This is a genomic window from Mycobacterium sp. SMC-11 (assembly GCF_046250095.1).
Lineage (GTDB): Bacteria > Actinomycetota > Actinomycetes > Mycobacteriales > Mycobacteriaceae > Mycobacterium > Mycobacterium heraklionense_A.
This window is the reverse complement of the sequence record NZ_CP176430.1, coordinates 2,921,287-2,978,499: the sequence shown is the minus strand read 5'-3', so window position 1 is coordinate 2,978,499 and position 57,213 is coordinate 2,921,287. Positions and strand designations below refer to the sequence as shown.

The 57,213-nt window shown below is 67.4% G+C and carries 55 protein-coding genes and 1 pseudogene (2 of these 56 cut by a window edge); 38 read left to right on the top strand and 18 right to left on the bottom strand.

The window, feature by feature from the left end; translation table 11 throughout:
• A protein-coding gene (locus ACKY0X_RS14040) for an acyl-CoA dehydrogenase (RefSeq protein ID WP_409426530.1) crosses the window boundary here: on the bottom strand, positions 1–941 show its 5' portion. It extends 856 nt beyond the left edge of the window; 941 of the gene's 1,797 nt are visible here — the first part of the coding sequence; it begins with the start codon at positions 939–941; its stop codon lies beyond the left edge, outside the window.
• A gap of 11 nt (positions 942–952) precedes the next feature.
• Positions 953–2,332: a mycothione reductase gene (mtr, locus tag ACKY0X_RS14035; protein WP_409426529.1), complete on the bottom strand. Its 1,380-nt coding sequence runs from the start codon at positions 2,330–2,332 to the stop codon at positions 953–955.
• A 117-nt stretch (positions 2,333–2,449) separates the two neighbouring features.
• On the opposite strand from mtr, the gene mqo reads away from it, so the two are divergent.
• The 5 genes from mqo to ACKY0X_RS14010 all read left to right on the top strand — a co-directional run bounded on the left by mqo (position 2,450) and on the right by ACKY0X_RS14010 (position 10,086).
• Entirely contained in the window at positions 2,450–3,898 is a 1,449-nt protein-coding gene (gene mqo / locus ACKY0X_RS14030; RefSeq protein WP_409429634.1) for a malate dehydrogenase (quinone), read from the top strand.
• Between the two features lie 9 nt (positions 3,899–3,907).
• Positions 3,908–5,125, top strand: a complete 1,218-nt coding sequence (cobA, locus tag ACKY0X_RS14025) for a uroporphyrinogen-III C-methyltransferase (RefSeq protein WP_065040171.1) — start codon at positions 3,908–3,910, stop codon at positions 5,123–5,125.
• A gap of 204 nt (positions 5,126–5,329) precedes the next feature.
• On the top strand, positions 5,330–6,733 hold the full coding sequence (locus ACKY0X_RS14020; RefSeq protein ID WP_409429633.1) for an MFS transporter: 1,404 nt from the start codon (positions 5,330–5,332) through the stop codon (positions 6,731–6,733).
• Positions 6,734–6,869: 136 nt separating this feature from the next.
• Complete coding sequence (locus ACKY0X_RS14015) at positions 6,870–8,279, top strand: MFS transporter (protein WP_409429632.1); 1,410 nt, start codon at positions 6,870–6,872, stop codon at positions 8,277–8,279.
• Between the two features lie 52 nt (positions 8,280–8,331).
• A complete protein-coding gene (locus tag ACKY0X_RS14010) occupies positions 8,332–10,086 on the top strand; it encodes a proline--tRNA ligase (protein WP_409426528.1) in 1,755 nt (584 codons plus the stop codon).
• On the opposite strand, the gene ACKY0X_RS14005 is transcribed toward ACKY0X_RS14010, so the two are convergent.
• The 3 genes from ACKY0X_RS14005 to ACKY0X_RS13995 are packed head-to-tail and all read right to left on the bottom strand — an operon-like array spanning position 10,083 to position 11,380.
• Positions 10,083–10,406 carry a DUF732 domain-containing protein gene (locus ACKY0X_RS14005; RefSeq protein ID WP_409426527.1) on the bottom strand — a complete coding sequence of 108 codons (324 nt, stop codon included), beginning with the start codon at positions 10,404–10,406 and terminating at the stop codon, positions 10,083–10,085. The two genes, ACKY0X_RS14010 and ACKY0X_RS14005, sit on opposite strands and share 4 nt — an antisense overlap.
• 45 nt (positions 10,407–10,451) lie before the next feature.
• Positions 10,452–10,910: a ferritin-like domain-containing protein gene (locus ACKY0X_RS14000; RefSeq protein ID WP_409426526.1), complete on the bottom strand. Its 459-nt coding sequence runs from the start codon at positions 10,908–10,910 to the stop codon at positions 10,452–10,454.
• Positions 10,907–11,380: a hypothetical protein gene (locus ACKY0X_RS13995; RefSeq protein ID WP_409429631.1), complete on the bottom strand. Its 474-nt coding sequence runs from the start codon at positions 11,378–11,380 to the stop codon at positions 10,907–10,909. The genes ACKY0X_RS14000 and ACKY0X_RS13995 overlap by 4 nt, the downstream gene beginning before the upstream one ends.
• A gap of 228 nt (positions 11,381–11,608) precedes the next feature.
• Here ACKY0X_RS13995 and rimP point away from each other — a divergent pair, with 228 nt between their 5' ends.
• From rimP to ACKY0X_RS13950, 9 genes are all read left to right on the top strand, one after another.
• Positions 11,609–12,142 carry a ribosome maturation factor RimP gene (gene rimP, locus ACKY0X_RS13990; RefSeq protein ID WP_409426525.1) on the top strand — a complete coding sequence of 178 codons (534 nt, stop codon included), beginning with the start codon at positions 11,609–11,611 and terminating at the stop codon, positions 12,140–12,142.
• Between the two features lie 46 nt (positions 12,143–12,188).
• Entirely contained in the window at positions 12,189–13,232 is a 1,044-nt protein-coding gene (nusA, locus tag ACKY0X_RS13985) for a transcription termination factor NusA (RefSeq protein ID WP_409426524.1), read from the top strand.
• A gap of 262 nt (positions 13,233–13,494) precedes the next feature.
• Complete coding sequence (locus tag ACKY0X_RS13980) at positions 13,495–13,785, top strand: YlxR family protein (RefSeq protein ID WP_409426523.1); 291 nt, start codon at positions 13,495–13,497, stop codon at positions 13,783–13,785.
• A gap of 66 nt (positions 13,786–13,851) precedes the next feature.
• Positions 13,852–16,626: a translation initiation factor IF-2 gene (gene infB / locus ACKY0X_RS13975; RefSeq protein WP_409426522.1), complete on the top strand. Its 2,775-nt coding sequence runs from the start codon at positions 13,852–13,854 to the stop codon at positions 16,624–16,626.
• Positions 16,626–17,105: a 30S ribosome-binding factor RbfA gene (gene rbfA, locus ACKY0X_RS13970; RefSeq protein WP_065040160.1), complete on the top strand. Its 480-nt coding sequence runs from the start codon at positions 16,626–16,628 to the stop codon at positions 17,103–17,105. Before infB ends, rbfA begins: the two co-directional genes overlap by 1 nt.
• Positions 17,086–18,078 (top strand): DHH family phosphoesterase, encoded by a 993-nt coding sequence (locus ACKY0X_RS13965; protein WP_409426521.1) that lies wholly within the window; start codon positions 17,086–17,088, stop codon positions 18,076–18,078. The genes rbfA and ACKY0X_RS13965 overlap by 20 nt, the downstream gene beginning before the upstream one ends.
• The gene (locus tag ACKY0X_RS13960) at positions 18,071–19,387 is read left to right on the top strand and encodes an MATE family efflux transporter (protein WP_409426520.1); all 1,317 of its coding nucleotides are present in this window, start codon (positions 18,071–18,073) and stop codon (positions 19,385–19,387) included. Before ACKY0X_RS13965 ends, ACKY0X_RS13960 begins: the two co-directional genes overlap by 8 nt.
• Before the next feature lie 11 nt (positions 19,388–19,398).
• Positions 19,399–19,959, top strand: a complete 561-nt coding sequence (locus ACKY0X_RS13955; RefSeq protein WP_409426519.1) for a sugar O-acetyltransferase — start codon at positions 19,399–19,401, stop codon at positions 19,957–19,959.
• A gap of 382 nt (positions 19,960–20,341) precedes the next feature.
• Complete coding sequence (locus tag ACKY0X_RS13950; RefSeq protein WP_409426518.1) at positions 20,342–22,051, top strand: hypothetical protein; 1,710 nt, start codon at positions 20,342–20,344, stop codon at positions 22,049–22,051.
• 60 nt (positions 22,052–22,111) lie between these two features.
• Here the strand turns inward: ACKY0X_RS13950 and ACKY0X_RS13945 are convergent, their stop codons facing one another.
• Positions 22,112–22,867, bottom strand: a complete 756-nt coding sequence (locus tag ACKY0X_RS13945) for an enoyl-CoA hydratase (protein ID WP_409426517.1) — start codon at positions 22,865–22,867, stop codon at positions 22,112–22,114.
• A gap of 33 nt (positions 22,868–22,900) precedes the next feature.
• Between ACKY0X_RS13945 and ACKY0X_RS13940 the strand changes: the two genes are divergently transcribed.
• On the top strand, positions 22,901–23,452 hold the full coding sequence (locus tag ACKY0X_RS13940; protein WP_409426516.1) for a DUF1802 family protein: 552 nt from the start codon (positions 22,901–22,903) through the stop codon (positions 23,450–23,452).
• 13 nt (positions 23,453–23,465) lie between these two features.
• Here ACKY0X_RS13940 and ACKY0X_RS13935 read toward each other — a convergent pair whose 3' ends face one another.
• From ACKY0X_RS13935 to ACKY0X_RS13920, 4 genes are read right to left on the bottom strand one after another with little or no spacing between them, the layout of a single operon-like run.
• On the bottom strand, positions 23,466–24,668 hold the full coding sequence (locus tag ACKY0X_RS13935) for an acyl-CoA dehydrogenase family protein (protein ID WP_409426515.1): 1,203 nt from the start codon (positions 24,666–24,668) through the stop codon (positions 23,466–23,468).
• A complete protein-coding gene (gene sfnG / locus ACKY0X_RS13930) occupies positions 24,665–25,795 on the bottom strand; it encodes a dimethylsulfone monooxygenase SfnG (protein ID WP_409426514.1) in 1,131 nt (376 codons plus the stop codon). The genes ACKY0X_RS13935 and sfnG overlap by 4 nt, the downstream gene beginning before the upstream one ends.
• Before the next feature lie 13 nt (positions 25,796–25,808).
• Entirely contained in the window at positions 25,809–26,951 is a 1,143-nt protein-coding gene (locus tag ACKY0X_RS13925) for an LLM class flavin-dependent oxidoreductase (RefSeq protein WP_409426513.1), read from the bottom strand.
• The gene (locus ACKY0X_RS13920; RefSeq protein ID WP_409426512.1) at positions 26,951–28,165 is read right to left on the bottom strand and encodes an acyl-CoA dehydrogenase family protein; all 1,215 of its coding nucleotides are present in this window, start codon (positions 28,163–28,165) and stop codon (positions 26,951–26,953) included. The genes ACKY0X_RS13925 and ACKY0X_RS13920 overlap by 1 nt, the downstream gene beginning before the upstream one ends.
• Positions 28,166–28,755: 590 nt before the next feature.
• Between ACKY0X_RS13920 and ACKY0X_RS13915 the strand changes: the two genes are divergently transcribed.
• Positions 28,756–30,054: a lipase family protein gene (locus tag ACKY0X_RS13915; RefSeq protein WP_409426511.1), complete on the top strand. Its 1,299-nt coding sequence runs from the start codon at positions 28,756–28,758 to the stop codon at positions 30,052–30,054.
• A 21-nt stretch (positions 30,055–30,075) separates the two neighbouring features.
• Here the strand turns inward: ACKY0X_RS13915 and ACKY0X_RS13910 are convergent.
• Both ACKY0X_RS13910 and ACKY0X_RS13905 read right to left on the bottom strand, forming a co-directional pair.
• Positions 30,076–30,372, bottom strand: a pseudogene (locus ACKY0X_RS13910) (hypothetical protein); the annotation flags it as partial.
• Positions 30,373–30,408: 36 nt separating this feature from the next.
• Positions 30,409–30,771 (bottom strand): hypothetical protein, encoded by a 363-nt coding sequence (locus ACKY0X_RS13905; RefSeq protein WP_409426510.1) that lies wholly within the window; start codon positions 30,769–30,771, stop codon positions 30,409–30,411.
• A 297-nt stretch (positions 30,772–31,068) separates the two neighbouring features.
• Here ACKY0X_RS13905 and ACKY0X_RS13900 point away from each other — a divergent pair, with 297 nt between their 5' ends.
• Entirely contained in the window at positions 31,069–31,392 is a 324-nt protein-coding gene (locus ACKY0X_RS13900; protein WP_409426509.1) for a hypothetical protein, read from the top strand.
• On the top strand, positions 31,365–32,144 hold the full coding sequence (locus tag ACKY0X_RS13895) for a DUF5642 family protein (protein WP_409426508.1): 780 nt from the start codon (positions 31,365–31,367) through the stop codon (positions 32,142–32,144). Before ACKY0X_RS13900 ends, ACKY0X_RS13895 begins: the two co-directional genes overlap by 28 nt.
• On the opposite strand, the gene ACKY0X_RS13890 is transcribed toward ACKY0X_RS13895, so the two are convergent.
• Positions 32,091–33,743: a CocE/NonD family hydrolase gene (locus ACKY0X_RS13890; protein WP_409426507.1), complete on the bottom strand. Its 1,653-nt coding sequence runs from the start codon at positions 33,741–33,743 to the stop codon at positions 32,091–32,093. The two genes, ACKY0X_RS13895 and ACKY0X_RS13890, sit on opposite strands and share 54 nt — an antisense overlap.
• A gap of 4 nt (positions 33,744–33,747) precedes the next feature.
• Positions 33,748–34,332 (bottom strand): DUF3558 domain-containing protein, encoded by a 585-nt coding sequence (locus tag ACKY0X_RS13885; RefSeq protein ID WP_409426506.1) that lies wholly within the window; start codon positions 34,330–34,332, stop codon positions 33,748–33,750.
• A gap of 115 nt (positions 34,333–34,447) precedes the next feature.
• On the opposite strand from ACKY0X_RS13885, the gene ACKY0X_RS13880 reads away from it, so the two are divergent.
• From ACKY0X_RS13880 to ACKY0X_RS13835, 10 genes are all read left to right on the top strand, one after another.
• Positions 34,448–35,413, top strand: coding sequence for a metallophosphoesterase family protein (locus tag ACKY0X_RS13880; protein WP_409426505.1), 966 nt, complete (start codon positions 34,448–34,450; stop codon positions 35,411–35,413).
• A complete protein-coding gene (locus ACKY0X_RS13875) occupies positions 35,410–36,069 on the top strand; it encodes a 4'-phosphopantetheinyl transferase (protein ID WP_409426504.1) in 660 nt (219 codons plus the stop codon). The genes ACKY0X_RS13880 and ACKY0X_RS13875 overlap by 4 nt, the downstream gene beginning before the upstream one ends.
• The gene (gene truB / locus ACKY0X_RS13870) at positions 36,066–36,956 is read left to right on the top strand and encodes a tRNA pseudouridine(55) synthase TruB (protein WP_409426503.1); all 891 of its coding nucleotides are present in this window, start codon (positions 36,066–36,068) and stop codon (positions 36,954–36,956) included. Before ACKY0X_RS13875 ends, truB begins: the two co-directional genes overlap by 4 nt.
• A gap of 7 nt (positions 36,957–36,963) precedes the next feature.
• Positions 36,964–37,941, top strand: a complete 978-nt coding sequence (locus tag ACKY0X_RS13865) for a DUF2804 domain-containing protein (protein WP_409426502.1) — start codon at positions 36,964–36,966, stop codon at positions 37,939–37,941.
• 106 nt (positions 37,942–38,047) lie between these two features.
• Positions 38,048–38,683, top strand: a complete 636-nt coding sequence (locus ACKY0X_RS13860; protein WP_409426501.1) for a TetR/AcrR family transcriptional regulator — start codon at positions 38,048–38,050, stop codon at positions 38,681–38,683.
• 117 nt (positions 38,684–38,800) lie between these two features.
• A complete protein-coding gene (locus tag ACKY0X_RS13855; protein ID WP_409426500.1) occupies positions 38,801–40,006 on the top strand; it encodes a lipid-transfer protein in 1,206 nt (401 codons plus the stop codon).
• 27 nt (positions 40,007–40,033) lie between these two features.
• Positions 40,034–40,486, top strand: a complete 453-nt coding sequence (locus ACKY0X_RS13850) for an SRPBCC family protein (protein ID WP_409426499.1) — start codon at positions 40,034–40,036, stop codon at positions 40,484–40,486.
• A gap of 1 nt (position 40,487) precedes the next feature.
• The gene (locus ACKY0X_RS13845; protein WP_409426498.1) at positions 40,488–41,354 is read left to right on the top strand and encodes a MaoC/PaaZ C-terminal domain-containing protein; all 867 of its coding nucleotides are present in this window, start codon (positions 40,488–40,490) and stop codon (positions 41,352–41,354) included.
• Positions 41,355–41,372: 18 nt separating this feature from the next.
• A complete protein-coding gene (locus ACKY0X_RS13840; RefSeq protein WP_409426497.1) occupies positions 41,373–42,242 on the top strand; it encodes an SDR family oxidoreductase in 870 nt (289 codons plus the stop codon).
• On the top strand, positions 42,239–43,486 hold the full coding sequence (locus tag ACKY0X_RS13835) for an acyl-CoA dehydrogenase family protein (protein WP_409426496.1): 1,248 nt from the start codon (positions 42,239–42,241) through the stop codon (positions 43,484–43,486). The genes ACKY0X_RS13840 and ACKY0X_RS13835 overlap by 4 nt, the downstream gene beginning before the upstream one ends.
• A gap of 37 nt (positions 43,487–43,523) precedes the next feature.
• Here the strand turns inward: ACKY0X_RS13835 and ACKY0X_RS13830 are convergent, their stop codons facing one another.
• A complete protein-coding gene (locus tag ACKY0X_RS13830; RefSeq protein WP_409426495.1) occupies positions 43,524–43,955 on the bottom strand; it encodes an SRPBCC family protein in 432 nt (143 codons plus the stop codon).
• A 55-nt stretch (positions 43,956–44,010) separates the two neighbouring features.
• Here ACKY0X_RS13830 and ACKY0X_RS13825 point away from each other — a divergent pair, with 55 nt between their 5' ends.
• Positions 44,011–45,048: an AraC family transcriptional regulator ligand-binding domain-containing protein gene (locus ACKY0X_RS13825; RefSeq protein WP_409426494.1), complete on the top strand. Its 1,038-nt coding sequence runs from the start codon at positions 44,011–44,013 to the stop codon at positions 45,046–45,048.
• A gap of 80 nt (positions 45,049–45,128) precedes the next feature.
• A complete protein-coding gene (locus ACKY0X_RS13820; RefSeq protein WP_409426493.1) occupies positions 45,129–46,013 on the top strand; it encodes a metal-dependent hydrolase in 885 nt (294 codons plus the stop codon).
• Between the two features lie 3 nt (positions 46,014–46,016).
• Here ACKY0X_RS13820 and mntR read toward each other — a convergent pair whose 3' ends face one another.
• The gene (gene mntR, locus ACKY0X_RS13815; protein WP_409426492.1) at positions 46,017–46,706 is read right to left on the bottom strand and encodes a manganese-binding transcriptional regulator MntR; all 690 of its coding nucleotides are present in this window, start codon (positions 46,704–46,706) and stop codon (positions 46,017–46,019) included.
• A 23-nt stretch (positions 46,707–46,729) separates the two neighbouring features.
• On the opposite strand from mntR, the gene ACKY0X_RS13810 reads away from it, so the two are divergent.
• The 5 genes from ACKY0X_RS13810 to ACKY0X_RS13790 all read left to right on the top strand — a co-directional run bounded on the left by ACKY0X_RS13810 (position 46,730) and on the right by ACKY0X_RS13790 (position 53,014).
• Positions 46,730–47,707 (top strand): bifunctional riboflavin kinase/FAD synthetase, encoded by a 978-nt coding sequence (locus tag ACKY0X_RS13810; RefSeq protein ID WP_409426491.1) that lies wholly within the window; start codon positions 46,730–46,732, stop codon positions 47,705–47,707.
• 116 nt (positions 47,708–47,823) lie between these two features.
• Positions 47,824–48,093, top strand: a complete 270-nt coding sequence (gene rpsO / locus ACKY0X_RS13805) for a 30S ribosomal protein S15 (RefSeq protein ID WP_046189295.1) — start codon at positions 47,824–47,826, stop codon at positions 48,091–48,093.
• A gap of 306 nt (positions 48,094–48,399) precedes the next feature.
• Positions 48,400–50,673, top strand: a complete 2,274-nt coding sequence (locus ACKY0X_RS13800) for a polyribonucleotide nucleotidyltransferase (protein WP_409426490.1) — start codon at positions 48,400–48,402, stop codon at positions 50,671–50,673.
• Positions 50,651–51,973 (top strand): M16 family metallopeptidase, encoded by a 1,323-nt coding sequence (locus tag ACKY0X_RS13795; protein WP_409426489.1) that lies wholly within the window; start codon positions 50,651–50,653, stop codon positions 51,971–51,973. Before ACKY0X_RS13800 ends, ACKY0X_RS13795 begins: the two co-directional genes overlap by 23 nt.
• 15 nt (positions 51,974–51,988) lie before the next feature.
• A complete protein-coding gene (locus tag ACKY0X_RS13790) occupies positions 51,989–53,014 on the top strand; it encodes a nitronate monooxygenase (protein WP_409426488.1) in 1,026 nt (341 codons plus the stop codon).
• Between the two features lie 32 nt (positions 53,015–53,046).
• Here the strand turns inward: ACKY0X_RS13790 and ACKY0X_RS13785 are convergent, their stop codons facing one another.
• On the bottom strand, positions 53,047–54,213 hold the full coding sequence (locus ACKY0X_RS13785) for a PPE family protein (protein WP_409426487.1): 1,167 nt from the start codon (positions 54,211–54,213) through the stop codon (positions 53,047–53,049).
• 16 nt (positions 54,214–54,229) lie between these two features.
• The gene (locus ACKY0X_RS13780) at positions 54,230–54,529 is read right to left on the bottom strand and encodes a PE family protein (protein WP_065038922.1); all 300 of its coding nucleotides are present in this window, start codon (positions 54,527–54,529) and stop codon (positions 54,230–54,232) included.
• 357 nt (positions 54,530–54,886) lie between these two features.
• Here ACKY0X_RS13780 and ACKY0X_RS13775 point away from each other — a divergent pair, with 357 nt between their 5' ends.
• The 3 genes in view from ACKY0X_RS13775 to ACKY0X_RS13765 are tightly spaced (at most 26 nt apart) and all read left to right on the top strand, a layout consistent with a single transcriptional unit that may run on beyond the window.
• Positions 54,887–55,795 (top strand): metal-dependent hydrolase, encoded by a 909-nt coding sequence (locus ACKY0X_RS13775; protein WP_409426486.1) that lies wholly within the window; start codon positions 54,887–54,889, stop codon positions 55,793–55,795.
• Between the two features lie 26 nt (positions 55,796–55,821).
• Positions 55,822–56,775, top strand: coding sequence for an alpha/beta fold hydrolase (locus ACKY0X_RS13770; RefSeq protein WP_409426485.1), 954 nt, complete (start codon positions 55,822–55,824; stop codon positions 56,773–56,775).
• Position 56,776: 1 nt separating this feature from the next.
• Positions 56,777–57,213: the start of a PDR/VanB family oxidoreductase gene (locus ACKY0X_RS13765; RefSeq protein WP_409426484.1), read on the top strand. 640 nt of this gene lie beyond the right edge of the window; only the first 437 of its 1,077 coding nucleotides appear in the window; it begins with the start codon at positions 56,777–56,779; its stop codon lies off the right edge, out of view.

Genomic DNA, 57,213 nt, shown 5'->3' with positions numbered 1-57,213 from the left:
GCGATCGCACCCATTCCCACACCCAGGCGGGCTTCGTTCATCATGTGGAACATGTAGGTCAAGCCGCGGTGTTCGTCGCCCACGAGATAGCCGACGGCACCCGGTTCGCCGCCGGGCTGGTGGACACCCTCCCCGAAGTTGAGCACGGTGTTGGTGATGCCGCGATAGCCCATCTTGTGGTTGAGACCGGCCAGCACGACGTCGTTGCGTTCACCCAGCGTGCCATCGGGATTCACCAGATACTTCGGCACAATGAACAGCGAGATCCCCTTGGTGCCGGCCGGACCGCCGGGGATCTTGGCCAGCACCAGATGGACGATGTTGTCGGTCAGTTCGTGCTCGCCACCGGAGATCCACATCTTGGACCCGAACAACCGGAAGGTGCCATCGGCGCGCGGCTCCGCCCGGGTGGTGATGTCGGCCAGTGATGATCCGGCCTGGGTCTCCGACAGGCACATCGTTCCGGTGAAGCGGCCGGCGAGCATGGGTTTGACGAAGGCGGTGATCTGTTCTTCACTGCCGAATTTGGCGAGCAGGTTTGCGTTCGCCATGGTCAGCATCGGGTAGCCGGCGGTGCTGACGTTGGCGGCGAATAGCCAGGCGAAGCCGGCCTGAGCCACCGTTGCCGGCAATTGCGCGCCCCCGAGGCGGGAGTCCATGGCCATGCCGATCAGCTCAGCGTCGGCACAGGCCGCCAGCGCCTCCTTGACCTCACCGATGATGGTGACCTTCGTTCCGTCGAAGGTGGGCTCGTTCGCGTCGCTTTTCTTGTTGTGCGGGGCGAAATAGCGAGTCGCCAGCTGTTCGCACAGATCCAGGGTGTCGGAGAAGGTCTCCCGGGAGTGCTCGGAGAACCGGTCCCGCCCGGTCAGTTCCTCGACGCGCAGCCAGTCGAACAGCAGGAAATCGAGGTCTTGCCGCGACAGCAGGGTGGACTTCATCTGCGGTCCTTTCACTCCAGCCCAAGCAGTGCGTTCTCGACGACCTCGGGCAGCGCCGGGTGAATCCAGTATTGACCGCGGGCCATCTCTTGCGCGGTGAGACCGAAACTCATCGCCTGGATCAGCGGCTGGATGATCGAGGACGCCTGGTAGCCCATGATGTGCGCGCCCAGCAGTCGTCCGGTGCCGCGTTCCGCGATGAGTTTGGCGAATCCGGTGCTGTCCTCCATGGCCCAGCCATAGGCGACATCACCGTAATCCTGGATCTTCACGGAGATATCGAGACCCTTTGCCAGTGCCTGTGTTTCGGTCAAGCCGACGGCAGCGATCTGCGGATCGGTGAAGACCGCGGCCGGAACATAGCGATGGTCGGTGATCCGCATCGAGTCCACGTCGTCCCAGTCGCACAGCAGGTTGTGTTGCACCACCCTGGCTTCGTGGTTGGCGACATGCTTGAGCTCATACGGTGAAGACACATCGCCGAGCGCGAAAACTCCTCGCGCCGAAGTTCGTTGGTATTTGTCGACGCTTACCCGCCCGCCGGCGACGGTGACGCCGGCCTGCTCGGCGTCCAACAAGTCGCCGTTGGGCACCCGCCCGGTGGCGACCAGCATCGCGTCGGCCTGCAGCACCGAGCCGTCGTCGAGCTCCACGACGACACCGCTTCCATCATCGCGCGCTGCGACCACGTTGCAGTGCGTGCGCAGCTCCCACTTGGCCGCGACGATCCGGGTGAACCGTTCTGCAACGGTCTCGTCGCAGTGCCGCAGCAATGTCGAGCCCCGGATCACCACCGTGACCCGTACGCCCAAGGCGGAGAACACGTGGGCGAACTCGGCGGCGATGAAGCCCCCGCCCACGATCACTAGATGCTCGGGTAGCTCGGCGATCCGCATGATGTCGTCGCTGGTGTAGTAGCGCGCCCCGCTGTCGGCGATGGCGGGCGGGATCGCCGAGCGCGACCCGGCGGCGATCACGACCTGCTCGGCGCTGAACTGTTCACCTCCCGCGGTGAGCAACAGGTAGCGGCCGTCGGTGCCGACCGGGCCGAATCGGGTGTGCTCGCCGTAGACGTCGACGTTCGGCAGGCTGCGGCGATACTGCTCGCCGCCTGCGGCGATCGGGTCGATCCGCCCGAACACCCGGGAGACGATCTCGTTCCAGCGCACACCGTCGATGTGGGCATCAATGCCGTAGCGCGACGCTTCGGTCACCGTCTTGGCGACCTCGGCGGCGTAGACGAACATCTTGGTCGGGATGCAGCCCACATTGAGGCAGGTGCCGCCGAAAGTGCCCTGTTCGCAGATCGCCACCCGCTTGCTCGCGTAGCGCTCGTCGAGAATGCTGTTGCCCGAACCGGTTCCGATGATCGCCAGGTCGTAGCTCTCCATTGCGTCAGCCTAAACGGTGTGGGGGCCGCGGTGATCGCAAGCGCGGCGAAGCCGGGCGCAGCGGGTCACCGCCATCCTGGATACGCTGATGGCGTGTCCCCATCGGCTCAGACCGAGATGACCGACGTTGCGCTGATCGGCGCGGGCATCATGAGCGCCACCTTGGGGGCGATGCTGCGCCGGCTGGAACCGAATGCCGCGATCACCGTCGTCGAACGGTTGGACTCCGCCGCCGGCGAGAGCAGTGATCCGTGGAACAACGCCGGTACCGGCCACGCCGGGCTGTGCGAGCTGTTCTACACACCGCAGCGGCCGGACGGCTCGATCGACACCGCCAAAGCCGTTCGCGTCAACGAGCAGTTCCAGGTGACCCGGCAGTTCTGGGCCTATGCCGTGCAGAACGGTCTGCTGGAGGATCCGCATGACTTCGTGCACCCGATACCGCACGTCAGCTTCGTACGCGGCGCCGACGGAGTGGATTACCTGCGACGGCGCCATCGTGCGCTGGCCGACAATCCGTTGTTCGCCGGCACCGACTTCATCACCGACTTCGGCGAGTTCGCCGCGCGCCTGCCCGCGATGGCCGACGGCAGAGACCCCGACGTGCCGGTGGCCCTGGATTGGGCTCCGCACGGCACCGACGTCGACTTCGGTGCGCTGACGAGTCAGCTGATCGGCTACGGGGTGCGCCACGGCACCGCCGTGCACTTCGGCCACGAGGTGCGCTCGCTGCGCCGGGAGTCCGACGCCAGCTGGACGTTGGCTCTGGCCAACCGTCGCACCGGCGAAACCCGAAGGCTCAACGCCAAATTCGTCTTCGTCGGCGCCGGGGGAGCGACCCTGGGGCTGCTGCAGCGCGCCGGTATCCCCGAAGCGCGAGGTGTCGGCGGTTTCCCGATCGGCGGGGTGTTTCTGCGCTGCGGGGCCGCCGAGCTCACCGCCGCACATCGCGCCAAGGTGTACGGCGCCCCGGTGCCGGGCGCGCCGTCGACGACCGCTCCGCACCTGGACGCCCGGATGGTCAACGGGGAGTCGTGGCTGCTGTTCGGACCGTTCGCCGGGTGGTCGCCGAAGTTTCTCAAGCACGGCAGGGCCACGGATCTGCCCCGATCGGTCCGCTTCGACAATGTCAGGTCGCTGCTGGGCGCCGGGATCCGCGAGCGTGAACTGGTCGGGTACCTGCTCGGTCAGCTGCGGCGAACCCACGGCACCCGGGTCGGGGCGCTGCGGGAATTCCTGCCGGGTGCGGATCGCGCGGACTGGCACGAGATCAGGGCCGGTCAACGGGTGCAGGTGATTCGCAACGGACAGCTCGATTTCAACACCACAATCGTCAGCGCCGGCGACGGGAGCATCGCGGGACTGCTCGGCGCCTCACCCGGGGCCTCGACCGCGGTGCCGGCCATGCTGGAGGTGCTGGCGCGCTGTTTCGCCGGCAAGTTCGCCGACTGGCTGCCAACGCTCAAAGAGATGGTGCCCTCGCTGGGTGCGCGACTGTCCGAAGAGCCCGCGTTGTTCGAGGAGGTGTGGGAGTGGGGCAGCCGCCAGCTTCAGCTCAGCCACTAGAGTTATCGGGTGACCGAGAACCCCTATCTGGCCGGTTTACGGCTGGCCGGCCGCAAGGTTGTTGTCGTGGGCGCAGGAAGCGTCGCGCAGCGACGCCTTCCGCTGTTGGTGGACAGCGGCGCGCAGGTGCTGGTGATCGCACCCAGCGCCACCCCGGCGGTCGAAGCGCTGGGGGAGCGTAAGCCCGGCATCACGCTGGTCTCGCGCACCTACCGCGACGGGGACTTGGCCGATGCCTGGTATGCGATCGCGGCCACCAACGACCCGGAGGTCAACGCCGCGATCGTGGCTGAGGCCGACCGTCGCCAGATCTTTTGTGTGCGCGCCGATCTGGCCGTCGAGGGATCCGCGGTCACTCCGGCCACGTTCGGTTACTCCGGATTGTCGGTTGGCGTGCTGGCCGGCGGTGAGCACAACCGGTCGGCGGCGATCCGCTCGGCGATCCGGGAGGCCCTGCAGAACGGCACCATCACCGTGGACGCCGAGACGACCCCCGATGTGGTGCGCGGCGGCGTGGCGCTGGTGGGCGGCGGACCGGGCGATCCGGAACTGATCACGGTGCGCGGCCGTCGCATGCTCTCGCACGCCGACGTCGTGGTGGCCGACCGTCTCGCGCCGCCCGAGCTGCTCGCCGAACTGCCCCCGACCGTCGAGGTCATCGACGCCGCCAAGATCCCCTACGGGCGGGCCATGGCGCAGGACGCGATTAACGCGCTGATGATCGAACGTGCCAAGGCCGGCAAGTTCGTGGTGCGCCTCAAGGGCGGTGACCCATTCGTGTTCGCCCGCGGCTATGAAGAGGTGCTGGCCTGCGCCGACGCCGGGATTCCGGTGACGGTTGTGCCCGGTGTGACCAGCGCCATAGCGGTCCCGGCTTTGGCTGGGGTGCCGGTCACCCATCGGGCCGTGAACCACGAGTTTGTGGTGGTCAGCGGGCATGTTGCGCCCGACGATCCCGAATCGTTAGTGAATTGGGACGCCCTGGCCGCAATGCGCGGAACCATCGTGCTGTTGATGGCCGTCGAACGCATCGAGCAATTCAGCGCCGTGCTGCAAAAAGGCGGCCGACCTGCGGATACGCCGGTTCTGGTCGTGCAGCACGGCACCACGCCAGCCCAGCACACGCTGCGAGCGACCCTGGCCGACGCGCCCGAGAAGATCCGCGCGGAGGGCATTCGACCTCCCGCGATCGTGATTATCGGGGCCGTCGCAGGTTTCGGGGTTTAAACAGCTCTTAATATTACTGTAGGGTAGCCCGTTATGACTGCACTCGATGATGCAGGGCGGGCGAGCGCGCAGTGGTCCGAAGGCGGCGCCGGGGCGGTTGCCCCAGGGCGTACCGGCTCCGATCTCGTGAGTTGGACCAGCAAATATGTGTCGTCCTGGCTGCCTTCTCGTCGCTTTATCTATGCCGTGATCGCCATCGGTGGCATGCAGCTGCTGGCCACCATGGACAGCACTGTCGCGATCGTCGCGCTTCCTAGGATCCAGGATGATCTGGGGTTGTCCGACGCGGGCCGTGGGTGGGTGATTAGTGCCTATGTGCTGACCTTCGGCGGCCTGATGCTGCTCGGCGGCCGACTCGGCGACACCATCGGCCGCAAGCGCACCTTCATCAGCGGGGTCGGGCTGTTCACCATCGCGTCAGTCTTGTGTGCCGTGGCCTGGGATGCCCCCACACTGGTGATCGCGCGGCTCCTGCAGGGTGTCGGCTCGGCCATCGCCTCACCGACGGCGCTGGCGCTGATCGCCACCACCTTCCCCAAGGGGCCGGCCCGCAATGCCGCCACCGCGATATTCGGCGCGATGACCGCGGTCGGATCGGTGATGGGCCTGGTGGTCGGCGGGGCGCTGACCGAGGTGTCCTGGCGGCTGGCGTTCGGGATCAACGTGCCCATTGGCCTGCTGATGATCTACCTGGCGCGCACCGCGCTGACCGAGACCAACCGGGAGCGGATGAAGCTGGATGCGGCCGGCGCGCTGCTGGCGACTCTGGGCTGCACGGCGGCGGTGTTCGCCTTCACGATCGGCCCGGAGAAGGGCTGGATCTCGGTCATCACCATCGGCTCCGGTGTGGTCGCCCTCGTGGCGATGCTGGCGTTCGCCGTGGTGGAGCGCACCGCCGAGAATCCGGTGGTGCCGTTCAGCCTGTTCAAGGACCGCAACCGGCTGCTGACCTTCGCGGCGATCTTCCTCGCCGGCGGTGTGCTGTTCACCTTGACCGTGACCATCGGTCTGTACGTGCAGGATCTGATGGGCTACTCGGCCCTGCGTGCCGGAGTGGGCTTTATCCCGTTCGTGATCGGGCTGGGTGTCGGACTGGGTCTGTCCTCCCAGCTGGTGCGCCGGTTCCCGCCCCGAGTGTTGGTGATCGCCGGTGGTGTCGTGTTGCTGGGCGCCATGATCTACGGCTCGACGATCAACCGGAACCTTCCGTACTTCCCGAACTTCGTCACGCTGATCGTGCTCGGTGGTCTCGGGATCGGCGTGATCGTGGTGCCGCTGACCCTGTCGGCGATCGCCGGCGTGGGCTTCGACCAGATCGGCCCGACTTCGGCGATCGCACTGATGCTGCAGAACCTGGGCGGGCCGATCGTGCTGGCGGTCGTCCAGGCCGTCATCACCTCGCGCACGCTGTACCTGGGCGGCACCAACATGCCGGTCAAGACCATGAACCCCGCGCAGATCGCCGCGTTGGATTCCGCCTACACCTATGGACTGCTGTGGATCGCTGCGGTGGCGGTCCTGGTCGGCGGGATCTCCCTGCTGATCGGTTACACCGCCAAGCAGGTCGCGCATGCCCAGGATGTGCAGGACGCCTTCGGCGCCATGTGAGTTCGCCCGGACGCCGCGCTGACGGGGCCGTCGGTGGCTAAGCTCACCTGCTATGGCCGCGCCGGGGGAATCCCAGTCGGCCGGCCGGTCGTTGTCGTCCGACGTGCTCGGTATCGCCATCGTGGCGATCACCGGCATGCAACTGATGTCGACGCTGGACGGCACCATCGTCATAGTGGCGTTGCCACGGATGCAGGCCGACCTTGATCTGTCCGACGCCGCCAAGAGCTGGGTCATCACCGCCTACGTACTGACCTTCGGGGGCCTGTTGCTCCTCGGCGGCCGGGTGGGCGACGCCATCGGACAGAAGCGGGCGTTCGTCTCCGGGGTTGGGTTGTTCACGATCGCCTCGCTGGTCTGCGGAGTGGCCACCGACTCCGCCACCTTGATCGCCGCCCGGGCGGTTCAGGGCATTGGGGCCGCAGTTGCCGCACCGACCGGCCTGGCGCTCATCGCGACCACCTACGCGGCCGGCCGGGCCCGGAACCAAGCGATGGCGGTGTCGGCCGCCATGCAGGGCATCGGCTCGGTCATGGGTCTGGTGCTCGGTGGCGCCCTCACGGTCATCTCGTGGCGGCTGGCGTTTCTGATCAACATCCCGATCGGGATCGCCATCGTGGCCATCGCCGTGACGCGGCTGACCGAGACCAACACCGAACGGCTCCGGCTCGACCTCACCGGGGCGCTGCTGGCCACCGGCGGGTGCACTGCGGCGGTGCTGGTGTTCACCCAGGGCCCGCCCCACGGCTGGGTAAGCCCGTGGGTGATCGGCGCCGGGGTCGCGGCGGCGCTGTTCCTGCTGGCTTTCCTGTTTGTCGAACGCAACGCCGCCAATCCGCTGGTGCCGGCCGCGGTGTTCGACAACCCCAGCCGGGTCGCCACCTTCGTGGCGTACTTCATGGCCGGCGGGGTGATGCTCACGGTGAGCGTGATGATCGGGCTACTGGTTCAAGACGTGCTGGGTTACTCGGCCCTGCGCGCCGGGATCTGCTTCATCCCGTTTGCGGTGGCCATGGGCGTCGGCAACCTGGTGACCAGCTGGGCGGCCGCGCTGATCGCGCCGCGCTGGCTCATCATCGGGGCCGGCAGCCTGGTCTGGGCCGCCATGCTGTTCGGATCGACACTGGACCGCGGCGTGCCGTACGTCCCCGATCTGGTGATGCTGTTCGTGGTCGGTGGCTTCGGTATCGGCGTGATCTCGGTGGTGCTGCCGCTGTGCGCGGTCGCCGACGTCGGTCCACGCGAGATCGGCCCGGTATCGGCGGTCACCTTGATGGTCTACAACTTGGGCGGCCCGGTGGTGCTGGTGATCATCCAGGCCGTGCAGACCTCCCGAACGCTGTACCTGGGCGGCACCACCGGCCCGGTGAAGAACATGACCGACAGCGAACTGGATGCGCTCGGCCACGGCTACACCTATTCGCTGCTGTGGGTTGCCGCGATTGCCGTGCTGGTGGGTGCGGCGGCGCTGTTCATCAGGTTCTCGGCCGACCAGATCGCCCGGGCCCAGCACACCCGCGAGGCCGTGGAGGCGGGGGAGCTGTAGGGGCGCCGGGCAAGTCCGCGTCTCCCCGCGGCTGAAGATAGGCTGGCCCGCTGTGATCACCCGGATGTCCGAACTGTTCCTTCGCACCCTGCGCGACGACCCCGCCGATGCCGAAGTCCCCAGCCACAAGCTGCTGATCCGGGCCGGCTACATCCGGCCGATCGCACCCGGTCTGTACAGCTGGCTGCCGCTCGGTCTGCGGGTGCTGCGCAACATCGAGCGGGTGGTCCGCGAGGAGATGAACGCCATCGGTGGCCAGGAGATCCTGTTCCCGGCGCTGCTGCCGCGTGCACCCTATGAGACCACCAACCGCTGGACCGAGTACGGCGACAGCCTGTTCCGGCTCAAGGACCGCCGCGACAACGACTACCTGCTGGGGCCCACCCACGAGGAACTGTTCACCCTGACCGTCAAGGGGGAGTACAACTCCTACAAGGACTTCCCGGTGGTGCTGTATCAGATCCAGACCAAGTACCGCGATGAGGCGCGGCCGCGGGCCGGCATCCTGCGCGGCCGCGAGTTCGTCATGAAGGACTCCTATTCCTTCGACGTCAACGACGCCGGTCTGGCCACCGCCTACGACGCGCACCGGGTGGCATATCAGAAGATCTTCGACCGGCTCGGCGTGCGGTATGTGATCGTCTCCGCGGTGTCGGGCGCCATGGGCGGATCGGCCTCCGAGGAATTCCTCGCCGAGAGCGCGGTCGGTGAAGACACCTTCGTGCGCTGCGTCGAGTCCGGCTATGCCGCCAACGTCGAAGCGGTGACCACGGCCCGCCCCGAGCCGCAACCGGTCGACGGCTTGGCCGAGCCGCAGGTTCACGACACCGGCGACACCCCGACGATCGCCACCCTGGTGGACTGGGCCAACGGCGCGTTGGACCGTACGGTCACCGCCGCCGACACCCTCAAGAACGTGCTGTTGAAGGTTCGCCAGCCCGACGGTGAGTGGGAGTTGCTGGGCATCGGGGTCCCCGGCGACCGCGAGATCGACGAGAAGCGGCTCGGCGCGGCGCTCGAACCCGCCGAGTACGCCTTGCTCGGCGACGGTGATTTCGCCAAATACCCGTTCCTGGTGAAGGGCTACATCGGCCCGAAGGCGTTGCAGGACAACGGGGTGCGTTACCTGGTCGACCCGCGTGTGGTGGACGGCACCAGTTGGATCACCGGCGCCGACGCCCCAGGCAAGCACGTCGTGGGGCTGGTCGCCGGGCGTGACTTCCACGCCGACGGCACCATTGAGGCCGCCGAGGTCCGCGACGGGGACCCGTCACCGGATGGGGCCGGCCCGCTGGTCAGCGCCCGGGGCATCGAGATCGCTCACATCTTCCAGCTCGGCCGCAAGTACACCGACGCGTTTGCGGTCGACGTCCTCGGCGAGGATGGCCGTCCGGTGCGGCTCACCATGGGTTCCTACGGCGTCGGGGTCTCCCGGCTGGTGGCCGTCATCGCCGAACAGCAGCACGACGAGCTGGGCCTGCGGTGGCCCTCGCAGGTCGCCCCGTTCGACGTCCACGTGGTGGTCGCCAACAAGGACGAGGCCGCACGCGCGGGCGCGACCGAACTGGCCGCCGAACTGGACCGGCTCGGTCTGGAGGTGCTTTTCGACGACCGCAAGGCCTCACCGGGGGTGAAGTTCAAAGACTCCGAGTTGATCGGGGTGCCGTGGATCGTCGTGCTGGGCCGTGGCTGGGCCGACGGCATTGTCGAACTGCGCGACCGCTTCTCCGGGGAGACCCGCGAGCTGGCCGTCGGCGCGGAGTTGGCCGGGCAGATCCTGGCCGCGGTCCGCGGCCAGGACAGTTAACCCGGCGCCTGGGTGCACATGGCGCTGCGCGCCGCGCGCACCACGAGGGCGGCTTGCTCGGGGCTGGCCCCGTACTGTGCGGCGACCTGGTCGGTCACCGAGCCCGCAGACTGGCCGGTGTAGAGCTGCCGGCAGACCTGCTTTCCGGCCAGCAGGAGCTGGTCGTCGTCACCGGGGAAGTTGCCGCGGGTTGCTTCGAGGTACCTGATGTCCTCGGAGGTGTAGGGGATCGGCCAGGCGGCGGCCGGCCCGGCACCGAACAACACCCCTGCTCCTATGACGGTCGCGATAAGGGCACCACGCTTGTGCACCACCAGCATCCCTGCTCCGTTCGTCCGGTCGAGGTCAGTCTCGCTCAGTCTCGCTTAGTCCTGGCCGCCCGGGAAGGCCTGGGTGATCGGCCAATTGCCCAGCGCGCGGTTCCAGTGCGCGGCCAGCACTGCGCTCTGGCCGAGCGCGGTCGCCGCGAATTCCCGGTCGGCGGCATCGCTGGCCTGTTCGACGACCGCGCGCCAGGCCGTCGCGGTGTCGTATTCCATCCGGACCGCCAGCCGCAGGGCGTCGTTGGACGTGGTCATCGGCATGGGCAACTGATATCCGGCCGCGGGGAGCGGGACGGCAACCGAGCGGCTGGTCAGGATCGCGATGGTGCGGTCCCGGCGTTCGCGGTGCTGACGGATGGTGGTGACCACCAGGTCGTTGAATTCCGGCAGCGAGTACGCCGACACCAGCCCGTAGCCGTAGACGACACCGTATTCGGTGGCCAGGGCGTCGGTCAGGGCCGCGTCGGGGCCCGACGCCGGGCGGGGTTCGGGAGATGTCATGCCTGCATCACCAGGGCGACTGCGTAGGAGGCCGTGCAGGCCGCGGCGATCGAGGCCAGCAGCCCGGCCCGGTAACCCGACGAGGCGACCGCCAGCTTCCCGGCGCTGTCGGCGGCTGCCCGCAACGCGTTGATCACCTGCGAGACGCTCGGTGCGGGCCCGTCCGGCGCGGCACCGGGTGTGGTGGTTTCGGTCTCGTCCGCCGGCTTCCTTCCGGCGGCGCGGGCGATCTCGGCTGCCAGCGCTCGAGCATGGTCGGTTCGCTCCTGCGACACCTGATCCAGTGCTGCGGCCAGCGCCTTGGTCTCCGGGTCGGTCAGTGCCGTGGCGGCTGCGGTGGCCAGCTCACTGTCGCGCAGTGCCAGCTGTCGCTGTGCTTCCAGGTCGTCGACGACGGGCGCCGTTGGAGACGAGCCGCAGGCCGGCGCCGCAACGGCCAGCAGGGCGAGCATCCCGGCGCCGGTGAGCATGCGCCGTCGGTCGATGGCGGACAGGGGGCCTGGCACCCTGACATCCTGCCATTGCGCCTGTGCGGCAGGGACGTGACGTGGCCGCGAGCGGGCCAAGGTACGCTGACGGGCGCTTTTGCCGGTTTGCTGTGGCTGTGTTTCCCACGGCGTATCGTTGATAACTGGTTCCCGGCCGCGCCTGGCGCGTGGGAACGCGCCGACTGAACAACTCAAGATGAGGAGCTCGCCGTGGCCACCGGGCTACCTTCCCAGACACAGGTGATCGAGCTGCTCGATGCTGAGTTCACCCGCGCCGGATTCGAGATCGAAGATGTCGTCGTCGACGATCAGGACCCGCTGCCGCGAATCACCGTGGTCGCCGACGGCGACACCCCCCTGGATCTGGACACCGCCGCCGCGTTGGCCCGCTCGGCGTCGGAATTGCTCGACACCCTGGAATTCGACAGCCAATACGTGCTGGAGGTCAGCTCGCCCGGCGTGGGCCGGCCGCTGACGTCGGCGAAGCATTTTCGGCGTGCGCACGGTCGCAAGATTGATCTGACGTTGTCCGACGGGTCAGGCCTGACCGGTCGAGTGGGCGTCGTCGATGACGACATCCTGACGCTGGTGGTGCGTGCCGGGCGGGACTGGAACCGTCGCCGTCTGCCACTGAGCGAAATCAGTCGAGCGGTGGTGCAAGTCGAATTCTCGCCACCGAGCGAACGTGAGTTGGAGTTGGCGGGCATCAAGGCCCCCGAGGCGGGAACGGAGGCCGGAGCATGAACTGCGCCGGCGATGCGGGACGTAGCGACGAAGAGGAGTGGCGCCAATGAACATCGACATGGCCGCGCTGCATGCGATCGAGGCAGACAAGGGCATCTCGGTTGACGTGGTCGTGGACACGATCAAATCGGCGTTGCTCACCGCATACCGCCACACCGAAGGTCATCAGGCCGACGCGGTGATCGATGTCGACCGCAAGACCGGCGTGGTGCGGGTGCTGGCTCGCGAGATCGACGACGACGGCAACGTGATCAGCGAATACGACGACACGCCCGAGGGCTTCGGACGTATCGCGGCGACCACGGCCCGTCAGGTGATCCTGCAGCGGCTGCGGGACGCCGAGAACGAGAAGGCTTACGGCGAATTCTCGGCGCGGGAGGGCGACATCGTCGCCGGAGTCGTCCAGCGCGACGCCCGGGAGAATGCGCGCGGTGTCATCGTGGTGCGACTCGGTACCGAGGCCAAGGGCTTCGACGGCGTCATCCGGCCCGCAGAGCAGGCACCCGGTGAGGCCTATGACCACGGCGACCGGCTGCGCTGCTACGTGATCGGTGTGACTCGGGGCCTGCGCGAACCGCGGATCGAGCTGTCGCGTACCCACCCGAACCTGGTGCGCAAGCTGTTCGCCTTGGAGGTCCCCGAGATCGCCGATGGGTCGGTGGAGATCGTCGCGGTCGCCCGCGAGGCCGGCCACCGATCCAAGATCGCGGTGGCGTCGCAGGTTCCCGGGCTCAACGCCAAGGGCGCCTGCATCGGCCCGATGGGCCAGCGGGTGCGCAACGTGATGAGCGAACTGGCCGGCGAGAAGATCGACATCATCGACTACGACGAGGACCCGGCACGCTTCGTCGGCAACGCGCTGTCACCCGCCAAGGTGATGTCGGTGACCGTGATCGACCAGGCTGCCCGGGCCGCGCGCGTGGTGGTGCCGGACTTCCAGCTGTCTTTGGCCATCGGCAAGGAGGGCCAGAACGCCCGGCTGGCGGCCCGGCTGACCGGCTGGCGCATCGATATCCGCAGCGACGTCCCGGAGCCCGGCACCAATGGCGCCGAGCGTGAGGCCGGTCAGGGCGTGCCGCACGAAGCCTGAGCGGAACGGGACCAGGAGCACTGAGCGGGACGCGACCAGCACGCCAGTAGTGCACTGCCGGGTTCCTGCGGCGGTTCCAGTTTCGGCTCTCCTGCGTCGAGCCTCGCTGAACCGCCGGGTTCGGATTCGGGTGGTTCGGGTCATCGCCGTTGTATGGGTAGACTGAGCCGTGATCCAGCGCGAGACTTCGACAACCGCCTCGCGGACGCACCGTTCCCCAGATGGACCGGTGCGCACGTGTGTCGGATGCCGGAAACGTGCGTTGACCGTCGAATTGCTTCGGGTGGTCGCGGTGTCAACGGAGAACGGCAACGGCGCCGTGATCATTGACCGCGCGGGCAACCAACCGGGGCGGGGTGCGTGGTTGCATCCCGCATCGGAGTGCCTGCACGCGGCGATTCGGAGACGGGCATTCGTGCGCGCGCTGCGGATCAGCGGTTCCCCGGATGTATCCGGGGTGGAGGAGCACTTCGAAGGATTCGAGGATCGGCTCACCACCCCGGGCAACAGAACAGGTAGCGAAGAACATGAGCACACCGTGAAGTCCCGATGACCATGCGTCATAGCTAAACCCGAGGCGCGGCCCACCACCGCTGTCGCCTCATAGACAGGAGATGTAGTGGCAAAGGCCCGCGTACACGAGTTGGCCAAGGAACTCGGTGTCACCAGCAAGGAAGTTCTCGCCCGCCTGAGCGAGCAGGGCGAATTCGTCAAGTCGGCATCCTCAACCGTGGAAGCCCCCGTCGCGCGGCGGCTGCGCGAGTCCTTCGGCGGCGGCAAGCCCGCGGCGAAGGCCGAAGCGCCCGCGGCCCCGGCGCCCGCCAAGGCCGCTCCGGCCCCGGCAGCAACCCCGGGACCGGCGAAGCCGGCACCGGCCCCTGCGGCCGACGGTGCGGCCGCAAAGCCCGCTGCTCCCGCCGCCGCAAAGCCGGCGGCTCCGGCGGCTCCCGCAGCTCCGGCCGCTCCGGCAGCGCCCGCGGCCGAGGCCCCGCCGGCAGCGGCAGCACCCTCCCCGGTGGCTCCGCCCGCTCCCGGCCCCCGGCCGGCAGCACCGGGCCCCAAGCCCGGCGCCCGCACCCCGCGCGTCGGAAACAACCCGTTCTCCTCGGCGCAACCGGTCGAGCGCGCCATCCCGCGTCCGCACCCGCAGGCGCCCCGCCCGGGCGGGGCACCCCGTCCCGGCATGCCGCGTCCCGGCGGCGGCGCGACACCGGGCAACATGCCCGGACGCTCCAGCAACTTCGGCGCACAGGGTCGCCCGCCGCGTCCCGGTGGTCCGCCTCGTCCCGGTGGCGGTGGCCGACCCGGTGCACCCGGCGGCCGTCCGGGCGGTCCCGGCGGTGGACCGGGCGGTAACTACCGCGGTGGCGGTGCCGGTGGTCCCGGCGGTGGCGGCCCCGCAGGCGCCGGCGCCGGAGGTTTCCGGGGTCGTCCCGGCGGCGGTGGCGGCGGCGGTCGCCCCGGCCAGCGCGGTGGCGCGGCCGGCGCGTTCGGTCGTCCTGGCGGCGCACCCAAGCGCGGACGCAAGTCGAAGCGGGCGAAACGCGCCGAGTACGAGAACATGCAGGCCCCGGTCGTCGGTGGTGTGCGGTTACCGCACGGCAACGGCGAGACCATCCGGCTGGCCCGCGGCGCATCGCTGAGCGACTTCGCCGAGAAGATCGACGCGAACCCGGCTGCCCTGGTGCAGGCGCTGTTCAACCTCGGTGAGATGGTCACCGCCACCCAGTCGGTGGGTGACGAGACGCTGGAGCTGCTCGGCAGCGAGATGAACTTCGTGGTGCAGGTCGTCTCGCCTGAGGACGAGGACCGCGAGCTGCTGGAGTCCTTCGACCTGACCTACGGTGAGGACGAGGGCGGCGAGGAAGACCTGCAGAGCCGGCCGCCGGTGGTGACCGTCATGGGTCACGTCGACCACGGCAAGACCCGACTGCTGGACACCATCCGCAAGGCCAACGTCCGCGAGGGCGAGGCCGGCGGTATCACCCAGCACATCGGCGCCTACCAGGTGTCGGTCGACTTCGACGGCTCGGAGCGTCTGATCACGTTCATCGACACCCCGGGTCACGAGGCGTTCACCGCCATGCGTGCCCGTGGTGCCAAGGCCACCGACATCGCGATCCTGGTGGTGGCCGCCGACGACGGTGTGATGCCCCAGACGGTGGAGGCGATCAACCACGCCCAGGCTGCTGACGTGCCGATCGTGGTGGCGGTCAACAAGATCGACAAGGAAGGTGCCGACCCGGCCAAGATCCGGGGACAGCTCACCGAGTACGGACTGGTTGCCGAGGACTTCGGCGGCGACACCATGTTCGTCGACATCTCCGCCAAGCAGGGCACCAACATCGCGGCCCTCGAGGAGGCGGTGCTGCTGACCGCTGACGCCGCCCTGGACCTGCGGGCCAACCCCGACATGGAGGCGCAGGGTGTGGCGATCGAGGCTCACCTGGACCGCGGTCGCGGTCCGGTGGCCACCGTGCTGATCCAGCGCGGCACGCTGCGGGTCGGCGACTCGATCGTGGCCGGCGATGCCTACGGCCGGGTGCGGCGCATGGTCGACGAGCACGGCGACGACGTGGAAGAAGCGCTGCCGTCGCGGCCCGTCCAGGTCATCGGGTTCACCTCGGTGCCGGGCGCCGGCGACAACCTGCTGGTGGTCGACGAGGACCGCATTGCTCGCCAGATCGCCGACAAGCGCAGCGCGCGTAAGCGCAATGCGCTGGCGGCGCGCTCGCGCAAGCGGATCTCGCTGGAGGACCTGGACTCGGCGCTGAAGGAAACCAGCCAGCTGAACCTGATCCTCAAGGGCGACAACGCCGGTACCGTCGAGGCGCTGGAAGAGGCCTTGATGGGAATCCAGATCGACGACGAGGTGCAGCTGCGGGTCATCGACCGCGGTGTCGGTGGCATCACCGAGACCAACGTCAACCTGGCATCGGCGTCAGACGCGATCATCATCGGGTTCAACGTGCGGGCGGAGGGCAAGGCCACCGAGCTGGCCAACCGCGAGGGTGTGGAGATCCGGTACTACTCGGTCATCTACCAGGCCATCGAAGAGATCGAGAGCGCGCTCAAGGGCATGCTCAAGCCGATCTACGAGGAGAAGGAGCTGGGGCGTGCCGAGATTCGCGCCATGTTCCGCTCCTCCAAGGTGGGCAACATCGCGGGCTGTCTGGTCACCTCGGGCATCATGCGCCGCAACGCCAAGGCGCGGTTGCTGCGTGACAACGTGGTGATCGCCGAGACCGTCACCATCTCCTCGCTGCGGCGGGAGAAGGACGATGTCACCGAGGTCCGCGACGGCTACGAATGTGGTCTGACGCTGACCTACAACGACATCAAGGAAGGTGACGTCATCCAGGCCTACGAGCTCGTCGAGAAGGCTCGGACGTAGTGGCTGATCCGGCACGCGCACGCCGGCTGGCCAAGCGGATCTCCACGATCGTCGCCTCGGCGATCGAGTATGAGATCAAGGATCCGCGGCTGGCCGGCGTGACGATCACCGACGCGAAGGTGACCGCTGACCTGCACGACGCGACCCTGTACTACACGGTGCTGGGCCGATCCCTAGACGACGACCCCAACTACGGCGGTGCCGCCGCCGCGCTGGAGGGCGCCAAGGGGGTGCTGCGGTCCAAGGTGGGCGCGGGCACCGGGGTGCGGTTCACCCCGACCCTGACGTTCGTGCGGGACACCGTGCCCGACGCCGCCCATCGGATGTCGGAATTGCTGGCCGCAGCACAGGCCGCCGACGCCGACCTGGCCCGGATACGGGAGGGCAAGAAACCGGTCGGGGATGCCAACCCGTACCGCGAGGCGCCTGGACAAGCGGGTGCCGACGACAGCGGTGACGGTGAGCAGTCGGGCGACTGACCCGCTGCCCACGGGCCGGCGGGTCGACGCCGCCGGGGCCGTGGAACTGCTGGCGGGCGCGAGCACGTTGGCGGTGATCTGTCATGTGCATCCTGACGCCGACACCATCGGTGCGGGGCTGGCGCTGGCGTCGGTCCTGCGCCGGCGCGGCAAGGCGGTCGAAGTCAGTTTCGCCCGCCCGGCGGTGTTGCCGCAGTCGCTGCAGTCGTTGCCGGGCGGCGAGCTGCTGGTCGGACCCGACGTGATGCGTCGCGACGTCGATCTGGTGGTGACCGTCGACGTCTCGAGCGCGGACCGGCTCGGGGAGCTGGGGCAGCTGGCAGTCGGACGCGAGCTGCTGGTGATCGACCATCACACTTCGAATCAGTTGTTCGGCACTGCCAATTACGTTGATGCGTCAGCGGATTCGACCACGATGATGGTGGCGCAGCTGATCGACTCCTGGGGTGAGCCCATCGATGCGGACGTGGCGCACTGCCTGTATGCGGGGCTGGCCACCGACACCGGGTCGTTCCGGTGGGCCAGTCCTCGGGCGCATCGGCTGGCGGCGCGCCTGGTGGATGCCGGAGTCGACAATGCAGCGGTCGCCCGGGCGGTGATGGACACCCACCCGTTCGGTTGGCTGACGATGCTGTCGCGGGTGCTGGCGGGCGCGCGACTGCTGCCCGACGCGGCGGGCGGGCGCGGCCTCGTGTATGCCGTCGTCGACCATGCCGAGTGGACCGCGGCGCGCCCCGAGGAGGTGGAGAGCGTCGTCGACATCGTGCGCACCACCGCGCAGGCCGAGGTGGCGGCGGTGTTCAAGGAGACCGCGCCGGGGTGCTGGGCGGTGTCGATGCGCGCTAAGTCGGCGGTGGACCTGAGCGCCGTGGCCGTGGCATTCGGCGGCGGCGGGCACCGGCTGGCCGCCGGATTCACGTTCACCGGCACGGCAGCGGACGCGGTTGCCGCGCTGGTTGCCGGCCTTGGCTGACGATTCCGGCGCCGGGACCAAGCGCATCGCGGCGCTGGCCCTGCCGGCGCTGGTGGTGTTGGCGGCCGAACCGCTGTATCTGTTGTTCGACACCGCGGTCATCGGCCGGCTCGGCGCCCTGGGCCTGGCTGGTTTGGCGATCGGCGGGATGGTCCTGAGTCTGGTCGCCTCGCAGGCCACCTTCTTGTCCTACGGAACCACGGCGCGATCGTCGCGGCATTTCGGTGCCGGCGATCGCTCCGCCGCGGTCGCCGAAGGTGTACAGGCCACCTGGCTGGCGCTTGGCCTGGGAGTGCTCGTCGTGCTGGTGGTGCAGGCGGTGGGGGAGCCGCTGGTCTCGACCATCGCCGGACGTGACAGCATCGCGCAAGCCGCGTGGGAGTGGCTGCGGATCGCCATTTTTGGCGCACCGGCAATTCTGGTGTCGCTGGCGGGCAACGGATGGCTGCGCGGGGTGCAGGACACGGCCCGGCCTCCGCGTTATGTGGTTGCCGGCTTCGCGCTTTCGGCGCTGTTGTGCCCGCTGCTGGTCTTCGGCGGGCTGGGCCTGCCGCGCTGGGGTCTGGCCGGCTCGGCGGTGGCCAACAGTGTGGGCCAGTGGCTTGCCGCGCTGTTGTTCCTGCGTGCCCTGCGCTGTGAACCGGTGTCATGCAAGCTCGATGGCGGCATACTGCGGGCGCAACTGGTCATGGGACGCGATCTCATCGCACGCTCGCTGGCATTTCAGGCCAGCTTCGTCTCGGCTGCCGCGGTCGCGGCGCGCTTCGGGGCCGCCGCGTTGGCCGCCCATCAGATCGTGTTGCAGCTGTTCAACTTCCTGGCGTTGGCCCTTGATTCGCTGGCGATCGCCGCGCAGGCGTTAGTGGGTGCGGCGCTGGGTGCATCCGACGTTCGGCACGCCAAGGCGGTGGCCGGGCGGGTCACGGTGTTCTCCGCGGCCGCCGCATCCGTGCTGGCAGGGGTATTGGCCCTAGGTGCGCGCCTCCTGCCGGGATTGTTCACCAACGATGACGCGGTGCTGGCCGCGATCGGGGTTCCCTGGTGGTTCCTGGTGGCCCAATTGCCCATTGCCGGAATTGTTTTCGCCCTCGACGGGGTGTTGCTGGGAGCGGGTGACACTGCGTTCATGCGTACCGCCACGGTGATCAGCGCGCTGCTCGGTTTCCTGCCGCTGGTGTGGCTGTCGTTGGCCTTCGGCTGGGGGCTTGCCGGAATCTGGTCGGGGCTGACCGCTTCACTGGTGTTGCGATTGCTGTTCGTCGGATGGCGGGCACTGTCTGGGCACTGGGTACGAGCCGGACGGCCGTAGGATCGGCTGGCGTGAGCGATCAGCGAGAGCGGATGCTGCACGGGGCGCTGTATCGGCCCGACGACCCGGACCTGGTCGCCGGGCGGCGGGCATGTCAGCGCGTGGTGGCGGCGTTCAACGCCACCGGGCCAGACGACGAAGACACCCGCCGTGAGCTGCTGGGCGACCTGCTCGGATCATTCGGGGCGAACACGGAGATCTTGCCCCGATTCTCTTGCGACTACGGGATATACATCAGCATCGGCGCCAACTGTTTCATCAACTACGACGCGGTCTTTCTGGACTGCGCGCCCATCACCATCGGGGACCACGTCTCGATCGGACCCCGCGCCCAGCTGTTGACGGCGCTGCACCCCATCGATGACATCGACGCACGGCGGGCCGGCTGGGAATCGGCCGCCCCGATCACCCTTGGCGACAACGTGTGGCTGGCGGCGGGGGTGATCGTGTGCCCCGGCGTAACGATCGGAGCCGACACGGTTGTGGGCGCCGGCAGCGTGGTGACCCGCGATTTGCCGGCCGGCGTGCTCGCGGCCGGAAATCCGTGCCGGATCCTTCGGCCGATCGGCTAGCTGACGAGTTTTCAGCCGCTCACGCCGGCGTTCAACGGGAAGCCGCCGGCCACGAAGGTGACCACAGGAGCGGCGGCACCGCGAGCAGCGTTGCGGCGATGACATCACCGGGCCGCCGGCGCGGCGGTGGAACGGCGGGTAGTTCTGTGTCACGGCTGAGTCCACCTGGGCGCGTCCGGTTTGCTGGCTCGGCGTAACCGGCCCCCAGAACGTCGGGGCGTTCTATTTGTCCAGCTTATTGACAGGAAAAACCTACACAGCCTATCTATACATTTAGGTTACTCGCGGGTAGCGTTCTGCGCGTTGTTACCAGTTGCACACGCCTGGCACTGGCGGTGTAACCCATTGGCTTGGGAAATCGACGGAGATGGGGAAGCGCGCAATGATGCATTACCGACTGATCGCCGCAGGTCTGGCCACCGGGGGCGGGCTGCTTACTGCGGCGTTCTTGCAGGCGGCGGTCGCCGTAGCGGGACCAGGTGACGATGTCGTCGCGCCGAGTGCCACCGGTGCTGACGCCTTCACGATCGGCGGATACACGTTTGATCCTTTCAACGAGGCCACCGGTGCGGAGGGGTTCTCGCTGGTTCATCCGCTCACCGGCTCCGCGCCACTGCTGACCTTGGGCGGTGGTAGCCCCGGTGGTCTGCTGCCGACCGCTCCCCAGAATTTCGAGGTGTACGGTGCCGACGGCACCAGCCTGGGCAGCGTCAATTCCAGCGTGGTGGTCACGAACCTGGCGGGTCTGTCCAACACGCAGTTCACCATCACGGACGTCACCGCCGCATCCGGCGGTTCGGCGGCGGATCTGCCGGTGACGGGTTCGGTCTATGACGTCTTCAACTTCGGTGGCGGGTTCGCGAATGTCTACGTGGCCACCCCCGGCGAGGACGGGACAGTCACCGACACCTTCGTGACGCCGTGGGGCAGCATGGACCTGAGCTCGATGTTCGCCGGCTTCAATGCGGCGGATCCGCTGCAGCCGGGCGACGCGTTCGCCGCGCTGCAGGCCGGGGCGTCGGGCGGCGGCGAGGACGCCTTCGCCATCGGTGGCCTGACCCTGGACCCGTTCACCGGAACCGGCGACGCGGCGCAGGAGGGATTCTCGCCGATCACCGCATTGGGCGGCGCGGCGCCCCTGCTGGCCATCGGCGGCGCATCGTTGGGGGACCCAAGCCACCAAGGCAACGGGCTGGCCTCCCAGGACTTCCACGTGTACAGCGGCACCGGTGACGACGCCACACAGATCGGCACCATCAACACAGCGGTGGACGTGACCAACCTGTTGGGCATGACCAATACCCAGCTCGTCGTCACCGACGGTTCGGAGACCGCAGACGGCCTGCCGGCTGCGGGGACGATCTACGACGCGTTCAACTTCGGTGGCGGTTTCGCAAATGTCTACGTCGCCACCCCGGGCGAAAACGGCACTGTCACCGACACGTTCGTGACCCCGTTCGGCAGCATGGACCTGAGCTGGCTGTTCAGTGGCATGGCCACCGGGATCTCGATGGACCCGGGAGCCGCGTTCGACGCCTTGAGCAACAGCGCCGTGGGCCAGGACGCTTTCACCATCGGCGGCACCACCTTCGACCCCTTCACCGGGTCCGGCGCCGACGCCGCCTCGGGATTCGCTCCGGTCTTTCAGACGGTCGGTGCGCTGCCGTTCCTCAACATTGGCGGCGGCACCCCCGGCCTCGACCTCGGCGGCACCTACTTCCCGCTGCCGATCACGTCGCAGGACTTCAACATCTACGACGGCAGCGAGCTGCTCGGCACCGCGCACGCGCAGGAGACCGTCACCCAGTTGTTGGGCCTGACCACCACGGAGTTCGTCATCGATGGTGTGACGCCCGGTGACGGCGACGCTGCGGACCTGCCTGAGATCGGTTCGGTGTACAGCGTTTTGAACCTCGGTGGCGGTTTCGCCAACGTCTACTCCGCCATCCCCGGGCTGGACGGCGCCGACAGCACCATCACCGACACCTTCGTCACTCCGTTCGGCGACTTCGACCTGAGCGGGTTGTTCGGTGGCTTCGACGCCTCGGCGTTGATGGACCCGGGCGCTGCGTTCCTGGGGCTCGACTTCTAGAAGTTCGTCTCAACAAACACGTCCCGGGCGGTGCGCAAGCGCCGCCCGGGACGTGTTTTGTCACTGCACCTGGGCGCGCCCACGTTCCAGTACGGCCGCCCGGTTGGCGGCGACGTCGGCTCCGGTCACCGTCTGCAACCACTGCTTGGCCGCCACCGCCTCCATCCACAGCCCGGTGGCGGTCTGCGACTCGTCGATGCGATGGTAGGAGGCCAGCAGCGCACGCACAGCGGCCTGGTTGTTGCCGACGATCGACGCCGCCACCCGCAGCGCCGCGGTCAGCAGCTCGTCGTGTGGCACCACTTCGGTGACCAAGCCAGCCCGCAGCGCGTCGGCCGCCGAGAGGTAATCGCCGGTCAGGCTCATTCGGCGGGCCAAGCCCACGCCGACCTTCTGAGGGAGTCGGACACTGAGGCCCCAGGACGGCAGCAAACCGACGCGGGCGTGGGTGTCGGCGAATCGGGCCTGCTCCGAGGCGATCAGGACGTCGCAATACAGCGCCAACTCGAGCCCGCCGGTGACTGCCGCACCGTTGATGGCACCGATCACCGGCTTGGTCATCGGTGGCCACTGCGGGGAAATATCTGTCAGTCCACTGGATTCGCCGAACTCTTTGAGGTCCAACCCGGCGCAGAAAACCGGATCGGCACCCGTCAGGATCAGCACGTCGACATCGTCGTCGGCGTCAGCATCGGCCAGCGCGCCGAAGACGGCCTCACGCAACGCACCGGACAGCGCATTGCGGGCCTGCGGGCGGTTGAGGGTCAGGGTGCGGATGCGGTCCTGTGTCTTGACCAGCAGAATGTCGTCGCTCACCGGTTCACCGTAACCCCGGCTACGCTGGGCGGAATGCACGGTATGGCGTTAAAGGAGTGGAGCGCTGTCATTGCCGCGCTGCTGGCCGGCCGGCAACGAATCCTGCTGCGTAAAGGCGGCATTCACGAGAAGCGCTTCGATGTCAGCGCCGATGAGTTCCTGCTGTTCCCGACATCGGTACACAGTCACGCCGAGCGGGTCCGTCCCGAGCACCGCGATCTGCTCGCGCCGGCCTCCGCCGACTCTACCGCCGAGCAGGTTGTGGTCCGGGCCGCTGCGAAAGTCGTTGCGGCGCTGCCCGTCGAGCGGCCCGAGGCGCTGGAGGACATTGCGGACTTACATATCTGGACCGCTGAATCGGTTCGCGCCGATCGGCTGGATTTTCGGCCCAAACATCGGTTGACGGCGCTGGTGATCCAGGTGTTCCCGCTGTCGGCACCGGTGTGGCTGCCGCGCAGCCCCGACTATGCCGGCTGCGCCAGTTGGGTGCAGCTACCGATCACCGACCCGGAGTTGGGTGCCCCGGTGTTCACCGCCGAACAGCTGGAGTCGGTGACCGCCCGGGTCCGCGACACCGTCGGCTGAGCGGCCCCGCGGGTCAGATCTGGGCGTGATTGGGCGGCCGAACAGCGGCGAGCTCCCATGCTCCGATGTGGTGGTACTTCCAATCGACCGGATCATGCACGCTGTGTGTGCGGGCGTTGCGCCAGTGCCGATCCAATCCGTGCTTGAGATCGGTTCCGCTGGCCCCGGTCAACGCGAACAGCTCGTTGGCGGCGTCGACGGCCACGTCGCTGGCGAACGCCTTGGCCTGGGCAACCGCGATCGACCCGTGTGCGGCGGTGTCGGGGCCGGCCGGGACCAGGCCCAGCTCATCGAGGACGCCGGCCGACCAGCGCAGCAGCTGCACGGCTGCTCGGCTGCGGGTGGCCAACCGGCCGAACCGCAACCGGATGTTCGGGTCCTCGGCGGCGGTCGGCGCATGGTCAGCCCGGTAAGCCTCGGCGAACGGTCTGCTGCGGGTTCGCACGAACTCCGCCGCATCGGCCAGGGCCCCCTGCGCGATCCCGGCTTCGATGGCCGCGTGCACCAACTGGGCTCGCGCACCGAGCAGTTGGGGTTCGGTGAACGCTGTCCAGTACGGCACGACGAATCCGGCGTCGACGTGCACCCCGTCGAAAGTGGTTGTGCCGCTGACCGTGGAACGCTGACCCATCGCCGACCAGTCCTCGCCGATGCCCACCCCCGCACGGTCGCGTTCGACCAGCGCCAGCACCAACCGGCCGTCGGGGTCCAGCGCGCTGGCGGCCAGCCAGCGGGCGGTGATGGCACCGGTGCTGTAGTACTTGACCCCGTCCAGACGCCAGCCCGGGCCGTCGGCAACCAGGCGGGTCTTCAGATCGAGGGCGTGGGTACCGCCACGCTCGGCCAGCACCGGCGCAACGCGCCCGCCCTCGGTGACTGCGGGCAGGAGTCGACGGCGCTGCTCTGGCGTGCCCAGCAGGCGCAGGATATCGATGGCCAAAAAGTGGCCCTGCGGGATCTGTGCCAACGCCGGATCGGCGGCGGCGATGGTTCTGATCACCTCGGCCAGCGTCACCGGGCCCAAACCGGCTCCGCCGTCCGCGGCGGGGACGGTGATCGCCGCCAGACCGGAACGGTCGAATTCGGCCAGTTCGACGCGCGGGACGGTCCCGGCGCGGTCTCGATCAGCCGCGCCCGGACGCACGGCGGCCGCGAAGGCCTCCGCGGCAGCGACGGCGTCGGCGTGGCTGCCCAATGCGGCTGTCGAACCGGTCACGGCAGTGCCGGCGCAGGTACGGGCGCCAAACCGGCATGTGCCTCCAGTTCCCGCACCAGCGGCAGCACGTCGCGGCCAAACGCCTCGACTTCTTCCTGAAAGTGCAGGAACCCGGCCAAGATCAGATTCACGCCCAGCTTCCGGTAGGCCACGATGCGCTCGGCGACCTGTTCGGCGGTGCCGATCAACTGCGTGCGGAAGCCGTCGTTGTATTGCACCAAGTCTTCGAAGCTGGAGTCCGCCCACATGCCCCGCTGGTCGGTGGTCGACGCGCCGGCCTGGCGCACCGCCGCGCCGAACCCCTGTACCGCGGGAACATCGGCTTTGGCGATGATCTCGCGCAGCACCTCTTTTGCCTCTGCCTCGGTGTCCCGCACGATGACGAAGCCGTTCAGGCCGAAACGGGGCGGCTCGGCGCGGGCGGAATCGGCCGCGACCCTGCGAAGGTCGGCCAACTGCGCGGTGACCCCGTCGAAGTCGTTGCCGTTGGAGAAATACCAGTCGGAAAAGCGTCCGCCGTTGTTGCGGGCTGCGGTGGAGTTGCCGCCCTGGAAGATCTCCGGGTGGGGCCGGCCATCCCAGGAAAGCGGCTTGGGTTGCAGATTGAAGTCGCGGATGCGGTAGAAGTCGCCGGCCAGGTTGGCCGGGTTCTCGGTCCAGATCGCCCGCAACGCCTGGATGAATTCAGCACTGCGCCGGTAGCGTTCGTCGTGCTCGAGCCACGGTTCGCCGAGCTTGGTGAACTCGTCCTTGAGCCAGCCGCTGACGATGTTGACCGCCACCCGTCCGTTGGACAGATGGTCGGCGGTCGCCAGCCACTTCGCTAGCACGCCCGGTTGCCAAATCCCCGGGTGCACCGCGGCGATCACCTTGAGCCGCTGGGTGGCCAGCAGCAGGGCCAGGCTGAAACTGGTCGACTCGTGCTGGTATTCGGCGCTGTAGCTGGCCGTGTAGCGGACCTGAGTCAGTGCGTACTCAAAGCCGGCTTCCTCGGCGATCCGCGCCAAGGCGACGTTGTAGTCGTAGCTCCAGTCGGTGCGTTGCTCAATCGTCGAGGTGACCAGTCCACCGCTGACGTTGGGAACCCAGTAGGCGAAACTCAGCGGCGTCGGGGCATTGGTCGGCATTGCCTTGTCTTCCTTACGTTGTCAGCGAGGTAACGGGGTCGAGCAGGCCACGCTCGGCCAGAATCGGCAGCACCCCCTCCCCGAAGGAGAACGCCTCCTCCAGATGCGGGTAGCCCGACAGGACGAACTCGTCCAGTCCCAGGCGGTAGTACTCCTCGATGCGATCGGCGACCTCCTCGTGGCTGCCCACCAGTGCGGTTCCCGCGCCGCCTCGCACCAATCCCACACCGGCCCACAGGTTCGGTGACACTTCGAGCTGATCGGTCCGCCCGCCGTGCAGCTCAGTCATCCGTCGCTGACCTTCCGATCCGGATTTCTGTTGGATCTGCTGGGCACGCTGGATCTGCTCGGGGCGTAGGCCGGCCAGCAATCGGTCGGCTTGGTCCCACGCCTCGGCCGCGGTGGGCCGGCTGATGACATGCAGTCGGATCCCGAATCGCAGCTTTCCCGAGGCCACTCGCGCCGAACCGATGTCCTTGACCCGCCGGCGAACCGCATCGAGCTTGTCGGCGACCTGCGCAGGTGGTTCGCCCCAGGTCAGGTATACATCGGCGTGCTCGGCGGCCACGTCGATAGCTGCGGCCGAGGACCCGCCGAGATAAATCTCCGGCCAGGTCGATGCGGGCACGATGGTCGCGTCCTCCACGAAGAGGTGATCGCCGCGGAACGTGACTGGATCTCCCGACCACAGCTGCCGGAAGACCGCCAGGAACTCGGCGGCGCGGGCGTAGCGCGCGGTCTTGTCCAAGTCGTCGCCGAACCTCCGCTGCTCAGCGTCGTCACCGCCGGTGACGACGTTGAGCAGCAGCCGGCCTCCCGAGATGCGCTGGAAGGTTGCCGCCGCCTGGGCCACCAGAGTCGGTGCCTGCAACCCCGGACGAAAGGCCACCAGAAATTTGAATCGCGTGGTGAGCTGGCTGAGCGCGGCGGTGAACACCCACGCGTCCTCGCACCAGCTGCTGGTGGGAGTTAGGGCTCCGGTGAACCCGAGTTTCTCGGCCGCACCCGCCACCAGACGTAGGTAGTCCAGGTCTGGGGCGCGGTCGGCGCCGTAGGGGTTCGCGCGGCTGCCTGCCGACCCGACGGCGTTCCCCAGGCTCAGATCGCTGCGGGAATCTCCGTTGGTGGGCAGGAACCAATGCAGCGTGATAGCCATCAGCGGTAGAGCGAGAACTCGGGGTGCCGGTGGCTGAGCACCCAGTCACCGACCTCACGTGCCTTGTACGCGACCGGGTCGTGCAAGGTGTGCGTACGCAGGTTGCGCCAATGCCGGTCGAAGCCGTAGGCACTGGTGGTAGCTCGGGCGCCCTGGATCTCGAACAGTCGGCTGGCGGTGCGCAATCCGACCTCGGTGGACAGATACTTCGCCTCGTACACGGCGATCGCGGCCTCGGCGCGCTGGTCCTCGGTCAGCGTGGGTCCGAGGTTGATGGCTTGCTGCAGCGCATCGCCGGCCCGGTCGGCCAACAACGCTGCGGCCCGTACCTGACTGACCAGCTTGCCGACGGTCTGCAGGATGTACGGGTCGTCGGTGGCCCGGTCTACGCCCGAGGACTCCCATGGGGTGGCTTTGTCCCTGGTCCAAGCCAACGCCTCGGTGAGTGCGCCCTCGGCGGTGCCGACGTAGAAGTTGACGAAGGCCAACTGCCAGTGCGGGGTGATCAGTGTCTGGTACGGACTGAGGGTGCCACCGGTGAACGGTTCCTCACCGAGTACCTCGTGATGTTCGATGCGCGCGTTGACGACGCGGACCCCGCCGGAATCCGTAAGGCGTTGGCCGATGTTGTCCCAATCATCGAGGAAGGTGAAACCCTGCCGGCCCCCGCGGGCGTCGAGGGAGAGGAAGACCTGCGTGCCGTCCAGCAATGCGGTGACCGAGAGCTGGTCACCCGTGCTCGCGCCGCTGGCGAAGGTCCTGCTGCCGTTGAGCAGGAAGCCATCTCCGTCGCGGGTCAAAACCAATCCCGAACTGCCACGCGGGTTTTGGATGCCGCCCCAGAACAATTTCTCGGCGGCGTTGCGACGCGACTGGGCATCTGCCTGCGCCGGCGTGCCGAACAGCCGGGCCACCCGGGTCTGGGCGAAGTGATAGCCGAGCAGGTGGGAGATCGAGGTGTCGCCGCGGGCGATCCGCCTGGCGACCAGCGAGGCCTGCGCGTAGTCCAGCCCGGATCCGCCGTACTCGACCGGCTCCTGAATCTGAAGCAGATCGTTGGTGCGCAGCAGTTCGATCTCGGCGCGCGGTGTCGCGTTGGCCTGGTCGCGCTCGGCCGCGGTCTGGCGCAGCTGTTCAGCGACCCGGTCAGCGGTGGCAAGCACGTTGGCGAGGGTCTGGCCGCTGACGGCCGGCCGCTCGGTGACGACGGTCATGGGGAACTCCTTGGACAGACTAAGTGGCACACCGGATGTCTGGCGTTGTCACGAGATACAACGCGGCGGAGTCGGTCCCGGCCACCATGAGCTTCGGCCGGGCGCGCCGGCCGACCGCTGCTGAGCAGTGCCGATGCTGTTTCGGCGAGCTAAAAGCAAAGCGATTCGAATTGGCGCCGATATTCAGCGGGCGACAGCAGCGAGGGTGCGCCTCGGGGCGCGGCGGACTGCCGGTCGGGGATCCCTGCGCCCGATGTAGTCGCTGGCGCAGCAGTTTTCGTTCGGCGCGGACGTAATCGTTATCGAATGCTAAGCCGCTGTTCACAGCTTTGTGACCTCTGAGTACTACTGCGCAGCCTGTTGCTTCTCGGCGTGGAGTGAATTTTGCTTCCGTCCTGAATCGCCGTCCGACGCCCGGTGATCATGCGGGTCTAGCTGTGCCGACGGTCCAAGCGTCCAAAAGGGAAGTACCAATGAGGTTTACGACTAATCGTGATGACTTGTCCGGAGTGATCCATCGATGGCGGGCGCGCACCGATTGCGGAGTTTCGGAGTCAGCGGTCAGTCCGGTAACGGGCCGGAAGGTGCGGGTGCACCTGGCAGCGGCGGTGGCCGCGGTCCTGGTGGCCGCCGGTTGGCTGAGCCTGATACCTGGCCCGGTGGCGAACGCCGACGACGTCAAATACGAAGCGTTCTATACACCGCCGGCTCCGCTGCCGGCCGGAAGCCCCGGGGACCTGATTCGAAGCGAGCCGCTGCGGCTGGTTTTGGAGCCCTCGGGTCAGTTAGGTGCCTTCGTCGGGACTGGAACGCGGATCATGTACCGCGGCACGGATGCTCAGGCGCATCCCGTTGCGGTCACCGGGGCTTACATCGAGCCCGACGTGCCCTGGCCGGGACGCGGACCGCGTCCCCTGATCGCCTACGCGACGGGGCCGTACGGGGTCGGTGAGCAGTGCGCCCCGTCGCGACTACTCGACCAGGGAATCCACTTCTCGCAAGGATTCGACCTGACGTTCAACTACGAAGAGGGCTTCATTGCGACACTGCTGGCGCGTGGGTTCGCCATCGTGGTGACCGATGGGGTTGGGCTGGGCACGCATGGACCGCAGTCGCCCCAGTTCCTGAATCGGGTTGCTGCCGGCACCGCGCTGATCGACGCGGCCCGCGCAGCCCAGAAGCTGCCGGGCACATCGCTCGATCCGCGCGGGCCGGTCGCGTTTTGGGGGTGGGCCTCCGGCGGGCAGGCTTCGTTGTCGGCTGCCGAGCTGGCCCCGACGTACGCGCCAGAGCTCAACGTTGTGGGCACTTACGCCAACGCGCCGCTCAGCAACGTGGTCGAGGCGATTCCCGGCGTCGACGGCAACTTCTTGGCTGTACTCGCCGGCTACTTGTTGCGCGGCATTCAGGCGTCGTATCCCGAGACCGACCAAGCCATTTGGGATGCGTTGACCCCGCGCGGAGTCCAGATGCTGGACTGGAGCGGGCACACCTGCTTGGTGCAGGGCGGTGTTGACTACGCGTTCCGTCACCTGCAGTTCTGGTTCAAGGACGACCTGAATGAACTCGCCACGGCCGAACCGCTGAAGACGATCTTTGCCGCGCAACGGGTTGGAAACATCAAACCCAAGGGACCGGTATATATCTCGCACAACCGCTGGGATCCGTTGGCCCCCTATACGTCGGCCCATGACACCGCGCGCGACTGGTGCAGGTTGGGCGCTGATGTCGAACTCTGGACCAACGAACAGCCTCCGTTCCTGAACAAGATGGACATCAACATCCTGTTGCCGCAGTTCGTCGATGGTGAACGGAGTATGGCGTGGGTCAGCGATCGCTTCAACGGTGTCTCGACCAACTCGAACTGCTCGGCAATCCTGGCCGAGTGACGTTCTGTCGCGATGCGGCGACCGCAGGGTCCGAATGATCTGTGCCGAGAGTTCCGGATCGGCGAGCAGTTGGTCGATCAGCGCCGTCATGACTTCCTGACCGGTGATGCGGGCACATCCCACCCGGTCGGCGGCGTCGCGCTGCCAGAGGTCGAGCCCGCGATGTTGGGCCGGCGACAGATCGACCGTGCGTCGGGTTCGAGTCTGACGCAGCGGGATTGGCTCAGTCGGCTTCATCCCGGTGTCGCGAGTCGGTGCCCAGCCGGTGGCCGGGGCGCCGATACTGCGGTTATTGAGGGAATCGCTGGCAGTGCTCATTGTGTAGACCTTCGGTTGCGGTGGAACCTCACCCTGCTACTCAGGCCAGCGTAACCCGTCAACCGTCGCGACAGGCATCCGTCGTGGCCTGAGCGCCGCGGTGGCAAACTCGGTGGGCCCTCGCTTCAGCGATGGCGTTGCGCAGCTGGCCAGCGAATACGTGCCGTCCTGGTCGTCGCCGAGGGCGAGGTAGCACCCGTCGATCGCCTGGTCCGCCAGCGTGCCGGACCACTGCGCGACGACGCTGATGCCGGAGTCGGCTGTCAGGGCGATGCCGGCGGTGAGAGTGACGGTCTCAGGTCGCACGGCGATCACCAGGTGGTGCGGAGTTAGCAGGGCCACGGTCCGGTGCTCACGATCGGGGTCGCCTGCTTGCAGCGTTGCCAGATCGAAGGTCAATTCATTCGATAGCAATTGTTTGCGTCGTTATCAATGCAAGGTTAGAGAAATATTAGACGCACTTGATCGGTCATGATTACATTAAATACGGACATGCGTGAATCAGTGGTTCAGTAGTTCAGTAGATGGCTATTTACCAGCGATAATAGTAGGGATCTGGCTGGGGGTGGCGCGTTAAACATGAAAATGTCGGAGCGCAGAAAAATTGTCAATCCGACGGTTGTTCAGTGGCCTTCGCCGGTGCTACTCTCCGAATATCAAGATAATTTCGGGAATCTTGACAAGGGAGAGGAAATCATGTTGATTTCGCGGAATTCGTGCCGACGCGTGGCAGCCGGAGCGATCAGTGCCGGCACAATCGCCGGCGCGCTCTTGGTCGGCCCTGCGGGACCGGCGCAGGCCTCCCCAGGGGAGGTTGCGGCACCGCCGCCTGCCACCGTCCAGGTAGCCGGGAACCAGGTCGGCCCTCCGGCCGGGTTAGGGAATCGCCTCGGTATCGACCGCGCACCGGCGGACACCGTGTTCGCCACCGACCTACGCATGGCACCCATGCCGCAGTGGTGGGGCCACCACTGGTGGCGCCACCATCACCTGTGGCATCGCTGGTGGTGGTGGTGGTGATCGGGGCTTCGGTCATGCCACGTTTCGACCGCGGTAGGCGGCTTACCGCCAAACCCGGACTGGTACTTGCCGCCGCACTCGGCGTAGGGGCAACCCTCGCCGGGTGCGGCGCGAGCACCGAAGTCGCTCCCGCGGCGAGTCCGGTTGCGTCCCAGCATCCCGCCGCCGAGCCCAGCCCGGCTCCCTACGACATCGCACGAGTCGGCGCCGTCGCCGACGACTTTCCGCAAGGCTTCACGGCGCAGGCCCACCAGGCAAAGACGCTGGGGCAGTCCGACATCGACGGGTCCGCCGTCGCGGCGTTCACCGACGCCCAGGTGGATCCGTCGCAGTGCAGGTCGGTGGTCATCCCGCCGTATGTCGATCCGACGGTCGGCACCGAAGCCGCCGGTGTGATCGGACAGGGAGATCAGGGCAACATGTACGTTGTCGCCTTGCGATCACCCAATCCCGTTGCGGTCGAGGCTGAACCGGCGGGCTGTGATCGGATCTCGCTGGCCGGTTCGCCGGAGGCGACCGGGACCGTGGAGCGTATCCCGGCCCCTGCCATCGCCGGCGTCACCACGACCGGGGTGAAGCTGAGCGTCGAGGGCCCCGAGGAGGATCCCGACTACCTGTATACGGCGGCGCTCGACGATCGAACGTCAGTGGTCGTCATGGGCAGTGCGGATGCGCAGCTGGACCCGCAAAGGCTGATGTCAGACCTGCTGGTCAAAGCCGTTTCGGCGGTCCGCGGGCAGCAGCAGTCGTGAGCCGGCCAGCTGGACGGTGTGCGTAGCCGGTCGCTGAGCGGCGCCGCTGATCGCGGGTTCGTCGGTGCCCAGATTGCGTGCGAACCGGGGATGGCAGCCGCCGGCGATCAGCAGCCGGATACGGGAACCGGCAGCGAAGCGGTGGGCGACCTGGTCCAGGTCGATCCGGACCGTCCCCGCGGACTGGTTGAGCCGGCGGTAGCCGTCGCTGACATTGCGTGAGCGTCCGCGGGCGTCGACCTCGCTGACCCGGACGAACACGTCGACGTTTGGGTTGTCGCTGGAATGCGCCAGCTCCACCACCGGGCTGCCGAGCACGTCGACATCCTCGGTCAGGGGCTGCCCGGTGAAGGTCAGCACGTCGCCGCGGCGCGCCAACACGTCGTCGCGCTGATAGCCGCCACCCGGGGCCAGCAGCCGCCCGCCTACCGTGGGCGTGGGGTCGGCCGGGTCGTAGTGAAAGCTCGCCGAGTCTGTCGTACCGTCGGCCACGGGGGAGTCGCCCAGCTGTCCGCCGGGCTGCAGCCACCAGCTTCGGTCGGTCGACGCGGGCGGCCAATCCGGCAGGTCACGCCAGCGCCCGCCGCCGGTGACGCAGACGCGCACCGGGCTGGTCCGCGACGGCCCGTCGACGCCGGCCAGGTGAGTGCCGAGCCAGTCCAGGGATTCCGCAGTGACGGTGCGCAATCCTTTGGTCAGCATCTCGGTGTGGGTCCACGGGCCGACGGTCAAGGCCACCTCGGCTCCCCGGTCGCGCAATGTCCGGAACTGGGTCAGGGCTTGGTCCAAGAACAGGTCTTGCCAGCCGCTGAGCAGCAGCACCGGCACCTGGGTCTGCTCCAGGGCCACCGGGTAACGCATCCTGTCCCAGAACGGGTCGTCGCGATCAGGGTGCTCGACCCAGGACTCGTACCAGGGCGAGCCGCCGCCCAGTAGGGCCCGGCCGGCCGAACCCAGCGGCAGTGCAGCCGCGGCGCGTTTGACCCTGCGTTGCGCGGTCAGCTGCTGCAGCCCGGCACGGATCCGCGGACGCACCTCCTGGTGGGCCATCATGTGGCTCCAGCCCAAGAAGTCGTTGAGCGCGAATGACCCCGCACCCCAGGTCGACTGGTACAGATCGTGCGGCCCGACGGTGATGACCGCCGCGCTCAGCTCGGGAGGCGGGTCGGCCAGCAATGCCCACTGCGTGAAGCCCAGATACGACAGCCCGATGGTGCCGAACGACCCGGTGAACCACGGCTGGGTACGCATCCATGCCACGGTGTCGGCACCGTCGGCGGCCTCGTTGACCATCGGCTCAAACACGCCGGCAGAGCCGAAGGTGCCGCGCACACTCTGCAGAATCACCCGGTAGCCGCGGGCGGCGTACATCCGGGCGAACACCAGCGAGAACGGGAATTTGCGGCCGTAGGGGCAGCGCACCAGCAGGGTGCCGGTCACGTCGCCGGTCGGCTGATAGTGATCGGCGCGCAGCTGGACCCCGTCGCGCATCGGGACCTGCTCCCGGCGCACGGTATAGCCGGTGGTGGGCGGCGGCAGTCGCCGCAGCGCCCGGTTCACCACAACATCGGCTAGGCGCGGCGAGCTGGTGGCGGCCACGCGATCAGTACTTGTAGTGCGGGGCCAGCTGGTGGGCGCGCATCAGGTTCTCGGTGGGGCAGTCCACGTCAGGGTTGGAGTACACCGGCGAGTAGTAGAGCGACTGCTGGATCACCCCGTAGCTGGTCTTGAACGCCACCATGCAGGAGAACCACCACCGGTTGTTCCACTCGGTGGGCTTCATCACCCAGTACTGCGCCGCCCGGTGCCCGTTGATGTCCATCTCGATCGCGTCGGCCGGAATCGACTCGTCGTAGCTGCGCCACACGAACGTCTCGACGGCCATCTGGTAGTTGCCGGCGTCGAATTCGCAGCGCACGCCCTCGACCGGCTTGGGCGGCGTGAACGCCAACCCCAACTGTGCGATGACGTCATAGGGAATGTCCTCGCAGGCGTCGAAGGGCCGCGGGTTGGTGATGTTGACCGCTTTGCTCGAAGTGGTCGGGGGCGCCAGCGGTATCGCGGTGGACCGCAACTGCACCGCGGACCCACCGGCGACGTCCCGGTTGGGGGGTGTCTGTTGCCAGACCATCACGACGGCCATCACCAGCGCCCCCAGCGCGGTGATAAGACGCAGTTTGGTGAGCATGACACTCCTCGCTTCCGCCCGGTGTTCTGCCGGGAGTGTACAAGTTGTGGCACCGGCCACTACCCCGAAGGCGAGAACACGTTCTAATTCTTCCTACCTATTAGGCTCGACCCTCGTGACCACCCGCGAGCGCAGGGCCGCAGATGGCCCAACCCTGTGGGCGATCTCTGACTTGCACACCGGCCACCTGGGCAACAAGCCGATCACCGAGGCGCTGCACCCGGTCACCGGTGACGACTGGTTGATCGTCGCCGGCGATGTTGCGGAGCGCACCGACGAGATCCGCTGGGCGCTGGATCTGCTGCGCAAGCGGTTCGCGAAGGTGATCTGGGTCCCCGGCAACCACGAGCTGTGGACCACCAACAAGGACCCGATGCAGGTGTTCGGCCGTTCCCGCTACGACTATCTGGTCGACATGTGTGACCAGATGGGCGTCATCACCCCCGAGCACCCTTTTCCGGTCTGGACCGAGCAAGGTGGCCCGGCCACCATCGCGCCGCTGTTCCTGCTCTACGACTACACGTTCCTGCCGGCCGGTGCGACGAGCAAGGCCGAAGGGCTGGCCATCGCGCGGCAGAACAACGTGGTCGCCACCGACGAGTTCCTGCTGTCACCCGAGCCCTACGGCACCCGCGACGCATGGTGCCGAGACCGGGTGGCGGCCACCCGTAAGCGCCTCGAAGACCTCGACTGGATGACCCCGACCGTGCTGGTCAACCATTTCCCGATGGTCCGCCAGCCCTGCGACGCACTGTTTTATCCGGAGTTCTCGTTGTGGTGCGGCACCGTCGAAACCGCCGACTGGCATACCCGCTACAACGCGACGTGTTCGGTCTACGGCCACCTGCACATCCCGCGCACCACGTACTACGACGGCGTGCGCTTCGAAGAGGTCTCGGTGGGCTACCCCCGGGAATGGCGCCGACGCCAACCGCACCGGTGGTTGCGCCAGATCCTGCCCGAGCCGTACTACCCGCCCGGCTACCTCAACGAGTTCGGCGGCCACTTCGCCATCACCGACGAGATGCGCGAGGCCAGCGCGAAGTTCGCCGAACGGCTACGTCAGCGGCAGGCGCGATGAGCAAGCTGCTGGACAGGGTGCTCGAACGAGCGCCGGCGGGCTCGCTGGCCTGGGCCGAACGCTACGACGATCCGCCCGGGCTCGCTCCGCTGCCCGAAGAGGAGCCGCTGGTCGCCCGTTCGGTTGCCAAGCGCCGCAACGAGTTCATCACCGCGCGCTACTGCGCTCGGCTGGCGTTAGAAGAGCTAGGGCAACCGCCGGTCCCGATCCTCAAGGGAGAGAAGGGCGAGCCCACCTGGCCCGAGGGCGTTGTCGGCAGTCTGACGCACTGCGCGGGCTTCCGAGGCGCTGTGGTCGGCCGCAGTGGCGACGTGCGATCGGTGGGTATCGACGCCGAACCGCACGACGTGCTGCCCGACGGCGTGCTCAAGGCGGTCAGCCTGCCTGTCGAACGTGACGAACTAGCAGCGCTGCCGCAAGACTGGCATTGGGACCGAATCCTGTTCTGCGCCAAAGAAGCCACCTACAAGGTGTGGTTCCCGCTGACCCGGCGCTGGTTGGGTTTCGAGGACGCCCACATCAGCTTCGACACCGACGGTAGCTTCGTCTCTCGCATCCTGATCGACCCCACGGCGCTGTCGGGGCCTCCGCTGACCGAGCTGCACGGACGGTGGTCGGTGGCGGGCGGCCTGGTGCTGACGGCGATCGTGCTATGAGCACGCCCCCGCCGGCCGGCCTGGTGATCGTCGACAAGCCCGCCGGAATGACCAGCCACGACGTCGTTTCCCGGTGTCGCAGGTTCTTCGGGACTCGTAAGGTCGGCCACGCCGGCACGTTGGACCCGATGGCCACCGGGGTGCTGGTGATCGGCATTGAACGGGCTACCAAGATTCTGGGGTTGTTGACCGCGTCGCAGAAGTCCTACGCCGCCACCATCCGGTTGGGGCAGAGCACCTCGACCGAGGATGCCGAAGGCGAGGTGCTGGAGACGACTTCGGCCAGCCACATCACCGACGATCAGATCGCCGCGGCGATCGCCGGCCTGCGCGGCGACATCGCGCAGGTGCCCTCGGCGGTCAGTGCCATCAAGGTCGCCGGCAAGCGCGCCTATCAGATGGTGCGCGACGGCGAGACCGTCGAATTGGCTGCCCGGCCGGTGCGTATCGCGCGCTTCGAGTTGTTGGCGGTGCGGCGCGACGAGGAGTTCGTCGATCTGGACGTCGAGGTGGACTGCTCGGCGGGAACCTACATCCGGGCACTGGCCCGCGACGTGGGCAGCGAGCTGGGAGTGGGCGGGCACCTGACCGCGCTGCGGCGCACCCGGGCCGGCAGCTTCGGGCTGGATCAGGCCCGCACCCTCGACGAACTAGGGGAGAGCCCAGCGTTGAGCTACAGCCTGGATGACGCCTGCCTGCAGACCTTTCCGCGCCGGGACCTGGGCGTCGAGGAGGCACTCGACGTCAGCCACGGCCGGCCGTTGGCCCCGGCGGGCATCGACGGGATCTACGCGGCGACCGACGCCGACGACCAGGTGATCGCACTACTGGAGGATTCGGGAAGGCGGACCAAATCGGTGGTCGTCATCCGGCCGGCGACGCTATAGTCCGCCGATGGCCACCGCGGAACGCGAGATCATCGAGCCGGTCGATCTGTGCGATGCGTCCGGATTGCTGAACCCGGCCGCCATCGGTTGGACCCGAACACCGCTGCACCGCTGCAATCTGCGTGGCTGGGGCCGCACCAAGCGGTGGGAGTACTGGTGTGTGACCACGCCCACCCACCTGATCGCGATCACCCTCGCCGACCTCGATTACCTCGGCGTGAGCAACGTCTTCTTCCTGGACTATTCCGGGCGCGAGGTGAGTCGGAGTTGTCTGCATCCGGGCGGGTGGGGGATAACGCTGCCCACCAGCCTCGGCGATGGACCGGCCTCTGCTCGCGGCCTGGTCGCGATCGACCTCGCCACCGAGCCCGACGGCACGCGGATCCGATTCTCCTGCAAGACCTCCGCCGGTCCGATGACCGGCGACCTGTTTGTGGCCCTGCCGCCCGGGCACGAGACGCTGGCGGTGGTGGTGCCGTGGAGCGAGAAGAGATTCCAGTACACCGCCAAGCACACCGCGCGGCCGGCGTCGGGTGTCGTGCGGATCGGTGACGACACCTACGACTTCGCCGGCGGGTGGGGTGTACTCGACCACGGGCGCGGACGCTGGCCGGCCAACATCGTGTGGAACTGGGGTGCGGCCTCCGGGCACACCGACGGCCACACGGTGGGTCTGCAGCTGGGCGGCAAGTGGACGGTTGGCATTGGCAGCACCGAAAATGCGCTCTGCGTCGATGGCCGACTGTCCAAGATCGGCGCCGAACTGGACTGGCACTACCCGGAATACACCGGGCCGTGGACGATCCGCACGCCGGACTCCGATCAGGTGGAGCTGACGTTCACTCCGTTCCATCACCGGTCACCGTTGCCGGGGACCCATCAGTGTTTCGGGCACTACGACGGCCGAATTCGCACCGACGACGGCGCGAGTGTGGACGTGGGCGGTCTGCTCGGCTGGGCCGAACAGGTGCACATGCTCTGGTGAGCGCAGCCCCGCGGTAGTTACATGCCAACGAGAACGTATGTAAACGTGGGCCCGCGCGGTTATGCTGACGCGCGAGTTGCGGTTGGAAACTGGTGGAGGTGGCGGGATGACTGCGAGCGGTAGTGCACCTGCGGTGCGGCGCACCCAGGCCGAGCGCAGCGCCGCGATGCGAACCCGCCTGCTCGACGCCACCATCGACTGCTTGGTGAGCTACGGCTACTCCGGCACCACGACACCGCGTATCGCCCAATTGGCCGGCGTCACTCGGGGTGCCCAGATCCACCATTTCCGGTCAAAAGAAGATCTCGTCGTCGCCGCCGTCGAGCACCTCGCCCAACAGCGCACGCAGGCCGCCATTCGTGAACTCGGCCAGGTCCGGTCGATTCCGGATCCGGTGGCAACCGCCCTGGACTTCCTCTGGGAGGCCCACCAGGGGCCGATGTTCATTGCCACCGTGGAACTCTGGGTCGCCGCCCGCACCGACCGGGTCCTGGCGCAACACATCGAACGGGTGGAAGGCGTCGTCAACGCGACCCTGGTCGCCGCGATCGCCCAGTTGATGCCCGGGCACCCGGCGCAGAAGGAGATTCGCAACGTCGTCTACACCGCGATGGACGCACTGCGCGGCATCCTGGTGTCGAACTTCGTCGACGACGATCCGCAGCGCGCCCGCCGGCGCTGGGACCGGGCCTGCGTGCACCTGCGCCGGGTGGCGGCCGGCGTTTTGCCGCAATCCGACTGACTTCCCGGGCCGAGAACTCGCCGCACCTTCGTGCCTGCGGCGTCCCGCTGCGCACCCTTGTATAGATGCAATCAGGTCTGTATGTTTCTAGCCACTGGTCGGAGGCGAAAGGGAACCATGGCAAACAAGGTGTATGTGATCGGCGTCGGGATGACGAAGTTCGAGAAGCCGGGCCGGCGACAGAACGACGACGGATCGCCATGGGACTACCCGGACATGGCCCGGGAATCCGGTACCAAGGCGCTGGCCGATGCCGGGATCGACTACCGCGAGGTGGAGCAGGGCTACGCCGGTTACGTCTATGGCGAGTCCACCTCCGGGCAGCGGGCGCTGTACGAATTGGGGCTGACCGGGATCCCGGTGGTCAACGTCAACAACAACTGTTCCACCGGCTCGACCGCGCTCTACCTTGCCGCCCAGGCGATCCGGGGCGGGCTGGCCGACTGCACCATCGCGCTGGGCTTCGAGAAGATGAAGCCCGGCTCTCTGGGGTCCACCTACGACGACCGTGCCCAGCCGATGGAAAAGCATGTGCTCGCGCTGGCCGAGATCTCCGAGGTGCTGTTCCCGGTGGCGCCGTGGATGTTCGGCGCCGCCGGCCGCGAACACATCAAGCAACACGGCTCCACCGCCGAGCATTTCGCCAAGATCGGCTACAAGAACCACAAGCATTCGGTCAACAACCCCTACGCCCAGTTCCAGGACGAATACAGCCTCGACGACATTCTGGGCTCGCGGATGATCTACGACCCGCTGACCAAGCTCCAGTGCTCGCCGACCTCGGACGGCTCCGGGGCGGCGATCCTGGCCAGCGAGGCGTTCGTCGACCAGCACGGCCTGGCCGGACGCGCGGTCGAAATCGTCGGGCAGGCGATGACCACCGACTTCGGCTCCACCTTCGACGGCAGCGCCAAAAACCTGATCGGCTACGACATGAATGTGCAGGCCGCGCAACGTGTCTACCAGCAGTCCGGCCTGGGACCGGAAGACTTCCAGGTGATCGAACTGCACGATTGCTTCTCGGCCAACGAACTGCTGCTCTACGAAGCGCTGGGACTGTGCGCCGAAGGTGACGCGCCCAGGCTGATCGACGACGGCGACACCACCTACGGCGGGCGCTGGGTGGTCAACCCGTCCGGCGGCCTGATCTCCAAGGGGCATCCGCTGGGGGCCACCGGATTGGCACAGTGCTCCGAACTGACCTGGCAGCTCCGCGGTGACGCCGACAAGCGCCAGGTTCCGGGTGTCACCGCCGCCCTGCAACACAACATCGGCCTCGGCGGCGCCGCCGTGGTCACCGCCTACCAGCGCGCCGAGCGCTGAACCGCCGTCAGCCGAGGAGAACACGTCATGGGACACATCGAAGCCACCAAAAGCCTTGCCGTCAGCCCGAACGCGCTGTGGGACACCATCAGCGACCTGTCCAGCTGGGACAAATGGTTCACCATCCACGAGAAGTGGCTCACCGAGCCGCCGGCCGCGCTGGCACCGGGTTCGACGTTGACGGCCAAGATCGTCATGCTCGGGATGGCGAACAAGATCGAATGGACCGTCGAGAAGGTCGTTGATGAGGACGGGTCCCCACGCAGCCTCACCATGTCGGGCACCGGCATGGCGGGCGTGAAGTGCCGCTTCGACTTCACCGTCACGCCCGACGGCGATGGCTCCCAATTCAGTGTGGCCGGGGACTTCGAGGGTGCCCTGATCAAGGGTGCTCTGGGTAAAGCGGTCGAGAAGGACGGCGCCAAGCAACTCGACAAGACCCTGGCCCAGCTTGAGGCGCTGGCGTCGGCGGCGGCCTGAGATGGCCGACGATCTGGCATTCGACGATGCCGGGCTGGACAAGTGGAGCGACGAGGACCGCTTCGAGGTCACCCGCGAGCGGATCGTCGAGTACGCCGCGGCGACCAACGACCCGATCGCCGCACACCGCAACGGCGATCTCGCACCGCCGGTGTTCGCGATCGTGCCGGTGTTCGAGTCGCTGCTGGTTCCAGCCGTCGAGGTGGCACCGGTCGAGCTGATCCCGCGGGTGGTGCACGGCGAGCAGGACTTCTGGTTCCATCGGCCCATCCGACCGGGAGACAAGCTGGTATCCCGCGGCAAGATGATCGGCTACGAAGGACTGGAGAAGGGCACTCGCGCGGCGATTCTGCTCGAATGCCGCACCGAGGACGGCGAACTGGTCAACGAGCAGTACGTGACCTGCTTCTTCCGCGGACACAATGCGGGCAAACGGATCGGCGAACTCAGCCCCGGACACAAGTTCGATGACGCACTGCGTGAGCAGGCGCCGGTGGCCAAGGTCGTCCAGCACGTCGACCACGACCAGACGTTCCGCTACGGGCCGGCCGCCGGTGACCCGATGCCGATCCACCTGGACGAGGAGGTCGCCCGCGACGCCGGACTGCCGGGGATCATCGCGCACGGCCTGTGCACCATGGCGTTCACGTCCTGGGCGGTGCTCACCGAGGTGGCCGGCTCAGATGTCAGCCGGCTACGGCGGTTAGCGGTTCGGTTCTCCAAGATGGTGCTGCCCGGCGACGACCTGGAGACCCGGATCTGGACCAGCGGTCGAGGCGACGGCGCCACGACGTACGCGTTCGAGACCGCGCGCGTAGGCGCCGGTGAAATGGCGATCACCGACGGCCTGGCCGTCATCGCCGACTGAGACGACAAGGAGTCAGATATGGGCGTATTAGAAGGCCGGGTCGCGGTGATCACCGGCGCCGGACGCGGTATCGGACGCGAACACGCTCTGCTCTTCGCGGCCGAAGGTGCCGCCGTGGTGGTCAACGACCTGGGTGGAAGCAACGCCGGCGAAGGCTCCGACAGCACCACCGCGCAGCAGGTCGTCGACGAGATCGCGGCGGCCGGCGGGCGCGCGGTAGCCAACACCGACAGCGTCTCCGACTGGGCGTGCGCGAAAAACCTTGTCCAGCAGGCCATCGACGAGTTCGGCCGGTTGGACGTGTTGGTCAACAACGCCGGAATTCTGCGGGACGCATTCATCCCCGGCATGGAAGAGTCGCAGTGGGATGCCGTAGTCGCGGTACATCTCAAAGGGCACTTCGCGATGCTGCACCACGCCGCGACGTATTGGAAGGCGCAGTCCAAGGCAGGCGACCGGCCCAACGCCGCGGTGATCAACACCGCCTCGGGATCCGGGGTCACGCTGCCCAACGCCGGGCAGGCGAACTACGGCGCGGCCAAGGCCGGGATCGCGGCCCTGACCCTGATCGCCGCCGAGGAGTTGGACCGCTATGGGGTACGGGTCAACGCCATCGCCCCCATCGCCCGCACGCGACTCACGCTGGCGACTCCCGGCATGGGCGCACTGATGGCCGAGCCGGAGGACGGGGAGTTGGACCTGTTCAGCCCGGCCAACATCTCGCCGCTGGTGGCCTATCTGGCTACCGAAAAGTGCCCGATCACCGGCGCGGTCTACGCGGTGCAGGGCGGTGCCATCTCGAAACTGTCCGGGTGGCATGACACCGACACCATCGAGACCGACGGCATCTGGCAGATCGACGACATCGCAGCGAGGTTGCCCCAATGATCGAGTGGTCCGACACCGACGAGCTCATCCGGGACAGCGTCCGGGAATTCATCGACCGGGAGGTCCGGCCGAACCTCGACGCACTGGAGAGCGGTGAACTGCCGCCGTATCCGATCCTGCGAAAGCTGTTCGCCGACTTCGGGATCGATGTGATGGCCGCCGAAGCCATCAAGGGCCGGCTGGAAAAGGCGCACGCGCGACAGGCCGCCGAAGGCAAGAGCAAGCCATCGTCGGAAGGCGGCTTCGGCGATCTGGGGGCCCAGGCCTCGATGGGGTTGATCCTGGTCAGCGAACTCGCCGGTGTCAGCTTGGGATTGGTCGCCGCGGTCGGTGTCAGTCTCGGCCTGGGCGCTGCCACGATCATGTCGCGCGGCACCCTGGCGCAGCAGGAGCGCTGGTTGCCGGAGCTGGTCACCCTGGACAAGATCGCTGCTTGGGCGATCACCGAGCCGGATGCCGGCTCCGACGCGTTCGGCGGGATGAAGACCTATGTCCGGCGTGACGGTGACGGCTACATTCTCAACGGCCAGAAGACGTTCATCACCAACTGCCCTTACGCCGACACTCTCATCGTCTACGCCAAGCTGGACGAACAGGACGGCGCCGATCCGCGCAATCGCAAGGTGCTCACCTTCGTCCTCGACGCCGGCATGCCGGGCCTGACTCAGGGCAAGCCGTTCAAGAAGATGGGCATGCACTCCTCGCCGACCGGCGAATTGTTCTTCGACGACGTGCGGTTGGGGCGCGACCGGCTACTGGGCGAGACCGAGGAGCACAGCGGCGGCGATGGGCGTGACAGCGCCCGGGCCAACTTCGTGGCCGAACGGGTCGGGGTTGCCGCCCTGGCGCTGGGAATCATCAACGAGTGCCACCGCCTGTGCGTCGACTACGCCAAGAGTCGCACGCTGTGGGGCCAGAACATCGGCCAGTTCCAGCTGATCCAACTCAAGCTGGCCAAGATGGAGGTGGCCCGGATCAACGTGCAGAACATGGTGTTTCAGACGTTGGAGAAGGCCAAGCACGGCAAGATCCCGACACTGGCCGAGGCATCGGCGATCAAGCTGTACTCCTCGGAGGTGGCCACCGAGGTCGCGATGGAGGCGGTGCAACTGTTTGGCGGCAACGGCTACATGACCGAGTACCGGGTGGAACAGTTGGCGCGCGACGCCAAGTCGCTGATGATCTACGCCGGCAGCAACGAGGTCCAGGTCACCCACATCGCCAAGGGATTGCTCAGCGGCTGAGCGCTGCTTCGGCTGCTCTGATGCGCCGGCCGGTGCCTCAGCTGTAGAGCTGCTCGAATCGCTTGATCGATCCCTCGATGTCACCCTTGACGGCGCGGGCGGCGGCCGCCCCGATCGGTCCGAACAGCGGCCGCCCGCCCAGGTCCATCCGCAGGACCAACTTCGATCCCTTTGCGGTGGGGCTGATCGCCAATGTCAGTGCGTACTTGGTGCCGCCCACACCGTCGCCGGTCAGTTCCAGCAGCGCGGGTGGGTCGAACTTGCGGACCGTCCAGGTGACCCGGTTGCGCATGCCCTTGGCTCCCGCCACCCCGACCAACGTGGTTCCGGCGGTGAGCTCGGCCGGGATCTCGCAGCGCCACCCCTGGTGCAGGGACAGCCAGTCGCCCAACTCGGCCAAATTCGACGCGTGGGCCCAGGCTTCGTCCGGAGGCAGCGACAGTTCGCGAGAGAGCTCAAGTTTTGCCATTGGCCGATCGTAGGGCCGACGGTGTTTGCTGACACAATTTGATACATTCGGACACGTGTCGATCGGCGGTGCCGCGCAGGCGGATTGGGACATTCCGCGGCCGGTGGCGACTTGTCGGCATCTTCTGGAGGCCGCCCGCCTGCATGGCATCGATGCGGCGGATTGCCTAGCAGATACCGGTGTCACACCCGCCGACATCGATGACAGTGCGACCGAGGTTCAAGCACGCCAGGAGCTGGCGATCCTGCGAAACATCCTTGGCCGCGTAAGCGATCCACATGAGTTCGCGCGCGACGTCGGTCTGCAGTACAACTTCGCCAACACCGGCGTGCTCGGCTATGCGCTGTTGGCGAGCCCGACATTGGGCGATGCGGTCAACCTGGCCTGTCGGTACGCGACGTTGTCGTCGACGTTTCTACGGCTGAGTCGCCACGACACCCCCGATGGCGCCGTTCTCGTGTTCGACGACAGCGCCGTGCCCGCTGACGTTCGCGGTTTCATGATGGAACGGGATCTGTTCGCGCTGACCAGCATGGTGCCGTTGTTAATCGGTCAGCTGAGCTCTGACACGCCGATCAAGGTCGAACTGCCCGGTATCGACTTTCCCGCTGGACGTCTCGAGTTCCCCGGGGTGACAGTTGAACTCGACGTGTCCGCGACACGCAGCGCGATCACCCTGCCGTGCGACCTGTTGGCGCTTCCGATGCCGGCGGCCGACACTGCTGCGGCCGAGGCGTGTGCAAAGGAGTGCGAAGAGCTCTTGCAAACGCGTCGTCGGCGTCGCGGAATTGCCGCACAGGTGCGTTCGCGTCTGGTCCGGGATCCTGGAGTGTTGCCGTCGATGGCGGTGATCGCCGACGAACTCTGCATCACCGAACGCACTCTGCATCGCCGCCTGATGGCCGAACACACCAGCTACCGCGCCTTGGTGGACGAGGTGCGGGTGACCCTGGCCGTAGCCATGCTCGAATCGGGCCTGACCGTGGAGGAAACGGCCCGTCAACTGGGATATTCGGAGACGGCCGCCTTCAGTCGTGCCTTCATCCGGTGGGCCGGAACGCCGCCCAGCAAACACCGGGGCCGCAGGGCCTGACGTCGACTGTCCGAAAACATCAAATCCTTGTCCGACTCGCTCATTCCGCTCGTCCGGTCGGCGGACCTAGCGTCGTTGACATGACGAACGTGATGACATACCCCGCCGTGCGACGACTGAATTTCGGATTCGGTGAACAGCCCGACGGCAACCGGTATTTCGCCGACGGCAGCATCGTGTTCAGCCATCTGGTGGCCATCTTGTCGGCGATCTTCCCGCCGGGCGAAGACATCTTTGTGCGCTCGGTACGCCGCTACTCCGACCAGCTCGCCGACCCCGAACTGAGGAAGCGCGTGGCCGGCTTCATCGGCCAGGAGAAGACGCACGGCCTGCAGCATCGTGAGCTCAATGAGCAACTCGCCGCCATGGGATATCCGACCGCATGGTTCGAGTACCTGCTGCAGAGCACCGAACGCATGGAGAAGTTCCTCGACAAGCAGTACCCCAGTCCGGACCGGCTGCCGCGTCTTCGCCATTTCTTCCTCGGATTCACGGTGGCCGCAGAGCATTTCACCGCGGTATGGGCGGAGAACATCCTCAAACGCCCGGCGGTCCAGGCAATGATGTACGACGCCGAGATTCGCAATCTGCTGAACTGGCATGCGCTGGAAGAGCTGGAGCACAAGTCGGTCGCGTTCGACGTGTACCGCGCGATGGGCGTTCCGGAGTCGACGCGCATCCGTTGGATGCGATTCGCACAGAACTGCGGAATTCCCATCCTGGTGTTCTTCTCCTGGCTCTCGATCGCCACCACCGATGTCGAGGGGCGCCGCCAACCGTTTCGGATCCTCAAGGAGACCGTGCAGATGCTGCGCAACCCGATGTGGCAAGGCTTTTACGCTGATATGCGGCCGTTCAAGAGGCGGGATTTTCACCCCGATCAGATCGATACCACCGAACTCGTCGCGCGCTGGCAGCAGAAACTCTTCGGGACCGAAGGTCAGCTGGCGGGTCACGTGAAGTAGCGGTCAGACCACCCAGATCGCTTGGGCGGCAGGACTTCCCAGATCAATGGTGACCTGTTCGCCGTCGGATCCTTCGACGCCCACCGAGATGATTCCGGCGAAGTCGCGGCGAGTCAGCACCCGCAAGTGAGCGTCGAGGCTGATGCCCACCTGGGCGAAGTAGCGCAGCATCTCCGGATCGTTGTCGGAGATGCGGGCCACCGTGCCGGTCTCGCCGTCGGCGCACGCCCACAGTTGGCGGGCGGGGGGAGTGGGCACCTGACCATTCGGCGCCGGGATCGGATCGCCGTGCGGGTCGCGCTGCGGGAACCCCAGCTTGGCGTCGATGCGCGCGATCAGCCGGTCGGACACCGCGTGCTCGAGGACTTCGGCTTCGTCGTGTACCTCGTCCCAGCCATAGCCGAGCTCACAGACCAGAAAGGTCTCGATCAGCCGGTGCCGGCGCACCATCGCCAGCGCGGCCCGGCGCCCCTCGTCGGTCAGCGTCACCGCGCCGTACTTCTCGTGATCCACCAAGCCGGCGTCGGCGAGTTTGCGGATCGACTCCGAGGCGGTGCTGGCGGACACGCCGATCTTCTCCGCCAGCATCTTGGTGCTGACCTTGTCGGGTGACCATTCCTGGGCGGTCCAGATGACTTTCAGATAGTCCTGGGCGACGGTGGTCAGCCCATCCGACTGCTCCCAAGGGCTCACGCCCGACAGTTTAGGCTGTCCTGGTGCAGCGGTGGCGGGGGCAGGATGAGATCCCCACAGACTGGGGCAGGTGCGTGCTCACCATCGGCGTGTTCGACGGTGTGCATCGCGGACATGCGGAACTGATCACCCATGCGGTGAAGGCCGGCCAGGCGCGCGGCGTACCGACGGTGCTGATGACCTTTGATCCGCATCCGATGGAGGTCGTCTATCCCGGCAACCATCCGGCGCAGCTCACCACGCTGGCGCGCCGTGCCGAGCTGGTCGAGCAGTTCGGCATCGATGTGTTTCTGGTGATCCCGTTCACGCCCGAGTTCATGAAGCTCACCCCGGACCGCTACATCCACCAGCTGCTGGTCGAGCACCTGCACGTGGTGGAAGTGGTGGTGGGGGAGAACTTCACTTTCGGCCGTAAGGCGGCCGGCAACGTCGAGACTCTGCGTCGCGCGGGCGAGCAGTTCGGCTTCGGGGTCGAATCGGTGTCGCTGGTGGCCGAGCGCGCCGACGCCGCGCAATCGGTCACCTTCTCCTCGACCTACATCCGGTCCTGTGTGGACGCCGGCGATGTGTTGGCGGCAGCCGAGGCGCTGGGCCGGCCGCACCGAGTCGAAGGACTGGTGGTGCGCGGCGATGGGCGTGGGCGCGGTCTGGGTTTCCCGACCGCCAACGTGGCGCCTTCGGCCTTCGCGGCGATTCCGGCCGACGGGGTCTACGCGGCATGGTTCACCGTGTTGGGGCACGGCCAGGTGCCCGGCACCGTCGTCGCGGGTCAACGCTGCCGGGCCGCGGTGTCGGTGGGCACCAACCCGACGTTCTCCGGGCGGGCCCGCACCGTGGAGGCGTTTGTGATCGACGAAACCGCCGACCTCTACGGGCAGCGGGTCGCCGTCGACTTCGTCAGCCGGATCCGAGGCCAGGAGAAGTTCGACTCGGTGGCGGACCTGGTGGCGGTGATGAACACCGACGTCGAGAAGACCCGCGGCCTGCTCTCCGGCGACTGAGCGCCCGCACGATTGGGAGAGCTGCCCCGGGCGCTGCTAGACTCCCTCCTCGGCGTGCTGCAGTCCGCGGTGGCCGCCGACTTGATATTCGCGGGACCGATTGATGGAGATTTGTCGTGGCGCTCACCGTCGAGCAGAAAAAAGAGATCCTGGCCAACTACGGCCTGCACGAGACGGACACCGGCTCGCCCGAAGCTCAGGTCGCCCTGCTGACCAAGCGGATCGTCGACCTCACCGAGCACCTCAAGAAGCACAAGCACGACCACCACTCCCGTCGCGGACTGCTGCTGCTGGTCGGCCGGCGGCGTCGTCTGCTCAAGTACCTGACCGCGACCGACGTGGCACGCTACCGCTCGCTCATCGAGCGTCTCGGCCTGCGTCGCTGACGACGAACCGGGCCGGCGTCAGCCGCCTCCGTGTAGAGTGAGGCCGTCCCGGGCCGCCCAGGCCCGGGCATCGGTGTGGCCCCCGCATCCGCGTGTGCCACTCCGGCACGTCACGACGGGACACGTTCCTGCGATCAGCCAGACCTGAGTCGGGCGGTCTTCGGTAGTGGCAGCCGGGTCTGAAAGCGCGTCTTAAAAGATCCGGCCGCTTCGATCGACGACCGTAGCCGCATCCAGGTCCAGCGCTGACGCACGTCCGACGTTGCGAAACAGCTGAACAAACCAGGAAAGGCCGTACGGGCTTTTATGTCTGCAATTGAAATTGAAGAAGGCGTATTCGAGACCACCGCTGTCATCGACAACGGCAGCTTCGGCAAGCGCACCATCCGCTTCGAGACGGGCCGGCTGGCCCAGCAGGCCGCCGGCAGCGTCGTCGCCTACCTCGACGACGAGACCATGCTGCTGTCGGCGACCACCGCCAGCAAGGCTCCCAAGGACCACTTCGACTTCTTCCCGCTCACCGTCGACGTCGAGGAGCGGATGTACGCCGCCGGGCGTATCCCCGGCTCGTTCTTCCGCCGCGAGGGTCGGCCGTCCACCGACGCGATCCTGACCTGCCGTCTCACCGACCGCCCGCTGCGCCCGTCGTTCGTCGACGGCCTGCGCAACGAGGTCCAGGTCGTGGTGACGGTGCTGAGCCTGAACCCGAACGACCTGTACGACGTGGTGGCGATCAACGCCGCGTCGGCCTCCACCCAGCTCGCCGGCCTGCCGTTCTCCGGTCCCGTCGGTGCCGCGCGGGTGGCACTGATCGACGGCACCTGGGTGGCGTTCCCCACCGTGGAGCAGCTCGAGCGCGCGGCGTTCGACATGGTGCTGGCCGGACGTGCAATTGAGTCCGCGGACGGGGGCACAGACGTCGCGATCATGATGGTCGAGGCCGAGGCCACCGAGAACGTCATCGAGCTCATCGAAGCCGGTGCGCAGGCGCCGACCGAGACCGTGGTGGCCGAGGGCCTGGAGGCGGCCAAGCCGTTCATCGCGGCGCTGTGCAAGGCCCAGCAGGAGCTGGCGGACGCGGCCGCGCGCCCGACCGCCGACTACCCGCTGTTCCCGCCTTACGGCGACGACGTCTACTACTCGGTGGCCTCCATCGCGACCGACGAGCTGGCGAAGGCGCTGACCATCGCCGGCAAGGCCGAGCGTGACGAGCGCACCGACGAGATCAAGGCCGAGGTTGTCCAGCGCCTGGCCGAGACCTACGAGGGTCGCGAGAAGGAGATCAGCGCGGCCTACCGCAGCCTGACCAAGAAGCTGGTGCGTCAGCGCATCCTGACCGACCACTTCCGCATCGACGGCCGTGGCATCACCGACATCCGGGCGCTGTCGGCCGAGGTCGCGGTGGTTCCCCGGGCGCACGGCAGCGCGCTGTTCGAGCGTGGCGAGACCCAGATCATGGGCGTGACCACGCTGGACATGATGAAGATGGCGCAGCAGATCGACTCGCTGGGGCCGGAGAAGTCCAAGCGTTACATGCACCACTACAACTTCCCGCCGTACTCGACCGGTGAGACCGGCCGCGTCGGTTCGCCCAAGCGTCGCGAGATCGGCCACGGCGCCTTGGCTGAGCGGGCCCTGGTTCCGGTGCTGCCCAGCGTCGAGGAGTTCCCCTACGCCATCCGGCAGGTGTCGGAAGCGCTGGGCTCCAACGGATCCACCTCGATGGGTTCGGTCTGCGCGTCCACGCTGGCACTGCTCAACGCCGGTGTGCCGCTGAAGGCTCCGGTCGCCGGTATCGCGATGGGCCTGGTCTCCGACGATGTCGAGGTGGACGGCAAGACCGAGCGCCGCTTCGTCGCGCTCACCGACATCCTCGGTGCCGAGGACGCGTTCGGCGACATGGACTTCAAGGTCGCCGGCACCAAGGACTTCGTCACCGCGCTGCAGCTCGACACCAAGCTCGACGGTATTCCGTCGCAGGTGCTCGCGGGTGCTCTCGCTCAGGCCAAGGACGCGCGTCTGACCATCCTCGAGGTGATGGCCGAGGCCATCGACGCCCCCGACGAGATGAGCCCGTACGCCCCGCGGGTCACCACCATCAAGGTTCCGGTGGACAAGATCGGCGAGGTGATCGGGCCCAAGGGCAAGATGATCAACTCGATCACCGAGGAGACCGGCGCTCAGATCTCGATCGAGGACGACGGCACCGTGTTCGTCGGCGCCACCGACGGTCCGTCGGCGCAGGCCGCGATCGACAAGATCAACGCGATCGCCAACCCGCAGCTGCCGAAGATCGGCGAGCGGTTCCTGGGCACCGTGGTCAAGACCACCGACTTCGGCGCCTTCGTGTCGCTGCTGCCGGGCCGGGACGGCTTGGTGCACATCTCCAAGCTCGGCAAGGGCAAGCGGGTCGCCAAGGTCGAAGACGTGGTGAAGGTCGGCGACAAGCTGCGCGTGGAGATCGCCGACATCGACAACCGCGGCAAGATCTCGCTGGTTCCCGTGGAGGACTCGGCCGAGTCGACCGACTCAGCACAGGGGCCCGCTGAGTCTGCCGATGCCGCGACTGCCGAAAGCTGACACCGGGGCGCCACCGCGCGCCACACTGCGACGCACCACCCTGCCGGGCGGACTGCGGGTAGTCACCGAGTACCTGCCTGCGGTTCGTTCGGCGTCGGTGGGCGTCTGGGTCGGCGTCGGATCGCGTGACGAGGGCGCCACGGTGGCCGGGGCCGCGCACTTCCTGGAGCACCTGCTGTTCAAGGCGACCCCGACCCGCACGGCGGCCGGCATAGCTCAGGCGATGGACGCGGTCGGTGGTGAGCTCAACGCCTTCACCGGCAAAGAGCACACCTGCTATTACGCCCACGTGCTCGACACCGATCTGGAGCTGGCCGTCGCGCTGGTGAGCGATGTGGTGCTCAACGGATCGTGCGCGGCTGCCGACGTCGACCTCGAACGCGACGTGGTTCTTGAGGAACTCGCGATGCGCGATGACGATCCCGAGGACGCGCTGGGTGATGTGTTCTTGTCGACGCTGTTCGGCGATCACCCGATCGGCCGACCGGTGATCGGCAACGTCGAGTCGGTGTCGGCGATGACCCGCGCACAGTTGCGGTCGTTCCACCAGCGCCGCTACACCCCGGAGCGCATGGTGGTCGCCGTTGCCGGCAACATCGACCATGACACGGTGGTGGCGCTGGTGCGAGAACACTTCGGGCATCGCCTGATTCGCGGTGAGAAGCCTGCCGAGCCGCGGCGCGGCAGGGCCCGGGTCCCGGGCAAGCCCGGGCTGACCGTGGTCAACCGCGACGCCGATCAGACCCACATGTCTTTGGGGGTACGTGCACCCGGACGCTATTGGCAGCACCGTCAGGCGCTGGCGGTGCTCAACATCGCTCTGGGCGGGGGCTTGAGTTCCCGGCTGTTCCAACAGGTTCGGGAAACCCGTGGCCTGGCCTACTCGATCTACTCGTCGGTGGACACCTTCGCCGACGCCGGCGCACTGTCGGTGTACACCGCATGCCAGCCGGACCGGTTCGCCGAGGTGGCGGCCGTGACTGCCGAGGTGCTCGAATCGGTGGCGCGCGATGGGATCACCGCCGACGAGTGTCGAATCGCCAAAGGGTCGTTGCGCGGGGGATTGGTGCTGGGCCTTGAGGATTCCGGGTCCCGGATGAACCGGCTGGGCCGGACCGAGTTGAACTACGGCCGGCATCGGCCCATAGCGCGCACCCTGCGGGAACTGTCCGCGGTCACCGTCGACGAGGTCAACGCCGTGGCCCGCCAACTGTTGCGCCAGCCCTATGGCGTCGCCGTTCTGGGTCCGTACCGCTCGAAAGGGGCGCTGCCAACCCGTCTGCGGGCGCTTGCCGGTTAATGGCAGGCTAGGGGAATGGCGTTCAGCTTCTCCGAACTCACAGTCCCCTTGATCGGCGCGCCGATGGCCGGCGGTCCCAGCACACCGGCGCTGGCGGCCGCGGTGTCGGAGGCGGGCGGGCTGGGATTCATCGCTGGGGGTTATCGCACCGCCGGGCAGCTGGCCGACGAGATCACCGCCGCGCGCGCGGCCACCAGCGGTCCCATCGGCGTCAATCTGTTTGTGCCCCAACCCAGCGGCGCTGACGTGGTGTTGCTCGACGAATACGCCGATCTTTTGGATCCGTTGGCCGAGCATTACGGCGTGGAGCTGGGCCGGCCCCGCTTCGGCGACGACGACTGCTGGCCGGAGAAGCTCGAGGTGATCGCCGATCTGCGGCCCACGGTGGTGTCGTTTACGTTCGGGACGCCGTCGCCCGACGAGATGGAGACGCTGCGGGCGTTGCGCATCCTGACGGTGGTCACGGTGACGTCGGCCTATGAAGCCGGAGTGGCCCTCGGGCACGGCGCCGAGGCGCTGGTGGTTCAGGGCCCCAAGGCGGGTGGACATCGGGGCACCTTTGCACCGGACGTGCACCCGGGCACGGATTCGTTGGAGCAGGTGTTGGCGGAGATCGCCCACGCCCATGGCCATGTCCCGTTGGTTGCGGCGGGTGGGCTCGGCACCGCGGCCGACGTGGCCGGGGTGCTGGGCGGTGGCGTGGTCGCGGCCCAGGTCGGTACCGCGCTGCTGCTGGCCCACGAGGCCGGAACCAATCCGACACACCGTGCGGCACTGACCAATCCGGAATTCACCAACACCACAGTGACGTGTGCGTTCTCCGGCCGCTACGCGCGCGGCCTGGAGAACGACTTCACCCGCGCCTTCGAGGACGTGGCTCCCGTGGGATACCCGGAGATCAACCACATGACCACCCCGATCCGGGCGGCGGCCGTGGCCGTGGACGACCCGCATGGGACGAGCCTGTGGGCCGGGACCGCCTACCGGACCGTCCGGTCGGCGCCGGCCGCCGACATCATCGCCGACTTGGCGTCGGGCTGATCCGATAGGGATCGTCGGCGGCCGGAGGCGACTCACCACATAGACGACCGTCGCCCCTTGGCGGCCTTTCGCTTGGCCTCTTCGTTCTGGTCGTCTTTGGCCCGCGCTGCGGCGCTGCCACGCGGACCCATCCCCATCAGCGGCGGAGCGCACAGCAGCGGCGAGCCACCCATCATCGGCGTGCCTGCGGTGGCCAGCGCGGGCGCCGCGAATTCGGCTGCGGCCAAGCGCATTTCCGGGGCTGCGGTGGCCCACGCCTTGGGTACCGACAAACCGCTGACCGAGGCCGCGTTGCCAACCGCGGCCGATGCTGCCGATGTTGCCGACGCCAGACCGGCACTTCCCAGGGTTGGCGTCAGCCCCAACGGCAGACCCGCGGCGATGGCAGCGGGCGCTGCCGCCTCCAGGCCGAACGGTGACGGGAGCGCCGCGCCGGCAATGAGGTATTCGGGTATGAACGCGGCAATGATGGCGGTGCTCATCATGGTTGACACCGGAGCCGCACCCAACGTCGCCAGGTCACCGAAGATGGGCGGAAGGTTGAGCGACCCCGCTTCGGCTGCGCCTGCCAGCGCACCCGGCAACGTCTCCATCGCCAGATTGGTAGCAGCCTGGCCGGCGGAGGCCGCAGTCACCTCGGCGGACGCCGCCTGCTGCGCCGCTATGCCGCCGGGGTTGGCCGTCTGCGGCGGCGTCGTGAAGGGCACCATCTGTGCTGCGGCCTGCGCGGCAGCACTGTAGGAGTACATCGCCGCTGCGTCCTGCGCCCACATCTCGAAGTATTGAGCCTCGGTGGCCGCGATGGCCGGGGCGTTCTGCCCGAAGAAGTTCGTTGCGACCAGCGTGGCCAACTGTGCCCGGTTGGCAGCGATCAAGGGCGGTGGAACGGTCATGGCGAATGCGCTCGAGTGGGCGGTGGCTGCGGCCTTGGCCTGAGTGCTGGTCAGCTCCGCCTGCTCGGCCGTGGCGGTGAGCCAGGTGGCATACGGTGCGGCCGCCGCCGCCATCTTCGTTGATGACACGCCCAACCACGGACCACTGGTCAGCTCTTGGACGACCGCGCGGTAACTCGCCGCCGCGGAATGAAGGTCGACAGCCAGCTCATCCCAGGCCGCAGAGGCGGCCAACAGTGACCCTGCACCAGGGCCGGCGTACATGCGTCCGGAGTTGACTTCCGGTGGTAATGCTGCGAAATCCATTGCTGTGCCTCCTCTCTTATCCGGCCGCGATCACGTTGGCGGCCTCGGCGGTCGCGTAGGTGTTCGCACTGGCGTTGAGAGTGGCGACGAACATCTCGTGAATGGAGGTAGCTTGGGTGCTGACCTGGTGGTACAGCTGCGCCTGAATGGCGAATCGGGCAGCCAGCATGGCCGACACGTCGTCGGCGGACGGGGGGACCACTGCGGTGGTCACGATGTTCGCGGCTTCGTTTTGCGAAGCGAGCGCAAAGCCAGTGCTCGACAGGGCGTCGGCAGCGGTTGTCAGGGTCTCGGGATGTGCGTTGACGAACGACAAAGGCCTCTCCTTGAAATTTACGGCGGCAACAAAAAGGGCCGGCTTCTTTCGGAGTCGGACCCTGTTGCTCGACATCTTTGCTGGGAACATCCTCCAGATTTCCTGACAGCCCGGCTGGTATCCAAGCTGGTTAACAGCCTCTTAACGTTCGCCGCGCAACGTTTACACAACGGCGCGGAAATGGCCGTTTTGACGGCTCTGCGCACCGCGGCACCGCGGCGGCGAACCCGAGGGGGGAGTGGCGACGGTCACAATCCAATTTAGGCGGTACCGGTGGTATCGTTGTACCCTGTCGGGCAATCTGTCCATTGTGAAGACAATCATTGGGTGTTTGTAAACCCTAGTGGGAGGTTCGCCATGCTCAAGGTCGATGACAGCGCCGCCGGACCGCATGACGGGTCACTTGATCACGAGCGCATCGTCCTGCAAGCCCGCGACGTCGGGTTCGACTGGTCGGACTTGCCGGTGCACTACGTGCCAGGCGAGCCCTTCGTCACCCACTTCTGCAATGTGCTGCACCTGTTGCTGCCGGCCGGCGAAGAGTTCTTCGTCGAGGTGTTCAAGCAGGCGCTACCGCTGATCAAAGACGACCAGTTGCGGCTCGACGTCCAGGGCTTCATCGGTCAGGAGGCCACCCACTCCCAGGCGCACACCGCCGTTGTCGACCACCTAGCCGCTCGCGGCGTCGACATGTCGCCGTTCACCAGCCAGATCAAATGGCTCTTCGACAAGCTACTCGGTGACCGGCCGACCTGGAGTGAGCGTCGCCAGCAGCGCTGGCTACTGGAGCGGGTGGCGCTGGTGTCCGCCGTCGAGCACTACACAGCGATTCTCGGGGAGTGGGTCCTGGAGAGCCCCGCACTGGACGAGGTCGGCACCCACCCGGCGATGCTGGACATGTTGCGCTGGCATGGTGCCGAAGAGGTCGAGCACAAGGCTGTCGCATTCGACGTCATGAAGCACCTGCGGGCCGGTTTCTTCCGGCAGGTCCGTACGCAGCTGGCCGTCACACCCCTGATGCTGCTGTTGTGGGTACGCGGCCTGCGGTTCATGTACAAGGTGGACCCGCAACTGCCGGCCGGAACCAAGCCGCGCTGGCGGGACTGGTTCGTCGCGGCGCGCCGCGGGCTGGTGCCCTCGCCGTTCGAATTCCTGCCCGCTATCGCCTCCTACTACCGTCCGGGCTTCCATCCGGCGCAACTCGGTGGGGTGGAGAAGGCGGTCAACTACCTGGCCGTGTCGCCCGCTGCCCGCGCCACGCACTGACCCGAACTGCGGGCAAACAACGAGGAGTGCAGTCCATGACCCCCACGACCACTGTGACGTCGGCCGACGGTGTGACCCTCGCGGTGCACGCGTACACGGACCTGGACCCGCAACGGGCGACCATCCTGGCGATCCACGGTTACCCGGACAACCACCACGTCTGGGACGGGGTGGCTCGCGAGCTCATCGAGCAGAACCCGGGCCGCTACAACGTCGTCGCCTACGACGTACGTGGTGCGGGGACGTCCTCGGCGCCGGCGGACAGATCGGGCTACCGATTCCCGCACCTGATCGCCGACGTCGCCGCGGTGCTCGAGCACTTGGGCCGGCTGGGGTTGGACCGGGTTCACCTCCTGGGGCACGACTGGGGTTCGATCCAGGGCTGGGCCGCCATCACCGACCCCGCCGTGGCGGCCAAAGTCGGTTCCTACACCTCGATTTCGGGCCCTCACCTGGATTACGCCGGCCGGTTCCTGCGCTCGGCGCGCAACCTGCGGACACTCGGCGACGTCGTCAGGCAGCTGCTGGAGTCGAGCTACATCTGGCTGTTCCTGACCCCGCGGGTTCCCGAGGCGGCCTTCCGGTCCGGGCTGGGCGTCCGAGTGCTTGGCTGGCTTGACCGCATCGGTCGCTCCGGCAACCCGCAGCAGGCCATGCCCCGGGGCGAGAACGACTATGTCAACGGGCTCAACCTTTACCGCGCGAACATGCCGGGGCCGTTTCTCAAGCCGTCGCGGCCGCTGCCGGCCACCGATGTCGCCGTGCAGGTGCTGGCGCCTCGCCTGGATGTCTTCGTCAGCCCGGCCCTGCAGCGCTACACCGGATCCATCCCGGCCAACCACCGGGTGCTCGACATCGACGGCGGCCACTGGGTGGTGACCGATCGCCCAGAGGTGATCGCCCGCCTCACCGACGAGTGGGTGCAGCACAGCGCGGCCGGCGGTGCCGGCGCTTCCGGCAATGGCCTTCGGCACGCCTGACATGACAGCGCAGATCTGGAAATCGCGACCCGCCGACCTTTACGGCCGGCGAAAGCATGACCGGCTGTTCAACGCGCTCTGGGGTGCGATCACCGTATTCGGTGGAATGGCAGCGCTTTCGCGGTGGAAGCCGTCCCGGGTGACACCGGTGTCACGGACGATCGCGGCCGTCGTAACCAAGCGCGAGATGCTGACCAGCGACGTGGTGGCCCTCACCCTCGCGGACCCCGACGGCGGACTGTTGCCGTCCTGGACGCCGGGCGGTCACATCGACGTGCAGTTGCCCTCGGGTCGCCGCCGCCAGTACTCGCTGTGCGGGATGCCGGGACGTCGCACCGAGTACCGCATCGCGGTACGCCGGCTCGACGATGGGGGTGGCGGCTCGGTCGAGATGCACCAGGCCTACGCCGAGGGCGACACGCTGCTGTTCGAAGGTCC

Excerpts from the sequence above, each read along its gene's own strand:
- ACKY0X_RS14005 (WP_409426527.1), bottom strand. The coding sequence starts at position 10,406 with ATGCTGGTGGTGCACAAGCGTGGTGCCCTTATCGCGACCGTCATAGGA.
- ACKY0X_RS13920 (WP_409426512.1), bottom strand. The coding sequence starts at position 28,165 with ATGACCGTCGTCACCGAGCGGCCGGCCGTCAGCGGCCAGACCCTCGCC.
- mtr (WP_409426529.1), bottom strand. The coding sequence starts at position 2,332 with ATGGAGAGCTACGACCTGGCGATCATCGGAACCGGTTCGGGCAACAGC.
- ACKY0X_RS13885 (WP_409426506.1), bottom strand. The coding sequence starts at position 34,332 with ATGCTCACCAAACTGCGTCTTATCACCGCGCTGGGGGCGCTGGTGATG.
- ACKY0X_RS13835 (WP_409426496.1), top strand. The coding sequence starts at position 42,239 with ATGATCGAGTGGTCCGACACCGACGAGCTCATCCGGGACAGCGTCCGG.
- ACKY0X_RS13995 (WP_409429631.1), bottom strand. The coding sequence starts at position 11,380 with ATGCTCACCGGCGCCGGGATGCTCGCCCTGCTGGCCGTTGCGGCGCCG.
- ACKY0X_RS13790 (WP_409426488.1), top strand. The coding sequence starts at position 51,989 with ATGGCGTTCAGCTTCTCCGAACTCACAGTCCCCTTGATCGGCGCGCCG.
- ACKY0X_RS13820 (WP_409426493.1), top strand. The coding sequence starts at position 45,129 with ATGACGAACGTGATGACATACCCCGCCGTGCGACGACTGAATTTCGGA.
- ACKY0X_RS13925 (WP_409426513.1), bottom strand. The coding sequence starts at position 26,951 with ATGGCTATCACGCTGCATTGGTTCCTGCCCACCAACGGAGATTCCCGC.
- ACKY0X_RS14000 (WP_409426526.1), bottom strand. The coding sequence starts at position 10,910 with ATGACATCTCCCGAACCCCGCCCGGCGTCGGGCCCCGACGCGGCCCTG.
- ACKY0X_RS14015 (WP_409429632.1), top strand. The coding sequence starts at position 6,870 with ATGCAACTGATGTCGACGCTGGACGGCACCATCGTCATAGTGGCGTTG.
- nusA (WP_409426524.1), top strand. The coding sequence starts at position 12,189 with ATGAACATCGACATGGCCGCGCTGCATGCGATCGAGGCAGACAAGGGC.
- ACKY0X_RS13850 (WP_409426499.1), top strand. The coding sequence starts at position 40,034 with ATGGGACACATCGAAGCCACCAAAAGCCTTGCCGTCAGCCCGAACGCG.
- truB (WP_409426503.1), top strand. The coding sequence starts at position 36,066 with ATGAGCACGCCCCCGCCGGCCGGCCTGGTGATCGTCGACAAGCCCGCC.
- ACKY0X_RS13865 (WP_409426502.1), top strand. The coding sequence starts at position 36,964 with ATGGCCACCGCGGAACGCGAGATCATCGAGCCGGTCGATCTGTGCGAT.
- ACKY0X_RS13860 (WP_409426501.1), top strand. The coding sequence starts at position 38,048 with ATGACTGCGAGCGGTAGTGCACCTGCGGTGCGGCGCACCCAGGCCGAG.
- mqo (WP_409429634.1), top strand. The coding sequence starts at position 2,450 with ATGACCGACGTTGCGCTGATCGGCGCGGGCATCATGAGCGCCACCTTG.
- ACKY0X_RS13855 (WP_409426500.1), top strand. The coding sequence starts at position 38,801 with ATGGCAAACAAGGTGTATGTGATCGGCGTCGGGATGACGAAGTTCGAG.
- ACKY0X_RS13900 (WP_409426509.1), top strand. The coding sequence starts at position 31,069 with ATGTTGATTTCGCGGAATTCGTGCCGACGCGTGGCAGCCGGAGCGATC.
- ACKY0X_RS13950 (WP_409426518.1), top strand. The coding sequence starts at position 20,342 with ATGATGCATTACCGACTGATCGCCGCAGGTCTGGCCACCGGGGGCGGG.
- sfnG (WP_409426514.1), bottom strand. The coding sequence starts at position 25,795 with ATGCCGACCAATGCCCCGACGCCGCTGAGTTTCGCCTACTGGGTTCCC.
- ACKY0X_RS13875 (WP_409426504.1), top strand. The coding sequence starts at position 35,410 with ATGAGCAAGCTGCTGGACAGGGTGCTCGAACGAGCGCCGGCGGGCTCG.
- ACKY0X_RS13840 (WP_409426497.1), top strand. The coding sequence starts at position 41,373 with ATGGGCGTATTAGAAGGCCGGGTCGCGGTGATCACCGGCGCCGGACGC.
- ACKY0X_RS13845 (WP_409426498.1), top strand. The coding sequence starts at position 40,488 with ATGGCCGACGATCTGGCATTCGACGATGCCGGGCTGGACAAGTGGAGC.
- ACKY0X_RS13785 (WP_409426487.1), bottom strand. The coding sequence starts at position 54,213 with ATGGATTTCGCAGCATTACCACCGGAAGTCAACTCCGGACGCATGTAC.
- ACKY0X_RS13775 (WP_409426486.1), top strand. The coding sequence starts at position 54,887 with ATGCTCAAGGTCGATGACAGCGCCGCCGGACCGCATGACGGGTCACTT.
- ACKY0X_RS13940 (WP_409426516.1), top strand. The coding sequence starts at position 22,901 with ATGCACGGTATGGCGTTAAAGGAGTGGAGCGCTGTCATTGCCGCGCTG.
- ACKY0X_RS14020 (WP_409429633.1), top strand. The coding sequence starts at position 5,330 with ATGCAGCTGCTGGCCACCATGGACAGCACTGTCGCGATCGTCGCGCTT.
- ACKY0X_RS13795 (WP_409426489.1), top strand. The coding sequence starts at position 50,651 with ATGCCGCGACTGCCGAAAGCTGACACCGGGGCGCCACCGCGCGCCACA.
- ACKY0X_RS13800 (WP_409426490.1), top strand. The coding sequence starts at position 48,400 with ATGTCTGCAATTGAAATTGAAGAAGGCGTATTCGAGACCACCGCTGTC.
- ACKY0X_RS13830 (WP_409426495.1), bottom strand. The coding sequence starts at position 43,955 with ATGGCAAAACTTGAGCTCTCTCGCGAACTGTCGCTGCCTCCGGACGAA.